Raw genomic sequence first — 55,676 nt, 5'->3', positions numbered from 1 at the left:
CCTGCGCCCGATGTTGTGGCCGCAGGATGTGGACCCGGCCGCGTTGCTGTGGGATGCGTTGGCACTGGCCGACGTGGTCAAGCTCTCGCGCGAGGAACTCGATTACCTGGCCGGCACGCTCGATGGCGATGCCAGCGCGGTCACCCAAAAGCTCTGGCAGGGCCGGGCCAGCTGGTTGCTGGTCACCGATGGCGGTGGACCGGTGCATTGGCAGACACGCACTGATTCCGGCCAGGTGCCGGCCTTCCGCGTGCAGGTGCGCGACAGCACGGCAGCGGGCGATGCATTCGTCGGCGGATTGCTGTTTCAGTTGGCTGCGCGCACGTCCACGCTGGAGCAGCTGTGTGGCGATGCCACTGCGATCACCGAAGTGATTCGTTTTGCCGCGGCGGTCGGCGCGCTGGCGGTGACGCGCAAGGGCGCGTTTGCGGCGATGCCGAGCGTCGATGAGGTCCATTCCCTGATTCAGGAACAACCATGAGCCGTTTGCCCGCGAGCCCCGCACCCGATTTCCGCTCGGCCGATGTGCTGCGTCAGCATATCGCCGACACCATGGCGTTCTACCATCCGCGCGCGATCGACCCGGCGGGTGGTTTTTTCCAGTATTTCCGCGACGATGGTTCTATCTACGATGCCGGGCATCGGCATCTGGTCAGCAGCACGCGCTTCGTCTTCAACTACGCGATGGCGTATCGCGAATTCGGCGATGCGCAGTACCTGCAAGCGGTGCGTCACGGCCTGGACTATCTGCGCAATGTGCACCGCAATGCAGCCACTGGCGGCTATGCGTGGACCCTGCGCGATGGGGTGGTCGAAGACGCCATGAATCACTGCTACGGCGTGGCGTTCGTGCTGCTGGCGTATTCGTGCGGCCTGAAGGCCGGCATCGACGATGCGCGCGCATGGATGGACGAGACCTGGCAGCTGCTGGAAAAACATTTCTGGGAGCCGGAATTTAGCCTGTACCGCGACGAAGCCGATGCGCAGTTCAACTTCACCAGCTACCGCGGCCAGAACGCCAACATGCACATGTGCGAGGCGATGATCGCCGCGTACGAAGCCAGTGGCGAGCAGCGTTATCTCGACCGTGCGCTGTCGCTGGCCGACACCATGACCCGGCGTCAGGCGGCCAAGGCCGACGGCCTGGTGTGGGAACACTACGATCTGCAGTGGAACATCGACTGGGACTACAACCGCGACAATCCCAAGCACCTGTTCCGCCCCTGGGGTTTCCAGCCGGGCCATCAGACCGAATGGGCCAAGCTGCTGATGCTGCTGGATCGCTACGCGCCGACCGATTGGTTGTTGCCGACCGCGCAACATCTGTTCGATGTGGCAGTGGAGCGCTCCTGGGATGCGCCGCGTGGCGGGCTGTATTACGGCTTCGACCCGGACGGCAAGGTCTGCGACGACGACAAGTACTTCTGGGTGCAGGCCGAATCGCTGGCGGCCGCGGCGTTGCTTGCCCAGCGCAGCGGCCAGGAGCGCTACTGGCAGTGGTACGACAAGCTGTGGACGTATTCCTGGGAACACATGGTCGACCACCGCTATGGCGCGTGGTATCGCATCCTGGATGCGGACAACCGCAAGTACAGCGATGAAAAAAGCCCCGCCGGCAAGACCGATTACCACACCATGGGCGCGTGTTATGAGGTCTTGAACGTGTTGCGGCCGGCTGCTTGATACTGGCGTAATCAAGGGCGCCGCCGTGCAATGCGGTGGCGCCGCGTAGGAGCGCACCCGGGCGCGATGAGGCTTTACCGGTAAAACCTCGTCGCGCCCGGGTGCGCTCCTACGATATCTGAGGCTGTTCTTACTCCGGGTCGTAATCCAGATTCGATGCCAGCCAGCGTTCGGCCAATGCCAGGGTGATGCCCTTGCGCCTGGCGTAGTCGGCCACCTGTTCCTTGCCCAGGCGCCCGACCACGAAATACTGGCTCCTGGGATGGCTGAAGTAATAGCCGGAGACCGCGGCGGTGGGCAGCATCGCGAAACTTTCGGTCAGCGTCATTGAGGTGTGGCGCTCGGCATCGAGCAGGTCGAACAGGGTGCGCTTTTCGCTATGCTCGGGGCAGGCGGGATACCCCGGTGCCGGGCGAATACCACGATAGCGCTCGGCGATCAGTGCCTCGTTGTCCAGCGTCTCGTCGTCCACATAGCCCCAGAACTCGGTACGCACGCGTTGATGCAGGCGCTCGGCCAGCGCCTCGGCCAGACGGTCGGCCAGGGCCTTGAGCAGAATCGCGTTGTAGTCGTCGTGCGCGGCTTCGAACCGTGCCACATGCGGGTCGATCCCGATGCCGGCGGTCACCGCAAACGCGCCGATCCAGTCCTGCTTGCCGCTGCTCCTGGGCGCGATGAAATCGGCCAGGCAGAAGTCGGGGCGGTCGATGGGTTTGTCGACTTGTTGGCGCAGGAAGTGCAGGGAATGGGGAATGGAGAATCGGGAATGGTCGGGCGCCGATGCATCGCTTTGCGATTCCCGATTCCCGATTCCCGATTCCGCAGGCTCGGTCAGCACCACAACATCGTCGCCCACCGCATTGGCCGGCCATAGCCCAAACACGGCCTTGGCGGTCAGCCATTTCTCCGCGACGATGGTGCGCAGCATCTTGCGTGCGTCGCGGTACAACTCGCTGGCCTGTGTGCCGACCACCTCGTCGCTGAGGATCGCCGGAAACTTGCCGGCCAGTTCCCAGGCCTGGAAGAACGGGGTCCAGTCGATCAGCTCGATCAACTCCGGCAGCGGGTAGTCGTCGAATACGTGCAGGCCCGGCTGACGCGGGGTGGGCGGTGTATAGGTGTCCCAATCACCGTCGAAACGCTGTGCGCGTGCCTTTTCCAGCGACACCAGGCGTTTGGCGTCGCCGCGATTGCGATGGCGCGCGCGTATCTCCGCGTAGTCGGCATCGTTGGCGGCGACGAAGGCATGGCGCAGGTCGCGCGAGATCAGCGATTGCGCAACGCCCACCGCGCGCGAGGCGTCCTTCACCCACACGGTGGGGGCGGTGTAGTGCGGATCGATCTTCAAGGCGGTATGCGCGCGCGAGGTGGTGGCGCCACCGATCAACAGCGGAATCTCGAAGCCTTGCCGCTGCATCTCGCGTGCGACATGCGACATCTCTTCCAGTGACGGCGTGATCAGGCCGGACAAGCCGATCAGGTCCGCATTTTCCGCACGCGCACGGTCCAGGATCACCTGCGCCGACACCATCACGCCAAGGTCCACCACGTCGAAGTTGTTGCAGGCCAACACCACGCCGACGATGTTCTTGCCGATGTCGTGCACGTCGCCCTTGACGGTGGCCATGATGATCTTGCCGTTGGACTTGCCGACATCGCCGGTGCGCAGCTTTTCCGCTTCGATAAAGGGCAACAGATACGCCACCGCCTTCTTCATCACGCGCGCGGACTTGACCACCTGCGGCAGGAACATCTTGCCGGCCCCGAACAGGTCGCCGACCACGTTCATGCCGTCCATCAGCGGGCCTTCGATCACATCCAGCGGGCGGGTGGACTGCTGGCGCGCTTCCTCGGTATCGGTTTCCACGAATGCGTCGATGCCGTGCACCAGCGCATGCGCCAGCCGCGCACGCACCGGCTTCTCGCGCCAGGCCAGGTCTTCGACTTTCGCCGCGCCCTTGCTGCCCTTGTAGCGTTCGGCGATGTCGAGCAGCCGTTCGGTGCCGTCGCGGCGCCGATTGAGGATCACATCCTCCACGCGTTCGCGCAATTCCGGGTCCAGCTCGTCGTAGATCGGCATGCCGCCAGCGTTGACGATGCCCATGTCCATGCCGGCCTTGATCGCATGGAACAGGAACACCGAGTGGATCGCCTGGCGCACCATCTCGTTGCCGCGGAACGAGAACGACACATTGGAAACGCCGCCGGAAATATGGCAATGCGGCAGCGTGCGTTTGATCTGCCGGGTGGCTTCGATGAAGTCCACCGCGTAGTTGTCGTGCTCCTCGATGCCGGTGGCCACGGCAAAGATGTTCGGGTCGAAGATGATGTCTTCCGGCGGGAATCCCACCTGCTCGGTCAGCACCTTGTAGGCGCGGGTGCAGATCTCGACCTTGCGCGCGCAGGTATCGGCCTGGCCGACTTCATCGAAGGCCATGACCACCGCGGCGGCGCCGTAGCGCAGCACCTTGCGTGCCTGTTCGATGAACTGCGCTTCGCCTTCCTTGAGCGAGATCGAATTGACCACGCTCTTGCCTTGCAGGCACTTCAGCCCGGCCTCGATCACGCTCCACTTGGACGAATCCACCATCACCGGAATGCGCGCGATGTCCGGCTCGGACATGATCAGGTTGAGGAAGCGCGTCATCGCCTTTTCCGAATCGATCAGGCCCTCGTCCATGTTGATGTCGAGGATCTGCGCACCGTTGGCGACCTGCTGGCGCGCCACTTCCACCGCTTCTTCGTAGCGCTCTTCCTTGATCAGCTTGCGGAACTGCGCGCTGCCGGTGACGTTGGTGCGCTCGCCCACGTTGACGAACAACAGGTCCGGGGTGATGACCAGCGGCTCCAGGCCGGACAGGCGGGTGTGGCGGGGAGTACTCATGCGAGGCTCTGCTGGACGTTGACGGCGGCGCGATTGGTCTTGGTGCGTGGGTGTTCCTCGCGGCCTGGCCATGGGGTGCGAGACACTGCGGCCCTCATCCGGCGCTGCGCGCCACCTTCTCCCGCAGGCGGGAGAAGGGTAAGGGTGCCTGGCTGCGCACGGAGCGTCCTTGTGGCAAGCCAAGCCATGCGCTGGCCTTCTCCCGCATGCGGGAGAAGGGTGCCTGGCTGCGCACGGAGCGTTCTTGTGGCAAGCCAATCCATGCGCGGTCCTTCTCCCGCAGGCGGGATAAGGGCGCTGGGCTGCGCACGGAGCGTCTTTGCGGCAAGCCAATCCATGCGCTGTCCCTCTCCCGCAGGGGGGAGAAAGGCGCTGGGCTGCGCACGGAGCGTCTTTGCGGCAAGCCAATCCATGCGCTGTCCTTCTCCCGCAGGCGGGAGAAGGTGCCCGAAGGGCGGATGAGGGGGTGCCTGCCGCATCACGCTGCCAGCTCCTGTGCGCCAGACAACTGCCGCGGCGGCAGGTCGGCCACCGCCTCGGCGATGGCGCGGATGTGATCCGGCGAGGTGCCGCAGCAGCCGCCGACCAGGTTGAGCAGGCCGGCCTGCGCGAACTCGCGCAGGGTCTGCGCCATTTCTTCCGGCGTTTCGTCGTACTCGCCGAAGGCATTCGGCAGGCCGGCATTGGGATGCGCGCTGACATAGGCGTCGGCAATCTGCGCCAGCGTTTCCACATGCGGGCGCAAGTCCTTGGCACCGAGTGCGCAGTTCAGGCCCACCGACAGCGGCTTGCCGTGCGCGACCGAGGCATAGAACGCCTCGGCCGTCTGCCCGGACAAGGTGCGTCCGGACGCATCGGTGATGGTGCCGGAGATCATCACCGGCAGGCGCCCGCCGCGCGCTTCGAACACTTCCTCGATCGCATACAACGCGGCCTTGGCGTTGAGCGTGTCGAAGATGGTTTCCACCATCAGCGTGTCGGCGCCGCCGTCGATCAAGCCGTCGATGGCCTCGCGATAGGTCTCGCGCAATGCGTCGAAGCTGGTGTTGCGGTAGCCGGGGTCGTTGACGTCCGGGCTGATCGAAGCGGTGCGGCTGGTGGGGCCGAGCACGCCGATCACGAAGCGCGGCTTGTGCGGGGTCAGCGCCTCGACCTCGTCGCAGCAGGCGCGCGCGACCTGCGCGCCGGCCTTGTTCAATTCGTAGACCAGATGTTCCAGGTGATAGTCGGCCTGGCTCACCGAAGTGGCGTTGAAGGTATTGGTTTCCAGCAGGTCGGCACCGGCGTCCAGATAGGCGCGATGGATGCCGGCGATGATCTCCGGGCGCGACAGCAACAGCAGGTCGTTGTTGCCTTTCAGGTCGTGGCCCTGCGGCGCGTGTGCGTGATCGCAGCCTGGGCCATGCACGTGTACCTGCGCGCTGTCGTAACCGTCGACAAAGCGGGTGCCGCGATAGTCGGGTTCCTGCAGATCGTGGCGCTGGATCATGGTGCCCATCGCCCCGTCGATGATGAGGATGCGTTCGGCGAGCGCGGCAGTGAGTCTGGCGGCGCGCTCGGGATGCAGCCAGGGCAATGCAAACGAAATTGGGGATTGGGGATTGGATACCTGCGTCATGAGTCACCTCTCCGCGAAGCAGCGCCTTTGCTTTCAACCAATCCCGATTCCCGATTCCCCATTCCCGGCTTCACCGCAATCAACGAAATCACCTCGAAATGCGGCGGGCGTTTTTCGCGTGTCACCGTCTCCAGGCTGGACACGTCCAGCCCGGCTTTCTCGGCGAATTTGCGTAGTTCCTTGGCCGCAAAGCCGAGATTGACGTGGCCATAGGCATGCACCGTGGCGCGATGTTCGTGCTTGGCCAGGCTGCATAGCAGCAGCCGGCCGCCGGGGCGCAGCACGCGCGCGGATTCGGCCACCGCCTGCGCCGGCTTGGCCGCGTAGGTGAGCGCATGCATCAGCACAACCAGGTCGAAGCTGGCATCGGGGAACGGCAGCGCATGCATGTCGCCTTCGCGCACCTCCACATTGCGCAGCTTGCGCAGGCGCTCGCTGGCGGCGGCGACCATGCGCGCGCTGGTGTCGATGCAGATGTAGCGGGTGGCATGCGGTGCCACCAGCTCGGCCAGCACGCCATCGCCGGAGGCGATATCCAGCACGTCGCCGGTTTCCAGCAAGGGCAGGGCGGTGCGCGCCAGCGCTTCCCAGGTGCGACCGGGGGAATAATGCCGCTCCATGTCGCCGGCCACCGAATCGGCCCAGTTCTGGTCGGCGGCGCGGTTGGCCAGCACTGCGGCCACGCGCTCGGCGTCCTGGCGCAGCAGTGGATCGTCGCTGCCGGTGCTCAGTGCCAGCCACAGGGCGCGCTGCGCCGGGTCCAGCGACACCTCGTCGAAGCGGTAATAGGCCGACACGCCGGCGCGGCGGTCGCGCACCAGCCCGGCTTCCTTGAGTTTTGCCAGATGCGTGGACACGCGCGGCTGCGCCAGGCGGGTGATCGCCGACAGCTCGGCCACGGTGAGCTCTTCCTGCTCCAGCAAGGTCAGCAGGCGGACGCGGGTGGCGTCGGCAAATACCTTCAGGCGCGCCGACCAGTCTTCCAGATCCATGAATATCTCTATATCGCGATATGGAGATATTTTCGGCCGGGCAGGGTGTGGGGTCAACTACATACGCATGCGAATGGTTGGGGCTACAATGAGGGCTCAGCCTAGGCCTGGAGGGGTGCGACGTGGATTTCAGCTTTACCGACGAACAATTGATGATCCAGGATGTGGCGCGCCGCATCGCCCAGGAAAAGATCGCCCCCAGCGCGGAGCAGTTCGATCGCAGCGGCGAGTTCCCGCTGGAGAACATCCGCCTGCTCGGTGAGAACGGCCTGATGGGCATCGAGGTGCCGGCCGAGTACGGTGGTGCCGGCATGGACCCGATCAGCTACGCGCTGGCGATGATCGAGATCGCCGCTGCCGACGGCGCGCATTCCACCATCGTCTCGGTCAACAACTCGCTGTTCTGCACCGGTATCTTGAAGAACGGCAGCGAGGCACAGAAACAGCTGTACGTCCGCGCGATTGCCGAAGGTGCGCAGATCGGTGCATTTGCGCTGACCGAGCCGCAGTCCGGATCGGATGCCTCGGCGATGCGTTGCCGCGCGGTCAAGCAGGCCGATGGCAGCTTCGTGATCAATGGCAAGAAGAGCTGGATCACCTCCGGCCCGGTCGCCAAGTACATCGTGTTGTTTGCGGTGACCGAGCCGGACAAGGGCGCGCGCGGCATCACCGCCTTCATGGTCGACGCCGATCGCGCCGGCTTCCACCGCGGCAAGACCGAGCCCAAGCTCGGCATTCGTGCCTCGGCCACCTGCGAGATCGAGTTCGCCGATTACATCGCGCAGCCCGATGAAGTGCTAGGCGTGGAGGGCGAGGGCTTCAAGACCGCGATGAGCGTGCTCGATGCCGGGCGCATCGGCATCGCCTCGCAGGCGGTTGGCATCGCGCGTGCGGCGTACGAGGCCACCCTGGCCTACGTCAAGGAGCGCAAGGCGTTCGGCGCGGCCATCGGTACCTTCCAGATGACCCAGGCCAAGATCGCCGACATGAAGTGCAAGCTGGATGCAGCGCTGCTGCTGACGCTGCGTGCGGCCTGGTTGAAGGGGCAAGGCCAGAAGTTCGGCACAGAGGCGGCCGTGGCCAAGCTCACCGCCTCTGAGGCGGCGATGTGGATCACCCATCAGGCGGTGCAGATCCATGGCGGCATGGGCTATTCCAAGGAAATGCCGCTGGAGCGTTACTTCCGCGACGCCAAGATCACCGAGATCTACGAAGGCACCTCGGAAATCCAGCGCCTGGTGATCGCGCGTGGGGAGACCGGTCTGCGCTGAGCGGCCTGATCCGGCAGCGCGCCGCCGGTCGGCGACTCCACCGGCCGGAGGTGCGTTGCGGTCGATCCGGTGCCTTGATGCAGGCGATTGCTTCCCACTGCCAGGTAGGAGCGCGCTTGCGCGCGATGCGGCGTTATCGATAACGCCGCATCGCGCGCAACCGCGCTCCTACGCAAACGTGAGCGGTCTGATATCACAGATGCGCCGTGTCGGCGGCCTGGCGCCGGCACACAGCAAACACTTCACCGCGCTACATCGCGGGTGGCTGCGTTCGCGCTTGTCGTGCGCGGCGCGCGCGGATCACAATCGCTGCTTCTCCAGCCTCTGGTGCGCGCATGCTCCGGTCTTCGCACGCTGTATTTCCCCGCCTTTCGTTGTCTGCCACTGCGCCGGTGTTGGTATGTTGGGGGCTGTTGCTGGTCTGCGCCGCTGCATGGGCGCAAACGCCGCCGCCCTCGACCGTGCCCACCGACCGCCTGCAGGAAGACTGGTGGGCGCAGCGGCACGCGCAGGTGCTGGAGCAGGTGAAGCAGCACGCCGACACCCGGCTGCTGTTGATCGGCGATTCGATCACCCAGAACTACGAAAAGGCCAAGGCGCCTGACGAGGATTTTCAGCCGACCTGGCAGACCTTCTACGGCAGCCGTGGCGCGCTCAACCTGGGCTTCAGCGGCGACGGCACCGAACACGTGCTGTGGCGGCTGGCCAATGGCGAGGTCGATGGCCTGCAGCCCAAGGTCGCGCTGGTATTGATCGGTACCAACAACACCGGCCATCTCGGCCAGACCGCAGAGCAGGCCCAGCTCGGTATCGATGCGGTGGTCGCGGCGATCGAACAGAAATTGCCGCGCACGCAGATCCTGTTGGTGGGCGTGCTGCCCAGCGACATCTCCAGCGCGAAGTCGCGCCGCGATGCGCAGATCAACCAGGGCCTGGCGGTGCGGTACGGCGACAATCCATGCGTGACCTATCTGGATGTGGGGTCGATCTTCCGGCGCGATGGCCAGCTGCGCACCGAGCTGTTCTACGACACCCGCTTCCGTCCGCCGGCCGGCGCCCTGCATCCGGACACGCAAGGCCAGCGCATTCTGGCCGAGGCGATCGAGCCGACCCTGGCGCGCCTGCTCGGCGAGCCGCCGGTCAAGCCGGTTGCACAGCTGGGCCGCGATTTTGCGACCTCGCTGATTCCGGTCGACCGGCTGGAGCAGGATTCCTACGATTGGTATGCACGTCACCATGCAGCGCTGGCCGCAGCGCGCTCGCTCAAGCCCGAGGTGGTGATGATCGGCGATTCGATCACGCATTTCTGGGCCGGCCCACCGCTGGCCACGCGTGTCAGCGGGCCCGAGTCCTGGCGCTGGTTGTACGGCAGGCGCCCGGTGCTGAATCTGGGCTTTGGCTGGGATCGCACCCAGAATGTGCTGTGGCGGATCCGCCAGGGCGAGCTCGACGGCCTGGATCCGCGCTGGGTGGTGCTGCATATCGGCACCAACAACCTCACCGGCACCGCGCAATCGCGCGCGGCCACGCCGGCCGAGACCTCGCAGGGCGTGGAGGCGGTGGTGAGCGAGGTGCGTCGCCGTTTGCCCCGGAGCCAGCTGATCCTGATGGCGATCATGCCACGCGGTCGCGATGCCGCGGATGCGCAGCGCGCGCCCATTGCCGAGACCAATCGGCTGCTGGCCGCGCGTTATGGCAAGGATCCGTCCGTGCGTCTGGTCGACATCGGCCCTCGGATGCTGCAGCCGGACGGGACCTTGCCCGAGGCGCTGATGCCCGACGGCACCCATCCCAGTGAGACTGGGTATGCGATCTGGGCGACGGCACTGCGCGAGGCGGGCATCACGGCGGCGCCATAACCGGCCTCGCTGCGGATACAGGGCAGTGGCGTCGAAGAGGGCGCTGCTGTCGCGCGGGAGCCTGTCCGCTTACGAAGTTGCCGAATCCATGGCGTGAGCGGAATGGAGCTTCGGCCGATCAACAGCGGTGCCATCGGCCGGCAACGCAAGCGCACGAGCCACCATCAGGGCTTTCCAGACTCCAGAAACCAGAAGACCCCCGATCGCTCGGAGGTCTTTTTAAACTGGTGCCCAGAAGAGGACTCGAACCTCCACGAAGTTGCCCCCGCTAGCACCTGAAGCTAGTGCGTCTACCAATTCCGCCACCTGGGCAGGTGAGCCGCGAATTTTGCAGACTCCCGGCGGGCTTGTCAATGCCTGGCGACCGGCAATCGCGACCGGCCGGGCGAGCCTTGCTGCCCATGGCGCGGCCGCACGGGGTACCATGTAAGCAATGACAAAGAAAAACACTCCAGATTCCGATCGGCCCAGTCGCCGTAAATCCACCAGCCCGGGCGAGTCCACCACCGCCGAAAAACAGAAGTTGCCGGGCTGGATGCCGGACTTCCTGGTCCGCGCCGCTGCCGGCGCGTCGACCAAGTCCGCGAACAAACGCGCTGCCGACAAGGCCGCCAACGCTTCGCCCGAGCTGCCGGTAGCGCCTGCGCTGCCCACGCCGCCGGCGCCACGCGCACCGCATCCGCGCAAGAGTGGCCCGCCCGCGCCGCCGCCGGAACGCCTGCAGCATGCACCGACCGAAGCGTCCGCGCCGGCGACGGAGTTCAAGGATCCGCATGCCGATCGCGAAGCACTGCGCTACGCCGAGCCGATCGCCAGCCGCGAGGCCATCCTGCAGTTGCTCGATGCCTGCGACGGCCCGCAGACCGCCGAGGAAATCGCCGAACAACTCAATCTCGGCGACCGCATCGACGCGTTGGGCAAGCGCCTGGCGGCGATGGTGCGCGAAGCGCAGCTGGTGCAGAACCGCCGCGGCGGCTACGCGCCGGTGCAGCAGACCAGCCTGATTGCGGGTGTGGTGATCGCCAACCCGGAAGGTTTCGGCTTCCTCAAGCCGGACGAAGGTGGCGACGACCTGTTCCTGCCGCCTTACGAGATGCGCAAGGTCATGCACGGCGATCGTGCGCTGGCCAACGTCACCGGCATCGACCGCCGCGGCCGTCGCGAAGGTGCGATCGCGCGCGTGCTCGAACGCCGCATGTCGCGCATGCTCGGGCGCTTCTTCTACGAGCATGGCGTGGCCTATGTCGACCCGGACGACAAGCGCGTGCAACGCAACGTGCAGATCGCACCGGACGGCATCGGCGAGGCACGCGAAGGGCAGTTGGTGGTGTGCGAACTGATCGCGCCGCCGGACGCGCGGCGCCCGGCGATCGGCAAGATCATCGCAGTGCTCGGCGACAAGCTGACGCCGTCGCTGGTGGTGGAAATGGCGATCCATGGCCATGAGCTGCCGCACGAATTCCCGCAGGAAGTGCTGGACGAAGCCGCGGCGGTGCCGTTGGTGGTCGAGCCGCAGATGATCGGCGGGCGTGTGGATCTGCGGCAGATGCCGCTGGTCACCATCGATGGCGAAGACGCCAAGGATTTCGACGACGCGGTGTATTGCGAACCCAACGCCGACGGCTTCCGTCTGGTGGTGGCGATCGCCGATGTGTCCAACTATGTGCGTCCCGGCACGCCGCTGGACGACGAAGCGCAAAAGCGCGCCACCTCGGTGTATTTCCCGGGTTTCGTGGTGCCGATGCTGCCGGAGACACTGTCCAACGGCATCTGCTCGCTGATGCCCAAGGTCGACCGCATGTGCTTCGTCTGCGACATGCAGGTGGGCCGCGACGGTGAGGTCACCGGTTCGCGTTTCTACGAAGCGGTGATGAACTCGCATGCGCGCCTGACCTATAACCAGGTCTGGAAGGCGGTGGGCGAAGACGACGCCGACACCAAGGCCTTCATCGGCCCGTTGCTGCCGCAGGTGCAGCGCCTGCATCAGCTGTACAACGTGCTGTCGAAGGCGCGCACGCAACGCGGCGCGATCGAGTTCGAAACCTCCGAAGTACGCTTTGTGCTCGACAACACCGGCGAGGTCACCCAGGCCGGCATGCTGGTGCGCAACGACGCGCACAAGCTGATCGAAGAATGCATGATCGCCGCCAACGTCGAAGCTGCGCGTTACCTGCTGAGCATGCATGTGCCGGCGCCGTACCGCGTGCACGAGCGGCCGCCGGAGAGCAAGTACGAAGACCTGCTGGAGTTCCTCAAGGAATTCCAGCTGAGCCTGCCGGCATGGAGCAAGGTGCGTCCCGGCGACTACACCAAGTTGCTGAAGAAGGTGCGTGCGCGTCCCGATGCGGCGCTGCTGGAATCGGTGCTGCTGCGCAGCCAGAGCCTGGCGGTGTATTCGCCGGACAACAACGGTCACTTCGGTCTGGCGCTGGAGGCGTATGCGCACTTCACCTCGCCGATCCGCCGGTATCCGGACCTGCTGGTGCACCGCGCGATCAAGCACGCGCTGACCGGCGCCAGTCCGGAAAAATACATCTATACCCCGCGTCAGATGGCGGCCTTGTCGCTGCAGTGTTCCGAGCGTGGCCGGCGTGCCGACGAGGCCGAACGCGAAGTCGACGAGCGGTATCGCGCCGCGTGGATGGAAAAGCATGTCGGCGGCCAGTTCGACGGTGTGATCAGCGGCGTGACCGGGTTCGGCCTGTTCGTGGAGTTGACCCAGTCCAAGGTCAACGGCCTGGTGCATGTCACCCAGCTGCCGCAGGACTATTACCAGTTCGATCCGATCCGCAAAACGCTCAGTGGCGAGCGCCGTGGCCGCGCATTCCGCCTGGGCGACCCGGTGCGGGTGTTGGTGCTCAAGGCCAGCATGGAGGAACGCAAGATCGACTTCCGCCTGGCCGAGGATCGCGGCGATTCGCCCGAACCGCCGCTGCCGCCGCGCGCTCAGCCGGCCAAGCGCAAGAAGAAGCAGTACTAGCAGCGGTGACATCATCGCGAGCCGTCGCCTGGCGGCCGCTCGCGATGCGTAGGAATCGCTGGCCATGCCTGCAGGGCGTTGCGCGCGAAATGCGCGCAATGCTTCGCGGGTCACTCGTCTTCAACGGAGCTGAGGCAACGATGGACACAGCAATTGAGTACAGCGGTGGTTGCCAATGCGGCGCGGTGCGTTTCCACGTGCGCGGCCGGTTGTCGGACGCCTCGATCTGCCACTGCCGCATGTGTCAGAAGGCCTTCGGTGCGTATTACGCGCCGCTGGTGTCGGTGCGCGGCGCCGAATTCGTCTGGACACGCGGCGAGCCCAGGCGCTTCGCGTCTTCGTCGCTGGTGCAGCGTGGATTCTGTGCCGACTGCGGAACGCCGCTCACCTATGAGGCGCCGGACGGCGTGGCGATTGCGGCCGGCGCGTTCGATACGCCTGAGCGGCTGCCGCCAACGATCCAGTACGGAGTGGAGCGCAAGCTGCCGTTCGTCGATGGGTTGAGTGATCTGCCGGCGCGTACCACCGAGGATGATGTCGCTGCCTTGACGTTTTTGGCCAATGTCGTGTCCAGGCAGCATCCCGATCACGATACCGCGCAGTGGCCGGTGTGAGTTCGCGCCTGCGGGCGTGAGCGGAAAGCGCATTGGTTCGCGATGGCGAGCGCGCGCAAGTGTCTTGCACCATCACCACGGGACGGGCGTCGTCTTCGACCACCGCGATCCGTTACGCCGTGATTTCCCCGTCGGCACCGCTCTCCGCATCGCGGCCGTGACGTGACAGGCCGCAGGCCCTACCATTCTCCCTTTATCGCTTCGTATCCCGCGCAATGAGCAAGCAGAATCAGTGGATCGTCGGCGTCAACGCCGTCGCCTCGTCCGTCGAGAACGACGCCGACAACGTGCGCGAGGTATTGATCGAGGCCGGCAGCAAGAATCCGCGCCTGATCGAAATCGAGGAGCAGGCCCGTCGCAAGGGTATCGACGTGCGCCGGGTCAATACCCAGGCACTCGATGGCGTCGGTGGGCAGGTGCGCCACCAGGGCGTGGTCGCGCGTTATGCGGCAGCGCGCCTGTGGGCCGAAAACGAGCTCGAAGCGTTGGTGACCGCAGCCGAAGGACGCGCGCTGCTGCTGATCCTCGACGGCGTGCAGGACCCGCACAATCTCGGCGCCTGCCTGCGCAGCGCTGCGGCGGCTGGCGTCACTGCGGTGGTCATTCCCAAGGACAAGTCGGCCACGGTCAACGCGACCGTGCGCAAGACCTCGGCCGGTGCGGCCGACCGCATTCCAGTGGTGGCGGTGACCAATCTGGCGCGTTGCCTGCGCGATCTGCAAAAGCAGGGCGTGTGGCTGTACGGCCTGGCCGGCGAAGCCGAGGCGTCGTTGTACAGCGTGGATCTGCGCGGCAACGTCGGGCTGGTGCTCGGTGGCGAGGCCGACGGCCTGCGGCGACTGACCCGCGAGCATTGCGATGGCCTTGTCAAGATCCCGATGCCGGGCGATATCGAAAGCCTCAACGTGTCGGTGGCGGCCGGTGTAACCCTGTTCGAAGCGGTACGCCAGCGCCTGGGCGCCTAAGGCGACTATCAAAACGACTGCGCTCAACCGCCGGGCGGGCGCGGCCGGTTCTGGGAATCGGCATGCACCACTCGCGCGCTGCGGTTCCTCCGCGCCGTCTGCACCCATCTCGCGACTGCTCGCCAGGTGTTGCCAGCCACTCTGAATCGCACGTACGCGCCGGTCACGAGCCGCGCAGGTCGATCGGCACGGCGAGATCGCGCGTCTGGCGCGGTCCGAACCGCGCACTCACGCAGACCAGCCGATCTGCGCAAACCACGACGCCGATGCGCTTGCCGCCGCAGTGCCGAGCGCGGACATAGCGCGCTGCACACGACTTTCGCCAAGGCATGCGGCGATCCAGCGGCGCGCGTGCCCGGTTTTGCCCATCCTATCGCCAGCAAACGGCGTGTCGTGTCTGAGGTGTCTGGCACTTTCCTTCTCCTGCGGGAGAAGGTGCCCGAAGGGCGGATCAGGGTACGGCCACACGCAGTGGTGCCGCCAACCGCTGATTTCTCAAGCAGGGAGCCTCGTTGCTTTTACAATCCCCAATCCCGATTCCCGGCTCGATCAGCCCGCGCCAGGCCCCGGCCAGGCATTGGCAATCGTGCAGAACAGCCGCGCGGTCTGCTCGGTGTCATAGACCGCGCTATGCGCATCGGCGGCATTCCACTCCAGGCCTGCGGCCTGTGCCGCGCGCGCCAGCACGGTCTGCCCGTACGCCACGCCTGCCAGGGTCACGGTGTCGAACACGCTGAACGGATGGAACGGATTGCGTTTGTGGCCCACGCGCGCAACCGCAGCGTTGAGGAAGTTCAGATCGAAATGCGCGTTGTGGCCGACCAGGATCGCGCGCTGGCAGCCGTACTTCTTCACTGCCGCACGCACCGGCGCGAACACATGGTCCAGCGCGTCCTTTTCCTGCTTGGCGAAGCGGAACGGGTGGTCGAGCACGATGCCGGTGATCTCCAGCGACTTCGGGTCGATCTCTAGTCCCGGCGCCGGCACCAGGTGGGCGCTGGCGGTGTCGCCGGGGAAGAACCGCCCGTCGGCATCCATTTCGATCGGCACGCAGGCAATTTCCAGCAAGGCGTGCCTGTTCCAGTCGAATCCTCCCGTTTCCACATCCACCACCACGGGCAGATAGCCGCGAAAGCGCCGCGACATGGGCAAGAAGGAGGGGGCAGGCTGCAGGTCGACCGGTTCGTTCATCGGCATAGCCTAGCAGGTCGCACGGCCGGCCCGATCGTGGCAGCTGGCGGCTTGCCCGGGTGTCCGGACCGGCGATCGGGCAAACAAAAGCCCGACCCGTGTTGCCACGGATCGGGCCCAGGAACCCCGTGTTTCATCCGCTGGCGTCAGCGAGCGGCGACCACGCTTGCGATCAGCCCGGTGGCCACCGCAATCAGCACGTAGTTGTTGTCCACGCGGCGCCACTCGTGCCCGCGCTGCGGCGTGTGCAGATGATGTTTGCGGTAGTCGGCAACGCGCGTGCCGCGATGGTCCGGTGCCAGACGCTCGCCACGCCGATAGGGCGGGCCGCGACGATCGTTGCGGTGGTCGTCGTTGTGCGCGCTGCGGCGATCGTCATGCTTGTCATCGTCTCTGTCGTCGCGGCGATCGTCGCGATGATCATTGCGACGGTCCTGACCACCGTCGTCGTGGTGCTGCGCGCCGCGGTCGCGGTCGTCATGCTGCTGCGGCGCAGCGAGCGCTGCACCGGACGTCAGCAGCGACACAACCATGAGGGATCCGATGATGCGTTTCATCTGCCTACTCCTGCGTCACAGGAACAGCCTGTGCGAGTCCACCGTAGGCATTTGTAGCTGAATACGTAATGAAATCAGGCGTTGCGGCCTGTGTCAGTGGATGCTGCCGGCACTCATTGCGATCAGATGACGCCGGTGGTGCTGGTGTCGTCGCGCTTCAGGCGCGGCGGCAGCGGTTGCTCGCCGTGGACCAGAAACCACACGTTCTCGGCGATGTTGGTGGCGTGGTCGCCGATGCGCTCCAGATTCTTGGCCATGAACAGCAGATGCGTGCATGGGGTGATATTGCGCGGGTCTTCCATCATGTAGGTCAGCAACTCGCGAAACAGCGCGGTGTATTGCGCATCCAGGCGTGCATCTTCATCGCGTACGCGGATGGCCGCATCGGCATCCTTGTTGCGATAGGCCTGCACCGCTTCGCGTACGGCATCGGCCGCCATCTGGCCGAGCGCACGCAGGCCTACCGTCTGCGGCAGCGGCGGTGCGGAATTGAGCGCAATCGAGCGCTTGGCGACATTGGCCGCGTAATCGCCGATGCGTTCGATATCGGCCGGAATGCGCAGGCCGGCCAGGATCTCGCGCAGGTCGCGCGCCATCGGCCCACGCAACGCCAGCCGCATCACGTCGTGGCTGATCGCATGCTCCAGCGCATCGATCGCTTCGTCGTTGACCACGATGCGATGCGCAGCGTGGTCGTCGCGACGCTCCACCACATCCAGTGCGGCTTCCAGCTGCGCCACCGCCGTGTCGCCCATGCGCACGATCTCGGCGACAAGACGGTGCTGCTCCTCGTCGTAGCTTTTGACGATATGGTCGTTGAGGTGCTGGTTCATCGTGATCTCGATTCGTGGCGGTGGTGGATGTCCGCCGCTGCCTGGCAACATCGCATGCAGCGTGGATGCCGGTCAGGGCAGGGTATGGCGGGGTTGCTTCACTGCGGCGCTGCGGTCGCCCGCCTTACATCAACCGAAACGACCGGTGATGTAGTCCTCGGTCTGCTGCTTGGACGGCTGGGAGAAAATCGTTTCGGTGCGGTCGTGTTCGATCAGGTCGCCCAGATACATGAAGGCGGTGTAGTCGGACACGCGCGCGGCCTGCTGCATATTGTGGGTCACGATCACGATGGTGTATTGGCGCTTGAGCTCTTCCACCAGCTGCTCGATGCGGCTGGTGGAAATCGGATCCAGCGCCGAAGTCGGTTCGTCCAGCAGCAACACATCCGGCCGTAGCGCCACTGCGCGCGCGATGCACAGCCGCTGCTGCTGGCCGCCGGACAGGCCCAGCGCGCTTTGCCCCAGCTTGTCCTTGACCTCGTCCCAGAGCGCGCCCTGGCGCAGCGCCTGCTCGACACGGTTCTGCATGTCGGCCTTGGACAGTTTTTCGTGGTGACGGATGCCGTAGGCGACGTTTTCGAAGATCGTCATCGGAAACGGCACCGGCTTCTGGAACACCATGCCGACCTTGCTGCGCAGCCGGTTCATCGGGTACTTCGGCGACAGGATGTTTTCGTTGTCCAGCAGCACTTCGCCGCGCGCTTCCATCTTCGGATACAGCGCATAGATGCGGTTGAAGATGCGCAGCAGGGTCGACTTGCCGCAACCCGACGGCCCGATCAGCGCGGTGACGCGCTTCTCCGGAATCTCGATGTTGATGCCCTTGAGCGCGTGGTACTTGTCGTAATAGAAATCCAGATTGCGTGCGGCCACTTTCACCGGCGCCTGCGCGGTCGGTGTCCCCTTGGCGGCCGGAACGGCGATGCGATGCATCGGCATGGCGTTTTGGAGATCGTTCATGTCGGGTGTCCGGAGGGAGAGGTCAGTCATTGGAAATCTTGTTGCGCAATAGCAGGGCGCGCGCACCCAGGCTCACCAGCAGCACGAACACGGTCAGCACCAGCGCGCCGGACCAGGCCAGGGTCTGCCAGGTCTCGTAGGGGCTGCCGGCGAACTGATTCATGATCACCGGCACGCTGGCCATCGGCTGGAACACATTGCTGTTCCAGTACTGATTGCCGAAGGCGGTGAACAGCAACGGTGCGGTCTCGCCGCTGATGCGCGCCAGGGCGAGCAGGATGCCGGTGAGGATGCCGGCCGAGGCGGCGCGGTACAGCACCTGTACGGTCACCTTCCACTGCGGGATGCCGAGCGACAACGCCGCTTCGCGCATCTGCGCCGGCACCAGGCGCAGCATTTCGTCGGTGGTGCGCACCACCACCGGCAGCACGATGAAGGCCAGCGACAGCGCGCCGGCAAACGCGGAGAAGCGCCCGCCGGTCTGCATCACGTACAGCGTGTAGACGAACAGGCCCAGCACGATCGACGGTGCCGACAACAGGATGTCGTTGACGAAACGCACCACCAGCCCGGCCTTGCGTGCATTGCCGTACTCGGCCAGCCAGGTACCGGCGGCAATGCCCAGTGGCGTGCCGATCGCCAGTGCCAGGCCGCACATCACCGCACTGCCGAAGAAGGCGTTGAGCAGGCCGCCTTCCTGCATCGGCGGCGGTGTCATCTTGGTAAACAGGTTGACGTCGATGCCCGGTACGCCCTTGGACAACAGGGTCCACAGGATCCAGGCCAGGAAGAACAGGCCGAACACCGCGGTGACGCACGACAGCAACAGGGCGATCGCGTTGGTCACGCGGCGGCGGTTGTACAGTGATTGCGAGACCGAGGACATCAGTTGCCCTCCCGACGCGACAGCTGCATCAGCATGAAACGCGCGATCGCCAGCACGATGAAGGTCACGATAAACAGCACAAACCCCAGCAGCAGCAATGCCGAACGATAGGTTTCGGTGGCCTCGCCGAAGTCATTGGCGATCAACGCGGCGATGGTGGTGCCGGGCTCCAGCAGCGACGGCGACAGCCGCACCGTGTTGCCGACCACGAACGCCACTGCCATGGTTTCGCCCAGCGCACGGCCCAGGCCCAGGAACACGCCGCCGATCACGGCGGAGCGGGTGTAGGGCAGCACGATGTCCCAGCTGACTTCCCACTTGGTCGACCCCAGCGCGTACGCCGATTCCTTCAGGCGCGTCGGCACGGTCAGGAATACTTCGCGCATCACCGAGGAGATGAACGGGATCACCATGATCGCCAGCACGAAGCCTGCGGTCAGCAGACCGATTCCCAGCGGCGGGCCCTGGAACAACGGACCGATCAACGGCAGCGTGCCCAGGTGATCGTTGAGCCAGGGCGTCACGTGCTCGGTCATCACCGGCACCAGCACGAACAGGCCCCACATGCCGTAGATGATCGACGGGATGCCGGCCAGCAGTTCGATGGCGGTACCGACCGGGCCACGCAACCAGCGCGGCGCCACTTCGGTGAGGAAGAACGCGATGCCGAAACTCACCGGCACCGCAATCGCCATCGCGATCAGGGCGGTGACCAGGGTGCCGTAGATCGGCGCCAGCGCCCCGTATTTGTTTTCCACCGGATTCCAGTCGGCGGAATAGAAAAAACTCAGGCCCTGCATCTGCAAGGCATGGCGTCCGCCCCACAGCATCGACAGCGCGGCGCTGCCGAGCGCCAACAGGACGAAAACGACCGTGGCGGCCAGCGCAAGCTTGAACAGGCGATCGGCACGCGCATCGCGCAGGTCGCGGCCGCGTGGGGCGGTCATCGCTTCGGGAATGGCGGTGGCATTCATTCGATTGGGCTCGTCACCCGCGCAATCGCGGGAGCGTGAGACAGCAGGAACGGCGAGGCGCCGGTAGGCACCTCGCCGCAGCGCAACCCGCCACGACAGCGGGTGCAGGGCATCACTTGAACTCGCTGGCCCAGTAGGCCTGGATCTGCTTGACCAGCTCCGGCGGCAGCGGCACGTAATGCAGTTCGCTGGCCTGGGCCTGGCCGTTGTCCAGCGCCCACTTGAAGAAGTCCAGCGTCGCCTTGCTGCGCGCCGCATCCTTGGGCTGCTTGTGCATCAGCATGAAGTTGGTCGCGGTGATCGGCCAGGCCTTCTCGCCCGGTGCGTTGGTGATCACCAGGTTGAAATCCTTGGCGTTGGCCCAGTCGGCGCTGGCGGCAGCAGCGGCGAAGCTTTCCGCATTCGGCTCCACCCACTGGCCGGCCGCATTCTGCAGCGAGGCGTAGGGCATCTTGTTCTGCAGTGCGTAGGCCAGTTCGACATAGCCGATCGAGCCCTTGATCTGCTGCACGTACGAGGCGACGCCTTCATTGCCCTTGCCGCCGACGCCACCGGGCCACTGCACCGAGGTGCCTTCGCCGACCTTGCTCTTCCACTCCGGGCTGACCTTGGACAGGTAGTTGGAGAAGTTGAAGGTGGTGCCCGACCCATCGGAGCGATGCACCAGGTTGATCTTGGTGGCCGGCAGGGTCACGCCCGGATTGGCCGCCACGATCGCCGCATCGTTCCACAGCGTGACCTTGCCCAGGAAGATGTCGCCCAGCAGCGCGCCGGTCAGGCGCAGCTTGCCCGGTGCGATGCCTTCCAGGTTCACCACCGGCACCACGCCGCCGATCGCCGACGGGAACTGGCCCAGGCCGGCCTGCTGCAGTTCGGCGCTGTCCAGCGGCTTGTCGGTCGAACCGAAGTCCACCGTGCCGGCCTTGATCTGCGCGATGCCGCCGCCGGAACCGATCGACTGATAGTTCACCTTGTTGCCGGTGGCGGCGTTGTAGTCGGCCGACCACTTGGAGACCAGCGGATAGATGAAGGATGCACCGGCACCGGAGATCTCGGCGCTCTTGCTGTCACCGGCGGTGGCGCCCGCGCTGGGCGCGCCCTTGGCGGTATCGCCGGACTGCGCATCCTTGCCGGGCGAGCAGGCGGCCAGGGCGAGGGCGATGGTGAGGGACAGGGCGGTCAGGCTGGCCGACTGCAGTTTCATGGAAGCTCCGAGGCTGGGTTGGCCGGGGGACCCGGCAGACCACGCTATGAAATGATGTTTTTGTTACACGTGCATGACAGTGCCTTTTGGAGAAGGCATCACAAAAAAGACGCGACCCCGTGGGGCCGCGTCTCGGTTCCGACGCCGGGGAGAGAGACGGCGTCGTTCCTGTCGCTGTGGCTGGCGTTACTTGGGCAGGTTCTTGGCCCAGTAGCCTTCGATCTGGGTCACCAGGCTGTCCGGCAGCGGCACGTAGTCCAGCTGCTTGGCCTGCGCATCGCCCTTGCTGTAGACCCAGCGGAAGAACTCCAGCGTGTTCTTGAGGCCGGCCGGGTTTTTGGGCTTCTTCTGCACCAGGATGAAGTTGGTCGCGGTGATCGGCCAGGCGTTGTCGCCGGAGGCATTGGTCATCACCAGGTAGAAGTCCTTGCTGTTGCCCCAGTCGGCGCTGTTGGCGGCGGCGGCGAAGGTCTCATCCGACGGCTGCACGAACTTGCCGGCAGCGTTCTTCATCGCGGTGTAGGCCATCTTGTTCTGCAGCGCATACGACAGCTCGACATAGCCGATGCCGCCCTTGATCTGCTTCACGTACGCGGCCACGCCTTCGTTGCCCTTGCCGCCAATGCCGGTCGGCCACTGCACCGCGGTGCCTTCGCCGACCTTGCTCTTCCAGTCCGGGTTGACCTTGGACAGGTAATTGGTGAAGTTGAAGCTGGTGCCCGAACCGTCGGAGCGATGCACCACGGTGATCTTGCCGTCGGGCAGCTTCACGCCCGGGTTGAGCGCGGCGATCGCCGGATCGTTCCAGGTGCTGACCTTGCCCAGGAAAATGTCGCCCAGGGTCTTGCCGTCCAGTTTCAGGGCGCCTGCGGCCACGCCGGGCACGTTGACCACCGGCACCACGCCGCCGATCACCGACGGGAATTGCGCCAGGCCGGCAGCGGCCAGTTCTTCCGGCTTGAGCGGTGCATCGGACGAGCCGAAGTCCACGCTGGCCGCCTTGATCTGGGCGATGCCGCCGCCCGAACCGATCGATTGATAGTTGACCTGCTTCTTGGTGGCCGCGTTGTAGTCGGCCGACCACTTGGACATCACCGGGTAGATGAACGACGCACCGGCGCCGGTGACATCGGCGGCCTGGGCGCACAACGCCAGCGAGGCGGTGAGCACGCCGACGGCCAGACGGGTCTTCAAAGAGTGGATCACGCAACAGCTCCTGTAGCGAAGGGATGAGGACGTCCCGCAGTCGTGCCATTGCAGGGCAGGGGCATGACTGCGCGGTGTCTGGAAGATGACATGCAGATGACGGCGTCGCGGCGGGGCGCGTAGCCGGGACGGGTCAGGGTGGTCGCCGCCGTGGCACGCTCACAGGAGCGCTCCACAGCGGCCGGGTCCATCGCGCACTTACCAATAGAACTGCGCACGTGCCTCGATGATCGACGGGTTGTCGTCGACCAGGCCACGCGTGGCGCCGTTGTAACGGGTGCTTTCCACCTTCGCGTAGTCCAGTGCGAACTTGAAGTTGGAGCGCCAGTACCAGTTGGCACCGACCGTCCACACGTCCATCTTGCCGCCCAGCACGCCGTCCACGAACGGGGTGGTGCCGTTGGAGACCAGGTGTCCGTCGTTGAGGTCCAGGGTGTCATAGCGCACCGCCAGCTGCCACATCCCCGAAGCCGGTGCGTTCGGCAGCGGGGTGGTCGGCACGCCGGCCTTGTAGCCCCAGGTCTCGCCGGTGATGTTCCAGACGCCGCTGACGTACCAGCCGTCACTCTTGTAATCGTCGGCGTTGTTGCCGAGGCGCTTGGCGTTTTCCTGGAAGAACTCGCTCTGCAGCTTGAACGGGCCGGTGATCCACATTGCCTCGGCTCCGGCCACACCCACGCTGTCCACGTTGGTGATGGCGCCGCTGTCGATCAGGCGCACCGTGGTCAGGTCGGCGTCGGGTCGCGCGCGCAGGCGCAGGGTGTCGTCGTCGGTGTCGTAACCCAGGTAGCTCAGACCGACGTGCAGCACGTTGCCGCTGTCGTTGATTGGCGCCCAGGTGCCGCGCGCGCCGTAGCCGCTGCCGTGTGCCTGGTTGCGGGTCAGTTCGCGGCCGAACGCACTGGCGGTGACGCTCCAGTTGTTGTCGCCCATGCCATAGGCAACGCCCAAGCGGCGCGAGATGCCGTAGGTGTTGGTCACTCCGGCCTTGGAGACGAAGTCGTTGTTCTTGGTGCTGGACAGCTCTTCCAGGCTGTTGGGCTGCTTGAACTGGCCGATCTGCAGATAGTTGTTGGCGTTGCCGGCGAACTTGTACTTGATGTTGTTGTCGAGGAAACGCCCGGTGCTGCGGATGGTGGTGCCGCCGATGGTGACTTCCTTCAGCACGCTGGGGTCGTAACCGGCCACCCATTCGACATTGCCCGGGCCCTTGCCCTTGAGCACCAGCTCGGCACGGCGGATGCTGAATTCGGAATTGTCGCCATTGGCACCGATCGGGCCATTGAGATCCTGCACATCGTTGTGGAACCAATTGCCGTCGGCCTGGACCAGGCCTTCCAGCGACATCTCCGAGCCGCCGATCACGTCGATGGCGATTTCGGCGTGCGCAACGGGTGCGGCCAGCGCCAGCAACAGGGCGGAGCCAAGCAGGGTAGGAGAAAGTTTCATATGCGCCTTGCGACCTGAGAAAGTGAGCGCAGGCTATGGCGTGAAAGTTGCGTTAATGTGACAGCGTCAGATCGCGTCGTAATCTGATTTTTGTCAGCAAAGACAAAGATTTGCGTGTGTTTGCTTTTTGTCAGTGTGTGTCGTGAGTCTGAACGCGCCGCGCCGTATGACAGATGTGACAGTGGCGCAGTTCACCGTTTCAGCGAGCTCGAGCTTATTGCGACCTGAACCAACCAGATGGAACTGCGCCGTATCAGGCCCTTTGTGCGTCGCACCACTTGCGCAGGCGCGTTCTAAATTGTTAGTTTCGAGGCCATGTTTCCCCGATTCCTCCAGTTGCTGTTGGTCTGCCTGCTCGCGCTCACTGCGTGGTCGGCGGCCAATGCGCACAGCCGCATCCACGATGCGCTTGTGGGCGACGGCGTGGCGGTGATGGCGGATGCTGGCGAAGAACGTGACGCAGCCGATGATCTGCAGGGCGACGGGGACGCACAGTGCCAGGTCGATACCCATTCTGCAGACGACATTCCCTTGCTCTCCCAAGCATGGCCGGTGGTCGCACGCTATTTCCCCTCCTGGTACGCGCATTACGCGCCGGCAACTCAAAAACGCGACCTGATCCCGCAGCTGCGTCCTCCTAACGCGCTGCGCGCCTGATCCTTCGTTAGTCGCGTCAACCGGTGCAGCGCACCGGCTTCCTTTGACTTGTTCGTTTTTGCACTTCGCGGTTTGCGCCGCGGATGGCCATTCGTTGCCTAGAGGTATCTCCCATGGAAAGTTTGCTAGAAGGTTTTCGTCATTTCCGTAAGGAAGTGTATCCGCGCCAGAGTGCGCGCTTTCAGGAACTGGCCGGCGGCCAGAGTCCGCATACATTGTTCATTACCTGCGCCGATTCGCGCGTCATGCCGGAGCTGATCTTCTCCGCACAGCCGGGCGAACTGTTCGTCTATCGCAACATCGGCAATGTGGTGCCGCCTTATTCCCAGCACGTCAGCGGCGTGGTTGCGGCAATCGAATACGCCATCGCCGTGTTGGGCGTACGGCACATCGTGATCTGCGGTCATACCGACTGCGGCGCAATGAAGGCCGTGCTCAAGCCGGAATCGCTGGAAGACGTGCCATCCGTGGCGGCGTGGCTCAAGCACACCGACGCGGCGCGTCACGTCACGGCCCATCACGGACACGATCCGCACAGCCAGGAAGCGCTGAGCTGCATGACCGAAGAGAACGTGGTCTCGCAGCTGGACCATCTGCGGACGCAGCCGGTGGTCGCCGCGCGTCTGGCTGCCGGTACGTTGCGCATCCACGGCTGGATCTATGACATCGCCCACGGCGAGATCCGCGCCTTCGATGCCGAGAAGGGTGGCTTCCGTCCGTTGCTGGCTGACAACACCCCCGAAGCCACCCCGCGTCCGCGACTGCAGCAAGTCGTGCGCGCTGAACTCGCCTGACGGAGCACATGATGAACACATCAGGTATCGGCGGATATTTCCGTCAGGGACTGTTCGGGCGTGATTTGTTGTCGTCTGTCGTGGTCTTCCTCGTCGCGCTCCCGTTGTGCATGGGCATTGCGATCGCTTCCGGCATGCCGCCGGCCACAGGCCTGATCACCGGCATCATCGGTGGACTGGTCGTTGGCTTCCTGGCGGGCTCTCCTTTGCAGGTGAGCGGACCGGCCGCCGGCCTGGCTGTGTTGGTGTTCGAACTGGTCCGCGAGCACGGAATCGCCGCACTCGGTCCGGTGATCCTGCTGGCCGGTGCGATTCAATTGATCGCCGGTCTGTGCCGCGCAGGCGTGTGGTTCCGGATGACGTCGCCGGCCGTGGTGGCCGGCATGTTGTCGGGCATCGGCATCCTGATCGTGGCCTCGCAGGCGCATGTGCTGATGGACGCGGCTCCCAAGGCGCGCGGTCTGGAAAACTTCGCTGCATTGCCGGCCGTGGTGTGGCAGGCAGTCACCGAAGGCACTGGCCGTACCGCGTTGTTTGTGGGCCTGGCCACCATCGGCATCATCCTGGCCTGGGACAAGCTGCGTCCACAGCGTTTGCGCTTCCTGCCGGGTGCGTTGATCGCGGTGGTGGTGGTCACGGCGACGGTGCAGTTGCAGGGCCTGAACGTCAACAAGGTCGACGTGCCGACCAATCTGTTCTCGGCGATCAGCATCCCCAGCGTCTCGGACATCTTCGGCGTGTTCAATGCGACCTTGCTGGTGTCGGCGGTGACCTTTGCCTTCATCGCCAGCGCAGAGACCTTGCTGTCGGCGGCGGCGGTGGACCGCATGCATCAGGGCGCGCGTACGCAGTACGACCGTGAGCTGGCGGCGCAGGGCGTGGGCAATATGCTGTGCGGCTTCCTGGGCGCATTGCCGATGACCGGCGTGATCGTGCGTAGCGCGGCCAATGTGCAGGCCGGTGCGGCCACGCGCATGTCCACGGTGCTGCATGGCGGCTGGTTGCTGGTCTTCGCGATGCTGCTGCCGTGGCTGTTGCGGATGACGCCAGTGGCATGTCTGGCCGGCATCCTGGTCTACACCGGCGTGAAGATGATCAAGATCGGGCAGGTCAAGGAGCTGGCGACCTATGGTCGTGGCACCGCGGCGATCTACCTGGCGACCACCTTCGCGATCGTGGCGACCGACCTGCTGACCGGTGTGCTGATCGGTTTCGGCCTGTCGTTGTTCCGTCTGGCCCTGCATTCGTCGCGCCTGAAGGTGGACGTGCGTGAGCACGAGCACAAGAAGGACGAGATGCATCTGACCCTGCAGGGCTCGGCAACGTTCCTGAAGGTGCCGGCGATGGCGCGTACGCTGGAAAGCGTGCCACCGAACACCGCACTGCATCTGGACGTGGCCAAGCTGCATCACGTCGACCATGCCTGCATCGAGTTGTTGCGCGACTGGAGCCGGAATGCGGCCTCGCGCGGCTGCGAGCTGGTGGTGGACTGGAACGAGCTGGATCGACGCGTTGAAGGCCAGCCAGCGGTGGAAAGCGTGCTGGTCGAACAGCGCGTCGAACAGGCCAAGGCGGCGTAAACCTGCTGCAAACGCCCGGTGTTCGCGCCGGGTGATCTCTATCGTGACCGGGTGATGCATGGCGCCGCAAGACGCATCATCCGGTCGCGATTTTTTTTTGGAGCCGGGAATCGGGAATCGGGATTGGGGAATCGCAAAAGCACGGGTTTGCGCTGCCGGCGTGATTGTCTAGCGTCGGCTGCAGGTTGGTTGTCGTGACGCCTGGTTAGCTTTTTGGAGCTGTCGGCCGTTCGGCGGGGGCGGGGGTCTTGTCGCGGTAGCGGCATAGGTCGTGGATCACGCAGCCTGGGCAATCGGGTTTGCGTGCCTTGCAGACGTAGCGGCCATGCAGGATGAGCCAGTGATGTGCGTCGTGCAGAAATTCGGCAGGAATGACCTTGACCAGTGTGTCCTCGACCGCGCGCACATCCTTGCCGGGGGCAAGACCGGTGCGGTTGGCGACGCGGAAGATATGCGTGTCCACCGCCATGGTGGGCTCGCCGAACGCGGTGTTTAGCACGACGTTTGCAGTCTTGCGGCCGACGCCGGGTAATGCTTCCAGCGCAGCGCGATCGTGCGGTACTTCGCCGCCGTATTGCTCCAGCAGAATCCTGCAGGTGGCGATGACGTTCTTTGCCTTCGCATTGAACAGGCCGATGGTGGCGATGTAGCGCTTCAGTCCTTCTTCGCCCAGATCGAGAATGTCGCGCGGGGTATTGGCCACCGGATACAGCTTGCGGGTGGCCTTGTTGACGCCGACATCGGTGGCTTGTGCCGATAGCAGTACCGCGATCAGCAACTCGAAGGGCGTGGTGTATTCCAGCTCGGTGGTCGGGTGCGGATTGAGCTCGCGCAGCCGCGCGAACATCTCCTGTACTTCAGGCTTGCGCATGCTGCTGCCGCGCCGTGCCGGCGGGGTCGGGCGGATCGCGTTCATGGCTGTGCACCGCCAGCGGCCTTGGCCTTGGCGCGTGCCAGGATGGCTGCGGCCAGCGGCGGTAATGCGGCCGCCGCCGGTTGGCTGGGCGCCGGTGCAGGCGTCCGGCGTGCATCGCGTTCGGCGGCACGACGTTGCAGGCGCGCGGCGCGTGCGCGGTAGCGTTCGCGTGCGGCCCAGGCATCGCGCAGCCGTCGTTGTGCGGCCAGCAGCACCGCGCTCAGCTGCGGGCAGGCCGGATCCAGCAGGTCGTCGCGTGAATCGGGCCGGTACTCCATCAGGCCCAGTGCCAGCGCGCGATCGAGATCGTCCGCGTGTACGCAGTCGAACAACTGGAGGGGCAGTGGACGTGGTGCCGGGTTGGGGTCGAACGTCATGGCAGGCCGGTCAGCGATTGAGAAAGTGCGCGGGGCGTTTTTCGAGAAAGGCGCCGGTGCCCTCGCGCATGTCGTCGCTGGCGAACAGCAGCGCAAATTGCGCGGTTTCCAGCTGCAGGCCTTCTTCGATGGCGCATTCGCCACCGAACACCACCGCATCCAGAATGCCGCGCAGCGCGAGCGGTGCGGCAGCGGCCAGGCGCTGTGCCAGGGCGAGGGTTTCGTCCTGCAGCGCCTCCGGCTCGACCACCCGATTGACCAAACCCAACTGAAACGCGCGCGCGGCATCGATCGGCAGGCCGAGCAGGCACAGTTCCAGCGCCGCCGCTCGCCCGGTCAGACGCAATAGCCGCTGCGTGCCGCCGAAACCGGGGATCAGGCCGAGATTGATTTCCGGCTGCCCCAGGCGCGCGCTGGATGCGGCGATGCGCAGATGGCACGCCATCGCCAGCTCCAGTCCGCCGCCGAGTGCAAAGCCATTGACCATGGCGATCACCGGCTTGGGCATGCGCTCGATCCGGCGCATCAGTTGCTGACCGAGCAGCGAGAACTCGCGGCCCTGCATCGCCGACAGAGCGCGCATTTCGGCGATGTCCGCGCCCGCGACAAACGCCTTGGGGCCGGCACCGGTCAGGATCACCACACGGATGTCGTCCGCGCTTGCTGCTTCGGCGAAGGCGTGATCCAGCGCCCGCAGCGTTTCCTGGTTCAAGGCGTTCAGTTTGTCCGGTCGATTGACCGTGATCGTCCGTACACCGGCGTGGTCGGCGATCAGAATGACGTGATTGGACATGGAAATCCTTGCGAACGTAAAAAATTAGTAAATGCGGAACTTCCGAAAGCCTTGCTGGTCATAGCTTTCGTGATAAGTAGCGGTTCGGTATCGCGGCCGCTATCCTAGCGCGTCATCTCAGGCGGCAGACCCGTCCTGTGCCACCACCCTGGAGAATTGTTTGATGAAGTTGCGTTCTATCGCGGTCGCTGTGGCGGCCCTGGCCCTGACGGGCAATGCACTGGCCCAGGACACGACGTCCGAGAAGGGCAAGTTGAGCTACTACTTCGGCTATGACTACGGCAACAATCTTGCCGAGCTCACCGGTCGCGGCGAGCAGCTCGACATCAACTCGGTGGTAAAGGGGCTGCAAGACGCCTATGCCAAGAAGCAGCCGGCGATCACCGCCGACCAGCTGAAGCCGGCTGTCGAAGCGTTCCAGAAGCGTGAGCAGGGCCGCGCCCAGCAGGCCAAGGCCGAGTACGACAAGGCCGCTGCTGCCAACAAGACCAAGAGCGACCAGTTCCTGGCCAAGAACAAGGGCACCGCTGGCGTGCAGACGCTGCCGAGCGGCGTGCAGTACCGCGTGATCGAAGCAGGCAAGGGCGCCAAGCCGACCCAGGCCAGCACCGTGCAGCTGGAAGTGGCCGGTCCGTTCCCGTTCGGCGACCGCGAGAAGGCGCGTCCGGCGCAGCAGATCCCGGCCATCAAGGTCAGCGAAGTCGAAATGCAGGCCATGCGCGACACGCTGCTGCAGATGCCGGCCGGCTCGAAGTGGGAAGTGACCCTGCCGCCGGAGAAGGCCTACGGTGCCGACCCGCGTACTCCGTTCCCGCCGAACGTGGCAGTGCAGTTCGAGATCAAGCTGGTCAGCGTCAAGTAATTGCGTTCGATGTCGCTGTGACAACGCCGGCCACCAGGCCGGCGTTGTCGTTTGGGTCCGGCGGATATGTGCGACGGGATGGACGAACGGCGTGACGATGCGGTGCGGCGGGAGCCAGCGATGAGCGACACGGATTCGAACTGCAGTGGCCTGCCCAGCCCGTGTATCGGTGTATGTTCGCTGGACGCGCAGGCGCACTGTGTCGGCTGCCTGCGCAGCCTTGATGAAATTGCACGCTGGATGAGCATGAGCGACGTCGAACGTCAGGAGTATCTGCACGCGGTTCTGCCGGCGCGCGCATTGGCCGCGCAGCTGCCCGAATGGGCGCAGTTGCGGCGTGCGTTGTATGCGCTGGACACCGCGCCCGACGGGCCGGGCTGGAATCATGCCGAATTGATCGACCTGACCGACGGCGGCGCGTCTGCCGAGGCCGCGGTGCTGTGCGGTCTTGTGCCGCGCGCGCAGGGCGCCATGGTGCTGCTGACCCGGCGCACCGACAGCCTGCGTCACCATGCCGGGCAGGTCAGTTTTCCCGGTGGACGGATCGAGCCGTCGGATGCGGATGCAGCCGCTGCAGCCTTGCGCGAGAGTTGCGAAGAAATCGCGCTCGGCGCCGGCCAGGTGCATGCGCTGGGATATCTGGATCCGTTTCTGACCGTGAGCGGTTTTCGCGTCACCCCGGTGGTGGCGGTGATCGACCCGGCGTTCGTGGCGGTGCCGCAGCCGGACGAAGTGGCCGAGGTGTTCGAGGTGCCGCTGGCCTATCTGATGGATCCGGACAACCTGCGCAGCGTGGAGCTGGAGTTTCGCGGCCGGCCACGCCGCGTACTGGAATACGACTGGCCGGGCCACCGCATCTGGGGTGCCACCGCGGCCATTCTCCTCAATCTTCGTCGTCGTCTGGAGCAGGTTGCATGAGCGCGGAACCCCGCTGGACCACGCTGGTCGACAGCGCCACGCTGGCAGCGGCGTTGCCGCATCCGCCGGTGCGATTGCTGGACGCGCGCGCTGCGCCACCGACTGCGCCGGATCCGGATGCAGCGCGCAAGGCCTATGCGCAGGGGCATCTGCCCGGCGCGTACTACGTCGATCTCGACGACGATCTGGCCGATCTGTCGCAGCCTGCACAGGGGCGGCACCCGCTACCGCACAGCGCGGCATTCGCCAGGCGGCTGGGCGAGTGGGGGATCGACCCGGACAGCCAGGTGGTGATCTACGACGCCGCCGACGGCAGCATGGCCGCGGCGCGGGCATGGTGGATGCTGCGGTTGATGGGGCATCGCCGCGTGGCGGTGCTCGATGGCGGGCTGGCCGCCTGGCGCGCTGCCGGATTGCCGGAAAGCACCGAGCCGCCTGCCTTGCGCAATGGCGCGGCGTATCCGGGCAGCTTCGACAGCGATGCCGTGGTCGAGGCCGGGCAGATCCTGGCGCGGCTGGATCAGGCGCCGGGCTGGTTGCTGGATGCGCGAGCCGGTGAGCGTTTTCGCGGCGAGGTGGAGCAGGTCGATCCGGTGGCCGGGCATGTGCCTGGTGCGGTGAGCCGCCCCTTGGGCGTGAGCCTGCGCGACGGGCGGTTCAAGCCGGCAGAGGAGCTGCGCACCGAGTTGTCGGCGCTGCTGGGCGCGTATCGTCCCGAGCAGGCGGTGGTGATGTGCGGCTCCGGGGTGACCGCATGCCATCTGCTGCTGGCACTGGAAGTGGCCGGATTGTCGGGCGCGCGCGTTTACGCCGGCTCCTGGAGTGGGTGGCTGCAGGATTCCACACGTCCGGTCGCGACCAGCCCCTGATTGCAGGCACAATGGCGGCAGGAACGGTGACCTGTGGGGACGCAGGTTCGCTGCGCGGAGCGCAGTTTCTCGCAGTGCTGGGTGACTCATCTCATGCGGTTGCAGTTGCAGGTCGGCGCGCTGTGCGTCGCGATGCTGTCGATGGCTGCCTGTTCGGCGGGGTCGACCGCCGACGCCAACGGTGCGCGCATCGCCGGGCGTGGACAGAGCGACCGCCATGCGGTGTATCAGGTCGAACTCGAACGTGCACGTGCCGAGCGCGTGCAGCGCTTGCGTGCGCCCGACGGTTGGCTGAGCTACACCGGCTCCGGGCGTGTGCGTGCAGGCCATTACCGGGTGGGCAGCGACCCGCGTAGCGATCTGGTATTGCCGGCAGGTCCTGGGCAACTAGGGCGGCTGACGCTGGAGAGCGACGGCCGCGCGCACTTCGACGCCGCGGCCACCGCACCGGTGCACTTGAACGGGCAGCGCATCGATCGCGTGCGCCTGCAACCGGAGCGCGCAGGGCGGCGCGGCGATCGCCTGGATGTGGAGGGCCGGCAGTTCTATCTGGTGCAGACCGGCAGCTTGTTCGGCTGGCGTTTCCGCGACCCGGCAGCGCCGCTGCTGACCCACTTCGCCGGGCTGGAATATTTTCCCATCGATCCGCACTGGCGCATCCGAGCGCGCTGGCAGGCGTATCCCATGCCGCGTACGACCACGCTGCTGACGTCGATCGGCACACCGCTCACTGTCCAGGTGCCGGGCGAGGCGGTGTTTTCGCGCAATGGCCAGGACTACCGGTTGCAGCCGATCGTCAGCGACGACGGGCAGGGCCTGTTTTTCCTGTTCGTCGATCGCACCAGCGGCAAGGAAAGTTATGGCGGTGCACGTTATCTCTACACCGCAGCGCCACACGATGGCCGGCTCGTGCTCGACTTCAATCTGGCCGAGAATCCGCCCTGCGCGTTGACGCCGCACGTGGTCTGCCCGATTGCATCTCCGGAAAATCGCCTGGACCTGGCGGTGAATGCAGGCGAGAAGACCTACCGCGCGGCCGAGCGCTGAGCGCTGCACAGGCGAAGGCGGCATGCAGGGTTGATGGCGTTGTGGGCGCCGCTGCTAGCGCGGCGTATGCGACCAGCTGACCGCCGCTTCGATCTGCGGCCACGGAAACAGCGGGCCGGGGTCGAGCTTGCGTTGGATCTTGCGCGACGAGTCGTCGCTGGCCGCTTCCTGGGTGGTGTCCAGTGCCTGGTGGCCGGCGATGCGGCGTATCGACGGCAGCTGCTGCTGCAGCCACTGCAGCAGCGTGATCAGCGCGTTGATCTGCGCCTGCGGATACGTCTCGCTCATGCATTGATGGCGCGAGTCCAGCCAGTGCGGGTAACGGCCGCTGTTGACCAGTTCGATGCCCAGCGTATGCGGGTTGTGGCCGCGCACGTGATGGGCGACGCGCTCCAGCGCGACGTATTGCTGGATGCTGCCGTTGCGGTCGATGTAGTAATGCCCGCTGTTGCCGGTGCCGCTGTCGTAGAGCACGCGTTCGCCGTATTCGCGCGCCATCGCCATGTCGGGCAATTCGGTGCAATGGATGACCACCATGTCGATTTGCGTGAGCGCGCGTCGCGCCAGCCGCGATTCGTAGGGCAACGGCGCGTAGGTGATCGGTGGCGACGGCAGGACGGCATCGGACATGGGGCGGATGCTAGCATTGCCCGATGGCTTTGAATCCCGACAGCCCATTGGGCAAACTGATGGCAACCGTGCCGCAGACCGGCCAGGTGGCCTGGATCGGCGTGCGCCCGGCGCGCGACGTGGACATGATCGAGGTGGACGCGGCGCAGGCCACCACCGGCAACGGCCTGGTCGGCGACCGCTACAAGGGCGGCAGCGGCAAGCGCGGCGTGACCTTGATCCAGGCCGAGCATCTGCCGGTGATCGCGGCGCTGGCCGGCCATCCCACGATTGCGCCAGCCACCTTGCGCCGCAACCTGGTGGTGTCCGGCATCCCGCTGATCGCCTTGAAAGGGCGTCGCTTCCGCATCGGCGATGTCGAGCTGGAAGGTACCGACCCCTGCGATCCGTGCTCGCGCATGGAAGACGCGCTGGGCGCGGGCGGCTACAACGCCATGCGCGGCCATGGCGGCTTGTGCGCGCGCATCCTGCGTGGCGGTGTGCTGCGCATCGGCGATACGGTGCAGGCGCTATGAGTCGCGGTCATTGCATCCTGTCGCATGGTTTCGAAAGCGGCCCCGATGCGCTGAAGGTCACCGCCTTGGCCGATGTCGCCGGGCAGTTGGGCTGGACCCACGAGCGCCCGGACTACACAGATCTGGACGCACGCCGCGAGGTGAGTTCGCTCGGCGATGTGCAGGGCCGGCTGCAACGTCTGCTGGAGATCGCGCGTGCGGCGGCCGACAAGGGCCCGCTGGTGCTGGTCGGTTCCAGCCTGGGCTCGTATATCGCCGCGCAGGTATCGTTGCAGGTGCCGACGCGCGGGTTGTTCCTGATGGTGCCGCCGACCAGGATGGGGCCGCTGCCGGCACTGGATGCGGCGCGCGTGCCGATTTCCATCGTGCATGCCTGGCGCGATGAATTGATTCCGGCCAGCGATGTGATCGCCTGGGCGCAGGCGCGCCAAGCGCGCTTGCTGCTGGTCGACGACGAACACCGGCTAGCGTCGCATGTCGATGCGACGGCGCGGGCCTTCGCCGAACTGTTGCAGAGCCTGTGATGCGCAACCGGTTGAGGGTGTTCGGGTTGCGGGGCGTCCGATGAACGTGCTGATTCGCGAAGCGAGCGATGGCGATGCCGCAGCGATCGAACTGCTGACGATGGTCGCGTTCATGCGCGACGAACAGAGCCGCCACGACGAGCAGCACGTGATCGCCGGGTTGCGCAACGACGGCGCGCTGGCGTTGTCGCTGGTGGCCGACCACGACGGGTATGTGGTCGGGCACCTGGCGGTATCGCCGGTGTCGCTGTCGGACGATTCGCCCGGCTGGTACGCGTTGGGTCCGCTGGCGATCGGGCCGGGGCATCAGCGCCAGGGGCTGGGCACGCGTCTGGTGCAGGCAGCGCTGGCCGGCTTGCGCGAGCGTGGTGCGGCCGGTTGCCTGGCATTGGGCGAGCCGGCGTTTTTCAGGCGTCTGGGCTTTGCGGCGGAGCCGGGGCTGGTGTTGCCCGGCGTCCCGGCATCCGAGCTGCAGGCGCTGGCGTTCGGCGACCGCCTGCTGCCGCTGGCCGATGTCGCCTATCACCCGGCGTTCGGCCTGGGTTGAGTTCAGCCGTCGGCGACCGGTTGCCGCGATCCACGCCAGGCTGTGCGGGCCGTGGCAGTTCGCTCGGCCGTATCTTCCATCGCTGCAGAGACGCCGTTGCGCCGGGAGTGATCGCGGCATGGCGAGCGCTGCGATTGGCGCGCTCCCGCCGAGGTGGACGATGCAACGTGACGACGACGACCTGGGCCAGGTCGTGCAGGCGGGCCGGCTGATGTCCCACGGCAGCGATGACCAGGACGATGCCGCCTTCGATGGCGCCTGGCAGTGGGCAACGGGCCAGCCTGCAGGAGCTCGACCACGACCATGTCTGCAAGGGCGGGTGCTTGCCATGCTGCGCTTGAACACGGCCAATCTGCCGCGGTGCCCGGATGCTTGCGCAGCGTTGCACGTGAGGGATTTGGCTTGCGTCGCAGGCTGACCTACACTTTGCCGCGTTGCCCACTGTCTGAGGATTGGTCCAATGCGCCATTGATGCCGCCGTCGTGATGACGGCCTTACCCGCTGCCGGTCCAGCTGGATCGGTGCGTGTGCTGGCATGCAATGGAGACCCGTATGACCTGTTCGTCGCTGACGCTGGAAAGCGTTGCGTATGTGCTGCCCGATGGCAGCACGCTATTTTCCGATCTGCATATCCACATCGACCAACGCGCCACCGGCCTGGTCGGGCGCAATGGCGTGGGCAAGAGCGTGCTTGCGCGCCTGCTGGCCGGCGAGTTGCTGCCCAGTGCCGGGCGTTGCGTGCGCAACGGCAGCGTGCATTACCTGCCGCAGCGCGTGCGCGTTGCGCCGGGGCAGAGCATTGCCGAACTGGCCGGTGTCGCGCCGCTGCTGGAGGCGCTGGACCGCATCGCCGCCGGCAGCGTTGCGCCCGCCGATTTCGAACTCGTCGGCGAGCGCTGGGCCGCCCATGCGCAATTTGCCGCAGAACTCGAACGGCAAGGCCTGGGTGGGCGCGATCCGCGGGCACCGGCCGCGCAGCTCAGCGGCGGCGAAGCGATGCGCGTGGCGCTCGCCGGTGCGTTTCTGACCCGGCCGGACCTGTTGATTCTGGACGAGCCCAGCAATCACCTGGATGGCCCGCAACGCCAGCGGCTGATGGATCAGTTGCTGGCGTGGAGCGGTGGCTTGCTGGTGATCAGCCACGACCGCGGCCTGCTCGATGCGATGCAGCGCATCCTGGAACTGTCCGCGCAGGGGCTGCGCAGCTATGGCAGCAATTACGCGTTCTATGCGCAGCAGCGCGCCATCGAACAGCAGGCGGCCAGCGCGTTGCTGGCCCAGCGCAAACAGGCGCGCGCGCGCGGCGAGCAGGCGCTGCGCGAGCAGCAGCAGCATCAACAGCAACGCCAGGCACGCGGCGCGCGTGCTGCAGGGCAGGCCAATCAGGCTTCGATCCTGCTCGGTGCGCAGAAGCAGCGCAGCGAGATCAGCGCGGGGCGGCTGCAACAGCAGCGGCAGGCCGAACAGGCGCGGCTGAGCAAGTCGGTGGTGCAGGCCGCAGCGCAGCTGCAGGACGACCCCACCATCGCGGTACTGGCGCCGACATCACCCGCCGGCGCATCGCGGCGGTTGGCCACGCTGCAACAGGTGGAACTGGCGCACGGGCGGCTGGGTGGGCGGCGGGTGGATCTGCTGCTGCATGGGCAGCCGCGGATCGGCCTGGTCGGTCCCAATGGCAGCGGCAAGTCGTCGTTGTTGCAGCTGCTGGCCGGGCGCCTGCAGCCTAGCGCGGGGCATTGCCAGGTACATGTGCCGGCGGCGTATCTGGATCAGCACCTGGGGCTGCTGGATCCGGCGCGCTCGGCCGCTGCGCAGCTGCACGATGCAGACCCGGGCGCGCCAGCCCACGCACAGCGGCTGCGCCTGGCGCTGCTGGGGCTGGACCAGCAGCGTGCCGACCTGCCCACCGGCCAGCTCAGCGGCGGCCAACGGCTCAAGGCGGCGCTGGCCTGTGCGCTGTACCGGGTGCAGCCGGCGCAACTGCTGTTGCTGGACGAGCCGACCAACCACCTGGATCTGGCATCGGTTGAGGCGATCGAGGCGTTGCTGCACAGCTACCCGGGTGCGCTGATCGTCGCCTCGCACGATGCCGCGTTCCTGCAGCGGCTGGGCCTGCGGCAGCGCCTGGACACCGCGCAGCCGCAGTGGCAGCTGGCGCCGTGGTGAACCGCGCGGCGGGCGATCCGGCCGGCGGGCTGGTAAAGCCGGCTCCGATGGCCGACCATTTGCGCCCCGCCCGCGGCGGCCACGGCTTTGCCCTCCAGGGTGCCGGCCCAGCGTCCTGCTCCCACGCTCGCCCTCACGGCCAGCGTCTCCATCGATACCTGCCTACGTGAAATTCTTCGCATCCTGTGCCAAGGGCCTGGAATACCTGCTTGCCGACGAGCTGCTGTCGCTCGGTGCCAGCAAGGCCACCGCCACCATCTCCGGCGTCAACGTCGAGGGCGACCTGCGCGATGCGCAGCGCGCCGTGCTGTGGTCGCGTCTGGCCAGCCGCGTGCTGTGGCCGCTGAGCGAGTTCGATTGCCCGGACGAGGACGCGCTGTATGCCGGCGTGGCCGAATTGCCGTGGGACGAACATCTGTCCGTCGGCCACACGCTGTCGGTGGACGCGCATGTCTCCGGCACCGCGATCACGCATGCCCGTTACGCGGCGCAGCGCATCAAGGACGCGGTGGTCGACACCATGCGCCGGCAGGGCCTGGAACGTCCGTCGGTGGATGTGGACAGCCCGGATCTGCGTCTGAACCTGTCGCTGCGCAAGGGGCGCGCCACCATTTCGGTGGATCTGGGCGGCGGCCCGCTGCACCGGCGCGGCTGGCGCATGGCGCAGAACGATGCGCCGCTGAAAGAGAATCTGGCCGCGGCGGTGTTGTTGCGCGCCGGTTGGCTGCGCGCCTACGCCGATGGCGGCGGCCTGCTGGATCCGATGTGCGGCAGCGGTACCCTGTTGATCGAAGGCGCGCTGATGGCCGCCGACGTGGCGCCCGGCCTGCAGCGCTATGGCAGCGATATCCCCAGCCGCTGGCGCGGCTTCGACCGCGAGGGCTGGCAGCAGCTGGTGAGCGAAGCGCGCGAGCGCGACAGTCTCGGCCGCGCCGCGCTCAGGCAGGTGATCCACGGCAGCGACATGGACCCGCATGCGATCCGTGCCGCGAAAGAGAATGCGCAAGTGGCCGGTGTGGCCGAGGCGATCTGGTTCGGCGTACGCGAGGTGGGCGACCTGCAGACCCCGCCGCAGGCCACCGGCGTGGTGGTGTGCAATCCGCCTTACGACGAGCGCCTGGCTGCCGATGCGGCGCTGTATCGCCGCCTGGGCGACACCTTGCAGCGCGCCGTGCCGCAATGGCGGGCCAGCCTGCTGTGCGGCAATGCCGAGCTGGCGTATGCCACCGGCCTGCGCGCCGGCAAGAAATACCAGCTGTTCAATGGCGCGATCGAGTGCGCGTTGATCGTCTGCGACCCGATCGCGGTGCCGCGGCGCACCCCGCTGGCGGCGCCGACCGCGCTCAGCGTAGGCGCGCAGATGGTCGCCAATCGCCTGCGCAAGAATCTGCAGAAGTTCAAGAAGTGGCGCGCACGCGAAGGCATCGAATGCTTCCGCGCCTACGACGCCGATCTGCCGGAATATTCCGCCGCCATCGACGTGTACCAGCAGGCCGATGGCGATCGCCGCGTGTTCCTGCACGTGCAGGAATACGCCGCGCCGGCGACGATTCCGGAAGCCGACGTGCGCCGCCGTCTGGGCGAGCTGCTGGCCGCTGCGCGCGAGGTGTTCGAGGTGCCGGGCGAACGCGTGGCGCTCAAATCGCGCGAGCGCGGCAAGGGCGGCAGCAAGTACGGCCGCTTCGAGCAGCGCAACGAGTTCATCAATGTGCGCGAGCATGGCGCCTTGCTGCGGGTGAATCTGTTCGATTACCTGGATACCGGCCTGTTCCTGGACCATCGCCCGCTGCGCGGCACCATGGCCACGCAATCGAAGGGGCGGCGCTTCCTCAACCTGTTCTGCTACACCGGTGTGGCCAGCGTGGAAGCGGCGGTGGCCGGCGCGAGCTCGACCACCAGCGTGGATCTGTCCGGCACCTATCTGCAGTGGTGCGCCGACAACCTGGCCCTGAACGGCCAGGCCGGCAGCAAGCACACGCTGGTGCAGGCCGACGCGCTGGCCTGGCTGGAAGCCGAGCGCGCGCATTTCGACGTGATCTTCTGCGACCCGCCGACCTTCTCCAACTCCGCACGCGCCGAAGACTTCGACATCCAGCGCGAACACGTGCGGCTGTTGCGTGCGGCAGTGGCGCGGCTGGCGCCGGGTGGGGTGCTGTATTTCTCCAACAACTTCCGCCGCTTCAAGCTCGACGAGGAACTGGTGGCCGAGTTTGCGCAGTGCGAGGAAATCAGCCCGCGCACCATCGACCCGGATTTCGAGCGGCATGCGCGCATCCATCGTGCCTGGCGATTGACCGCCTGATGCCGTGGCCCGGTCGCGTCTGAGCGGGCAGTGCGCGCATTGCGCGCCCGGTATCGCAGGCGCCTGGCTGGCTGCCGTGCGCCGTGCCAGCGGCGGCGTCTGATCGCGCAGGTGCAGGCGCGGCCGTGCAAGCGAGGGTGGGGCGGGCAGCCAACAAGCCGACCACAGCGCTGCGGTATGCTGATTCGCATGCTCTGGAGTCGACGATGACCGCACCACCCCGGATTGCCTTTCTTGCCAGTCACGCCGAGCCGGCGGTGACCGCACGCGCGCGTCTTGTGCAGCGCTATGGCGATCATCCGCTGGACACCGCCGACATCGTCTGCGCCCTGGGCGGGGACGGCTTCATGCTGCAGACCCTGCACCGGCATGGCGCTGCCAGCAAGCCGGTGTTCGGCATGAAGCTGGGCTCGGTCGGGTTCTTGATGAACCAGTACCGCGACGACGAGGACGACCTGCTCGCGCGTCTGCAACGCGCAGAACCGGCGCATCTGCGCCCGCTGGAAATGCAGGTGCAGACCGAGTCCGGCGCCAGCACGGTGTCGCTGGCCTACAACGAGGTCTCGCTGCTGCGCCAGACCCGCCAGGCCGCGCACCTGAGCGTGGATCTCAATGGCCAGACCCGCATCGCCGAGTTGATTGGCGACGGGGTCATGGTCGCCACGCCGGCCGGCAGCACCGCCTACAACTATTCCGCGCACGGGCCGATCCTGCCGCTGGGCTCGCACACGCTGGCGCTGACACCGATCGCCCCGTATCGCCCGCGCCGCTGGCGCGGCGCCATCCTCAAGGCCGATACCGAAGTGCGTTTCCGCGTGCTGGACCCGTACAAGCGCCCGGTCAGCGTCACCGCCGACTCGCACGAGATCCGCGACGTGGTGGAAGTGACCATCCGTGAATCCACCCAGCGCCAGGTGACGCTGCTGTTCGATCCCGAACACAATCTGGAAGAACGCATCTTCAGCGAACAGTTTGCGGTCTGAGGGGCCGGGAGTGGGCATTGGGGATTCGGGATTGGCAACGGCAGCAGCGCGACGTGCAGCCGAGCCTGCACGTGCCCAAGGTACGATGCAGTGCAAGTAACGATCTCAAATCCCAGAAACTTCGTTTTTGCTCCAACCCATTCCCCAATCCCGATTCCCCATTCCCGGCACCCCAATGGCTGATAATTCCCCAAGGCTCCTGACCGTCGCGGTGACCTCGCGCGCGCTGTTCGATCTCGAAGAAGGCCATGCGCTGTTCGAGGCCGATGGCGTGGAGGCGTATTCGGCGTTCCAGCGCGAGCATGAGGACGACATCCTGGAGCCGGGCGTCGCCTTTCCGGTGGTGCGCAAGCTGCTGGCGCTCAACCACGATGTGCCCGAAGAAACCCCGCGTGTCGAAGTGATCCTGCTGTCGCGCAATTCCGCCGATACCGGCTTGCGCATCTTCAATTCGATCCAGCACTACAACCTGGGCATCGTGCGGGCGACCTTCACCTCGGGTCAGCCGACCTGGCCGTACGTGAAGCCGTTCGGCACCGATCTGTTTCTGTCGGCCAATCCGGAATCGGTACGCCGCGCACTCAGCCATGGCATCGCGGCGGCGACCATCATGCCGCGCGCGCCGGGCGAGCGCGCCGAGGCCGCGGCGGCGATCGTGGACAACGACGAAAGCCGCCTGTCGACCCAGCTGCGCATCGCCTTCGACGGCGATGCGGTGATCTTCGGCGACGAGAGCGAACGCATCTCGCGCGAGCAGGGCGTGGAGGCGTTTGGCCGCCACGAGCGCGAGCGTGCGCGCGAGCCGCTGTCGGTCGGGCCGTTCCGCAATTTCCTGTCGGCGCTGCATGCGCTGCAGGCGGCATTCCCGCCGGGCGAGGCCTCGCCGATCCGCACCGCGCTGGTCACCGCGCGCTCGGCGCCGGCGCACGAGCGGGTGATCCGCACCCTGCGCGAGTGGGGCGTGCGTCTGGACGAGGCGCTGTTCCTCGGCGGGCGCCACAAGGGGCCGTTCCTGGAGGCGTTCGGCGCGGATATCTTCTTCGACGATTCGCAGCACAACATCGACAGTGCGCGCCAACACCAGCATGTGGCGGCCGGTCACGTGCCGCATGGCGTGGCCAACGATCCGCAGGGCAGGTGAGCGAGGCATCGAAGCTGTCTGGGCGCGCCGCGCTGCGCTCCAGCTGGCGCCAACTGGAGCTGTATTTCGCCGAGGACACCGTCCAGACCCGCATGTCGCGCTGGGCGCCGTTGCGGCTGATGCTGCCGTATACGCGCAGCATGCTGGCCGCGCTGTGGCTGCAGCCGCGTCCCGGGCGCATCGGCCTGATCGGCTTCGGCGGCGGCGCGCAGGCCAAGTTCTGTCACCGCTATCTGCGCAGCACGCGCATCGAAGCGGTGGATGCCGATGCGCAGGTGCTGGCGTTGCGCGATGCGTTTGGCGTGCCACGCGACGATGCGCGGCTTGAGGTCACGCACGGCGATGGTGCGCAGTGGATCGGCATGCGTGCCGGGCGCTACGACCTGTTGCTGCTGGATGCCTACGATGCCGATGGCATTCCACCGGCGTTGTGCACGCCCGAGTTCTATGCCGATTGCCGCGCTGCGTTGACGCCCGGCGGTGTGCTGGCCCTGAACCTGTTCCAGGTGACGCTGGCCGGGCATCTGGCCGCGCTGCGCGAGGTGTTCGAGGGGCGGGTGCTGCTGTTGCCCGAGCCGGATCCGCGCAACCAGGTGCTGTACGCCTGGAACGGCAAATGCACGCCGGGCACTGCGGAGCAGGCGCTGGCGGCGTTGCCGTGGTCGGCGCGCCGGCAGTTGCGGCCTGCGATACTGCGGCTGCAGGCAGCGTGGATGGAGCGGGCCTGGTGGTCTTCGTGAGCCGCTGTCCGGTGCCCGTCGTCAGCCTGCGAACGCGAAAATCTCAACATCGTTCGCAGGCGCGCGATTATGGGGTCGGCGGATTTTCCGCATCTGCCAGCGGCAAGCGGATATCGGTCAATCGCCAGCGCAGGCCTTGCCGGGTCAGCACGAACACCACCGGCGCTCCGGTCGCGGTGCGGGTGGTCGCGGTGAAGCGGCGGGTGGATTCGAAGCGCTGCTGGGCGCCTTGCAGCGGACGCGCCGGCGCCGGTGCCGCATAGGTGTCCGGGCTGACGGTGGTGCCGGTAACGCGATTCCACACGCTATGGCCCTGCAGCAACGCACCGATGCCCAGCGGCGTCACCAGCGTGTCCACGCCGGCACCGCTGATGCCGCTGGCAAGCTGCAGGGCAAAGCCGCCGAGCAGGCTCGATTGCATGCGGCTGCCGGCCTGGCGAATCAGGTAGTCGTCCAACTGCGCCTTGAGGTTGACCCGCAGGCTGGGGAAGTCCACGTGGCGTTCCAGCTGCGCGGTGTCGCGATTGGCGACTGCCTGGCTGATGCCGCGAATGGCCAGGTACGGGCCTGCAACCACATAGCTGGCAAGCAGCAGCACGGCCAGTATGGGCAACAGCAACCAGCGTTTGTTCATGGTGTGCAGTCCGTGGCTGTGGTTGGCGCAAGACGCACCGGTGCACGGCGCCACGCAGCGATGGACCGCTTCGGTGTGCCGATCGCCGGCGCCGCGTCGATTGCTGCCGGCGCCGTGCGATGCATCAAAATTCCAGATCCAGCGCGGCGCACAGATAATCGACGAACGGCGCCAGCACCACCAGGTCCGCTTCGATGGTCTGACGCAGGCGCGGGCCGGTCATGATGGCATCGTCGAGATGACGCAGATACGCCCAGTTGCGATGCTTGAGGTCGTCGATGAAGGCGAAATCGTTGGGAAAGCCGCGCGGCGCACGCACGAGTTTCTCGCTGTCGTCCAACGCGAATTTGCGGCGTAGTTTTGGCTCGTAGGCGGCCGCTTTCCAGTTGGCGGGATTGTCGAAGATGAACTGGCGCAGCTTGCGCTGGGTGTCCGGCTCCGGGTGCCACAGCCCTGCACCCACGAAACTCTCGCCCGGCTGCAGATGGATGTAGAACGACGGCGCCGGCACCTGGCGGCGGCGCTCATGGAACAGGCGCGCGCCTTGCCAGTTCTTGTATGGCGATTTGTCGTTGGAAAAACGCGCATCGCGGTAGATACGAAACAGCGAGCCGCCCTGGGTCTTGGGATCGGCGCGATAATGCTCGCTGACCTGCGCCACCGCGGGCTGCAGGTCGGTAATCAGCTGCAGGAACGGCTGGCGCACGTGCGCCTCGTACTGATGCCGGTGATCGTTGAACCAGGTCTTGTCGTTGTGGCGGGCCAGGGCGCGCAGGAACTTGAAGCTGGCATCGGAAAAATAGGTGGTCATAGCGTGCGTTGGAGGTCCAAACCCCAGGCGGCGAGCTGGTCGAGCAAGGACTGCTTGGTAGCATCGTCCGGGTGAGCAAGCCGTAAATCCGCGATCTGCGCATGGAACTGGTCGAGCGTGACCTCGCCCAGGCCACGGTCTTCGAGCAGGCGTTGGCGGCGGTAGACGTTCCAGCGTTCCTGCTCGTCGAACGACAAGGTCTGCGGCCAGTTGCGCGCGCGGTAGCGAAACAGCAACTCGACCAGGCGCGGATCGCGAAAGCGCGCTTCCAGCGCGCCCAGCTCGGCCGGTGCACTGGCGCGCACCTGCGCCAGCAGGCGCTTGTCGCCTTCGGCCAGGAAGCCGTCATACAGCGAGGCATCGGCATCGTTGACCGCCGGTGCCGCAGCGCGCTCGTTGCCGTAGACCTGACGCACCTTTTCGGCCAGTTCGGGGCCGAGCGCGCGCAGGCGTGCAGCCTTGGCCAGCACCGCGTCCGGGTCGATGCCCAGGCGCTGGAAATCCGCCGCGCGCAGATGCTGCCAGGCCACCAGCGCCGGCGACTTGTTCACGTGCACTTCCTTGAGCGGAATGCGCTGCTCGCCTTCGGGCAGGTCGGCGGCGCGGATATACAGCCGGTCGGCGATCTCGTCGGGGCTCAAGCGCAACAGCACTTCAGGGTCGCCTTCCAGATCGAACACGATCACGCGGCTGTCGATACGCGGATGGCGCGTCAACGGCAGCACTGCGGCAGCGCACATGCGCGAGGCGGGATAGCGCTGCGAGACATGCAGCACCGGCTGCATGCCGATGACGTCCAGCAGCGTCGCCGCAAAGCGCTTGTCGCGCAGACGCAGCGCATAATCCCATAGCTTGGGTTGATGCTGCTGGAACTTGCGCGCCATGCCGATGGTGGCGTACACGTCTGACAGCGCCTCGTGCGCATCGCCTTCGCGCACTGCGTTGGCATCGGCCAGGTGTTCGAGCTTGAACGAGGTGGCGCCGTCTTCGCGCTGCGGCCAGACGATGCCGTCCGGGCGCAGCGCATGCACCAGCCGCAACACGTCGAGCAGGTCCCAGCGCGAATTGCCGCCGCGCCACTCGCGCTCGTACGGGTCGTAGAAATTGCGGAATAGTCCGCAGCGCACGAACTCGTCGTCGAAGCGGATCGAGTTGTAGCCCAGCGTGCAGGTCTGCGGCCGGCTCATCTGCTCGCAGATGCGCGCGAACGCTTCGGCCTCGCTTACGCCTTCGCGCAGCGCGTGCTGCGGGGTGATGCCGGTGACCATGGTCGCGTACGGGGAGGGCAGCAGGTCGTCGGCCGGCTGCACGTAGAAACTGATCGGTTCTTCGATCACGCGCAGCTGCGCATCGGTGCGCACCGCGGCGAACTGCGCGATGCGCGTGCGGCGCGGATCCTGGCCGAAGGTTTCCAGGTCGTAGAAGAGAAAGCTGTCAGGCATGCCGTATGAAATCCAGGTCCGCGGCGCGCTGCGGAGGGCGCCGCCAGTGCTGCCTAGTATCTCTTATTCGCGCGCCGGCCCGCTGACGCCGGCCTGTGCAGGTGGATCAGTGCGCGCCTTCCAGCGGCTGCAGGCGCGCATGCACGACCGCTTCCAGCGCCGCCCAGTCGATGCGCGACAGGTCGCTGTGCCCGCGCGTGGCCTCGACCAGGATCTGGCGCTGGATCTCGCTGCGCGCCAGGGCGATCGAGTAGCGCGTGCGCAGGAAGGTCACCATCGTGTAATGCGGCACGAAACGGGTGGGCCAGCGTGCCTGCAGCTGCTGTTCGAGCGCGCGCTGCAGCAGGAAGTCGGGATCGTCGACGCGGTCACGCATTTCCAGGTAATTCTCCAGCGCCATCTGCTGGATCGCTGCGGCGTCGTCGCGGCGTGCGGCCTGGAACGCGGCGAACGCGGCTTCCAGATCGTCGTGCGCGTCCAGCTGCTCAGCCAGCGCCACGCAATCTTCGAACGCGCAATTCATGCCCTGGCCGTGGAAGGGCACCATCGCGTGCGCGGCGTCGCCGATCAGCAATGCGCGGCCGCCCAGATGCCAGCGGTCCAGCGTGAGGGTACCGAGCAGGCCGGGCGGATGCTCTTCCCAATGCTCCTTGAGTTGCGGAATCAGCGGCAAGGCATCGGGAAAATCACGCGCGAACAAGGCGAGCGCTTCGTCGCCGGTACGCGTGGTGGCAAAACTGGGCTCGCCGGCATTGGGCAGAAACAGCGTGACGGTGAAGGTGCCGCCGTCGTTGGGCAGCGCAATGCACATGTAGCGCCCGCGCGGCCAGATGTGCAGCGCGTTGCCTTCGATGCGGAACCCGCCGCCGGGCAGCGGCGGAATTTCCAGCTCCTTGTAGGAGTGATCGAGGAATGCGGTGCGCTCGCCCAGCGGCGATTTGCGCTGCATCGCTGCGCGCAATGCCGAGCCGGCGCCATCGCTGCCGATCAGGCTCTGGAAATGGATTTCGTGCGGCTGGTCGTCGCGGTCGTCGATGAAGCGCGCGTAGCCGGCGTCGAAGTCCACCGTGTGCAGGCGGCGATAGAAATGCACGCGGGCACCGGCCTGTTCGGCCAGATCCAGCAGCGCGACGTTCAATGCGGCGCGGTGGATCGACCAGATCACTTCGCTGTCGTCGCGCCCGTAACGCTGCAGCTGCGGCTGCGCGTGCAGCGGATGCACCATGCGCCCGCGCATCATCACCGCCTTGGCCATCACCGCGTTGTCGGCACCGGCCTGGCGCAGTGCATGGCGGCCGCGTTCGGCCAGCGCCAGATTGATCGAGCGGCCGGACTCGTAGCCCTTGATGCGCGGGTCGCCACGGCGCTCGTAGACGGTGACCTGCCAGCCGCGACGCGACAACAGGATGGCCAGCAGGCAACCGGCCAGGCCAGCGCCGATCAGGGTCAGGGAACGGGGAGAGACTGCGCTCAATGCGGTATCCGGCAGCGGCCGGACGCGAGTGCCGGCCAAGAGGGAGGAAGGAGAGTGGCTGGCAGCGGCACCTGCCGTGGCCGGCCAGGTGCGGGTTCGGAGTGTACGTGCGCGGGTGCCGGTTCCGGCTCACGCGCGGCGCTGTTCGCTGGCACAGTCTGTGCCGTACGCGCTCAGGCGGCGGCCCAGGTTTCCACGTGCTCGACCAACTGGTGCAGGTCGCAGAAGCGGTTGTACAGCGGCACCGGTGCGATGCGGATCACGTCCGGTTCGCGCCAATCGCCGAGCACACCCGCCGACTGCAGGTACTCGAACAGCGAGCGCCCCTGCGCGCGGCCGCCGGCCACCCGCAACGACAGCTGGCAGCCACGCTGCGCCGGCTCGGCCGGGGTGACAATCTGCAGCACCTGCGGCACACGGGCGTGGATCAGCTGTTCCAGATGCCCGGTCAGCTGTTCGGACTTGGCACGCAGCGCCGCCATGCCGGCCTGATCGAACAGCTCCAGCGACGCACGCAGCGGCGCCAGCGCCAGCACCGGCGGATTGCTCAGCTGCCAGCCTTCGGCGCCGGGCGAGGGCACGAACTGCGGATCCATGCGGAAGCGGCTCTGCTGCTCATGTCCCCACCAACCGGCCATGCGGGGCAGGTTGCTGTTGGCATGGCGTTCGTGCACGAAACAGCCCCCCACCGCGCCGGGGCCGGCGTTGAGGTATTTGTAGTGGCACCACACCGCGAAATCCACGCCGTCGTCGTGCAGCGTCAGCGCGATATTGCCGACCGCATGCGCCAGATCGAAACCCACCGCCGCGCCCTGTGCGCGTGCCAGCCGCACGATTTCGCCCAGGTCGAAGGCCTGACCGGTGCGGTACTGGATGCCGGGCCACAGCACCAGCGCCAGCCGCGGACCATGCCGGGCGATGGCATCGGCAATCGCCGCCATCGACAGCGTGCCATTGGGTTGGTCGGCTTGCACTTCGATCAGCTGCGTGGCCGGATCCAGCCCATGCAGGCGCAGTTGCGATTCCACCGCATGGCGGTCGGACGGAAACGCGCCGGCTTCGATCAGGATCGCGCCACGCTCGGGCGTGGGGCGGTAGAAGCTGGCCATCATCAGGTGCAGGTTGACGCTCAGCGTGTTCATCGCCACCACTTCGCCCGGCAGCGCGCCGACTACCCGGGCCAGGCCATCGCGCACCAGCTGGTGATAGGTCAGCCACTGGGTGGGACCGGTGAAGTGGCCCTCCACCGCGAGCGCACCCCACTGGTCGAGCACCTCGGCCACCATCGCGCGTGCGGCGCGTGGCTGCAGGCCCAGCGAATTGCCGACGAAATAGGTCTGATCCTGGCCGGCATGCTGCGGGAACACGAAGTCATCGCGCAGGTGGCGCAGCAGGTCGGCGGCGTCCAGTGCAACGGCATGGGCGCGGGACAGCAGGTCGGTCATGATCACGGCTCGCAACGCAGGTCAGTGGCGCAGTTTACCCGCCGGCACCGTGTGCGCCGTCATGCACGGCCGGGGCATCGGCCGAGGCATCGGTAGAGACTTTGGTCGAAGCGGGCCGGGCCGGACGCAACAGATGCGTCAGCGTGCCGATACTGTCGGTGATGCGGTCGATGGTGTCGGCCAGTGCGGCGGTGGCGGGCGAGCCGTCGGGCAGGGCCGCCAACGCATCGGACAGCTGGCGCTCGGCGCTGCGCAAGGTGGCCGCGGCGGGAATGCCGCCGTCGAGCAGGCAGGCGATCAGCTCGGACAGCGCCTGGTCGGCCTGTTGCGCGAATGCGGGCAGCGCCTCCAGGGCAGGCAATGGATGGCCATCGCGCAGTACCGCTTCCAGCGACAAGGTGGCGCGGATCAGCCGGTTGCCGTTGGCCAGCAACGATTCGGCGAGTTTGAGCTCGTGCAGATTGCGCCGGCTGCGTGGCTCGCCGCGCAGGCGTTCGATCGAGGCCTGCGCGTTGGTGCGCGCCACGCGTGCGGCAGCGCGGGTATCGCCCAGATCCTCCATCCTGCCGAGCAAAAGATTGCGCAGATGATCGCGGTAGGCGGTCAGCAGCTGCGCCAGCGAAGCGCGGATATGCCGACGCTCGCGCGTGGGCCACAGCGCGTAGGCGATCAACGCCCAGGCGCTGCCGGCCACCGTCGCCTGCAGACGCGCACCGATGGCCTCGCCCGGTGCCACGCCTTCGAAGGACAGCAGCAGCACCAGCATGCCGGTCAGAAACGCAACGCCGATGCCGTAATTCACCTGCGTCAGCAGGCGGAAGCCCAGGCAGAACAGCGCCAGCAACGCCAGGCGGACGCTCGCGCCATCCATCGCCAGATGCGCCAGCAAGGTCGCCACCAGCAGGCCGACGAAGGTGCCGGCCACGCGCAGGGCGCCGAAGCTGAAAGTGCCGCCGAAATCCGGCTTGAGCACGATGGCGGTGGTCATCGGAATCCAGAAGCCGTGCGGAATCTGCTGCCAGCGCTGGAAGGCGATGGCCAGCGCCAGGCACACGCCGCAGCGCAAGGCATGCCGGAAGGCCACCGAGGACAGATCCAGATTTGCACGCAGCGTGGCCCAGGTCGCCGCGGGCCTGAGTGCCGCCGGCAAACGTGCTTCGGCCAGCTGCGCCTGGATTTCGCCACGGCTGCTGGCCCAATGCGCATTGCGGATCAGGGCGCGCAACTGGCCGCCCAGGCCTTGCGCACGCGCCACCGCCACACGCGCCAGCCGGCGTTCGCGGGTATCGGCGTTGTCGTGCTGGAACTGCGCCAGTGCGGCGACCAGATCATCGAAGCCGGTCATCGAGGCATTGGCGGCGAGCGGGTCTTGGCCCACCGTCATCGCATGCGCGAGCTGTTCCAGCACGATGGCGCCGCGTTCGAGCACGCGCTCGATCGCCGGGCGCGCCTGCGACTCGGTCAGGCGGGTATCGACATCGGCCAATGACAGCAGCTCCAGCCGCACGCGCTCGCACAGCTCGGCGATGATGCGGAAGCTCTGCACGGCGATCGCGCGCGAGCGATGCTCGCCGTGCAGCATCACCATCGCATCGAGCACTTCCTGGGTGGCCGGCGGCGGGGCGCTGGCTTCCGGACGCTGGCGTGCGATGCCGGCCAGTTGACGCATCAGGTCGGCCAGCGCGAAGCGCTCCGGGCGATAGCGCTGCAACGGCCACGCGGCCAATGCCAGGGCCACCTGGAGCAGGCCGCCGGCAAAGATCAACGCCGCCACGCCCGCTGCCTGCTGCACCGGCAAGCGCATGTCGGCGCTGACCACCAGCAGGATCATGCTGGTCAACCCCACCCGCGCCGCCACCGGGCCGAGCGCCACCAGCAAGCCGCCGCCAAGGCCGAGCAGCAGCCCGGCGATCACCAGTGCCGGCGTGTTGTGGCCGACCCAGATGCCGAGCAACGCGGCCAGGCCGGCTGCCAGCGCCGCCATCAGCATGCGTTGCAGACGCGCGCGATACGGGCCGGGCTGGTCGGTGAACATGGTATTGAGCGCGCCGGTACACACGGCCAGGCCGGCGGCGACGTGCCCGGTGGCCACACCGACCGCCAGCGGCAGCACCACCGCTGCGGTATTGCGCAGCGCGACGCGCAGCGGCACGTCGCGCGGTTTGAGGTCGATCAGCGTGCGCAGCATGGCATGGGGTTCAACGCGGACGCACAGCGTGGCTGCGGCGCGCGCATACAGTCGAAACGGAGTGCGATGCGGACAGCTGCATCGTCATTGCGTTGCGCGGCATTGCGATGTCGCCGTGACGCGCACACGACCGGCCGCCGAGCGAACGCGGTCGAAGACCTGCGCAACGCGTGCCCGGCAGTGCCACGCGCCATGGCCCGCTCATGCCTGGACAGCGGCATAGCGCTCCGGCGCAGGGTGCAGATGCCCGCACTGGGTGCAGGTGCGCAGCGCGAGCGAGCGGTAGAAATGATCGAACACCGGCGGAAAATCGGTTTCGATGTCCTGCAGCGGAAACATCGCCTCGTACAGCTTGTGATTGCACTGCGGGCAGTACCACTGCAGGCCGTCCTGCTCGTTGGGCAGGCGCTCGCGTTCGATCACCAGGCCGATCGAGCCGGCCGCGCGCTGCGGCGAATGCGGCACCTTGGGCGGCAGCAGGAAGATCTCGCCGGCGCGGATCGGGATGTCGCGTGCGACGCCTGCGTCCTGCACCTTCAGCACCATCTGTCCTTCGAGCTGGAAGAACCACTCCGGGCCTTCGTCGTAGTGATAGTCGGTGCGCGCATTCGGCCCGCCGACGATCATGATGATGAAGCCGTCCTGCTGGATGCATTTATTGCCCACCGGCGGCTTGAGCAGGTGGCGGTATTGCTCGATCCAGGCATGCAGGTTGATCGGCGGGACCAGCATCGACGTTCCTCGGCAAAGAAGACGTCCAGCATAGCCAACCGACGGCGCCGATGGGCGCCGCGGCGGGACGGTGTGCGGGTGCGGCTCAGCGTTCGGCGTGATCGGCCTGGATCTGCGTCAGCGCGGCGTCGTAGCGTTCCTGCAGCAGCTCGGGGCGGTCGATCGACATGCCCAGGTCGTGCGCACGTCCGTCGCGCAGGCTGTAGACCCAGCCATGCACGCACAGTTCCTGGCCGCGGTCCCAGGCATCTCGCACGATGGTGGTGCGGCAGACATTGACCACCTGCTCGAGCACGTTGAGCTCGCACAGGCGCGCATGCTGCACCGGCAGGTCGCCCGCGTCGTGCAGGCACGCCTCGTGCTTGTCGGCCACATCGGTGACGTGGCGGATCCAGTTGTCGACCAGGCCCATGCGCTTCTGGGTCAGGCTGGCAAACACGCCGCCGCAGCCGTAATGGCCGACCACCAGGATGTGCTTGACCTTGAGCACGTCGACGGCGAACTGGATCACCGACAGGCAGTTCAGATCGGTGTGCACCACCACGTTGGCGATATTGCGATGGACGAACACCTCGCCCGGCGCCATGTCGATGATCTGGTTGGCCGGCACGCGCGAGTCCGAGCAGCCGATCCACAGATACTCCGGCGTCTGCTGGGTGGACAGCTTGGAGAAGAATTCCGGGTCCTCGTGACGGATGCGCTCGGACCAGGCGCGGTTGTTTTCAAGCAAATGGTTGAGCTCGTTCATGCGCGCAGTATTCCAGAGGACGAAGGGCAGTGTGTGATCGACAGATGAGCGATAGGCAGTGATGCTGAAATCGACGCTGTATGGGGCCGCTCAGGCCGCGCCATCGCGTGCCTGCAAGGCATCGCGCATCAGCGACGCCAGCTCGCGGGAGTCGGTGGACGCCTGTTGCTGCAGTGCATCGCTCACGGCAGCAACATTACCGGCCGGGTGGTTCTGGCTGAGCTTGAAGGTCAGCTCGATGCGGCTGGGAACGAAGCGGAAGCCGACCAGGCCGCGCAGCTGGCGGCGGTGGCTGTCGCGCTCCATCTCGAACAGCCAGTCGCTGCCCACGCGCTTCTCGAAGTGCGTGCTCGTGCGGCCGATCAGATCGCCCAGCTCCGCCTCATCGCTGACCTGCTCGCACCGTCCATGCAGATGCGCCACGGCGTAATTCCAGGTCGGCACGCGTGCGGCCGCTTCCTTGTCCAGATACCAGCTCGGCGACACATAGGCGTGCGGACCCTGCACCACGATCACCGCATCGCCTGGGCTGCGTGCCTGCGGATTGGGGCGCGCCCAGTGGCCTTCGATGATCACTGCCTGCGCCTGACGTCGGTACAGCACCGGCAGATGCGAGATCGCCGGCTGCCCGTCGTCGCCCTGGCTGATCACGGTGACGAACGGGTCGCGCGCGATCAGCCAGTCCAGCAAGGCCAGATCGGTCTGTGCGAACGTGCGTGGGGCGTACATGTCAGGCGCGACCGCCCAGGGTCAGCACCATGCGTTCGCGCAGGTCCGGATCGTCGCCGCCGCGTGGCGGCGACACCTCGTCGAGCGAGAAACCACGCATCAGCGCGTCTTCTTCGTCCAGCCCGTCTAGCGCGACGAATTCGGCATCGAACAAGGCCGCGCGGGCGCTGTCTTCGCTGTCGTAGGGCAGGATCTTGCCATCGCTGTCCAGGACCTCGGCGGTACCGGCCTGCTTGACGCGCAAGCGCGCCCAGATCAGCGTGCGGCCGATCGTGGCCAGCCACCACGAATCGTGGTCGTCCTGTGCGGTGTCTTGCTGTGTATTCATGGCATTACCTTGGAAAGCAGGCCGAGCAGGGCCGCCATGCCCAGGCCGAAGAAGATGGTCAGCAGCGACAGCCAGGCGGGTGTGGCCAGGCCGGACAGCGCACTGTCGCGATGGCTGCGGTAGCGCCGCGTCAGCAACCAACGCAGCCCCGCAGGACTGATGAAGGCCGGCTCGCCGAAACTGGCCAGCGTCTCGGGATGACGGTCGCGCAGGTGCACCAGCGTCAGTGGCCAGAAGATCAGCAAGGCGGTGAGCCCGGCGACGGCGACACCGACAAAACACAGTGCGAAGAACAGGGTCATGTGCCCGCCGGCCTCAGTGCGCGTTGGGGAAGTGCTGCGCCGACCACCAGCGCAGCGATGGTCCACCATAACGGACGCACGGCATGGATGATCGCCCTGCGTGCCGTGTCGCCCTGCCACCAGGCACCTGGACTCGAATGCGCCGCTGCCAGCTGCGCCAGCCGGACGCCGCGCACGCCGGCGCTGCCGGCGCCCGGCAACGCCACTGTGAAGGCCGGCAACTGCAGCGTGCTGGCGGCCAGCAGGCTCACATCAGAACTCGGCACTGCCCGGCGCGCGCGGGTAGGGGATGGCGTCGCGGATATTGCTCAGCCCGCACACGTAGACCACCAGGCGCTCGAACCCTAAGCCGAAGCCGGCATGCGGCACCGAGCCGTAGCGACGGAAATCGCGGTACCAGCTGTAGTGCTCCTGATCCAGGCCGAACTGCGCCATGCGTGCATCCAGCACATCCAGGCGCTCTTCGCGCTGGCTGCCGCCGATGATCTCGCCGATGCCCGGCGCCAGCACGTCCATCGCCGCGACGGTCTTGCCGTCGTCGTTCAGGCGCATGTAGAAGGCCTTGATGTGCTCAGGGTAGTTGGTCACCACCACCGGGCGGCCGATGTGTTCTTCGGTCAGCCAGCGCTCGTGCTCGGTCTGCAGGTCCAGGCCCCATTCGACCGGGAAGTCGAACTTCCTGCCCGAGTTCTGCAGCAGTTTCACCGCCTCGGTGTAGTCGATCTGCTCGAACGGGGCATTGATGAAGGCTTCCAGTTTGGCGATCGCGTTCTTGTCCACGCGCTCGGCCAGGAACGCCAGATCGTCGCCACGCTCGTCGAGTACCGCGCGGAACAGGTACTTGAGGAACTGCTCGGCCAGGCGCGCGTCTTCGGCCAGATCGGCGAAGGCGATTTCCGGCTCGATCATCCAGAATTCGGCCAGATGGCGCGTGGTGTGGCTGTTTTCGGCGCGGAAGGTCGGGCCGAAGGTGTAGACCTTGCTCAGCGCCAGGCAGTAGGCCTCCACGTTGAGCTGGCCGGACACGGTCAGGAAGGTTTCCTTGCCGAAGAAGTCGCGGCTGAAATCCACCGCGCCGCTGGCATCGCGCGGCAGGTTGACCATATCCAGCGTGGAGACGCGGAACATCTGCCCGGCGCCTTCGGCGTCGGAGGTGGTGATGATCGGGGTGCTGATCCAGTTGAAGCCGTTCTGGTGGAAGAAGCGGTGCACCGCCTGCGCCAGACAGTTGCGGATGCGGGTGACCGCGCCGAACAGGTTGGTGCGCGGGCGCAGGTGCGCCACTTCGCGCAGGAACTCCGGCGACATCGGCTTGGGCTGGATCGGGTAGGTCAGCGGGTCCTCGACCCAGCCGACGATCTCCACGCCACTGGCCTGGATCTCGAACGACTGGCCCTTGCCCTGCGACTTCACCAGCACGCCCTTGGCGATCAGCGAGCAGCCGCTGGTCAGGCGCTTGATCTCGTCGAAGTTGGGCAGGGTGTCGTTGGCCACCACCTGGATCGGAGCGAAGCACGAACCATCGGTCACGTTGATGAAGGCCAGTCCGGCAGATCCGCGCAGCGTGCGCACCCACCCCCGTACCGTGACTTCGCCGCCTTCCGGGAGTTTTCCCGCAAGCGCATGTTCAACGCTGACCACCGTCATGACTTGTCCTCGCCGTAGCGACTTTGAATGGTCTGCGAGTTTACTGGCTGCGGGCGCGCTGGCGCGAGCATCTGAACCGCTTGCCGGTGCTCGCGCTTGTCGACGACTGGACATGGCCCCATCTGGGGAACACGTCGTATCAGCGGGTGCAGCCCCGGTTGGCGCAGCCTCGCTATACTCGCCACCATCGTTTCCGGAGCACACCCATGGCCATCAGCCTCACCCCCGCCGCGCTGGAGCGCGTGCAGCGTTTCGTGCAGCAGACCCCGGGGACGCTGGGTCTGCGCTTCGGCGTGACCAAGACCGGTTGTTCGGGCTGGGGCCATGTCACCGACCTGGCGCGCGAGAAGCGCGACAACGATGCGGTATTCGAGCAGGAGGGCGTGCGTATCTTCGTCGACCCGGTCAGCCTGCCGCTGGTCGACGGCACCTGCATCGATTTCGGCAAGCACGGTCTCAGCGAGACCTTCACCTTCCGCAATCCCAACGCGACTGCCGAGTGCGGGTGCGGGGAAAGCTTTACGACCGAAGCCGAGCATCGCTGAGCCGGCCGGCGCGCGCTATCCCTTCTCCCACCGGGAGAAGGTGCCCGAAGGGCGGATGAGGGGACGGAGCGAAGCCATGAGTCGTCGAATTCTGCGCAGGCTTCGCCCCCCGGACCCTCACCCCAACCCCTCTCCCGAGGGGAGCGGGGCTCTTAAGCCTCCCC

At 66.3% G+C, this 55,676-nt stretch carries 53 protein-coding genes, 1 tRNA gene and 1 other RNA gene (1 of these 55 cut by a window edge); 25 read left to right on the top strand and 30 right to left on the bottom strand.

The window, feature by feature from the left end:
* Nucleotides 1-481 carry the final stretch of a carbohydrate kinase family protein gene (locus XaplCFBP3123_RS01065; protein ID WP_172453033.1) on the top strand. Its footprint begins 506 nt before the window's first position, so only the last 481 of its 987 coding nucleotides appear in the window; its start codon lies off the left edge, out of view; its stop codon occupies nt 479-481.
* Complete coding sequence (locus XaplCFBP3123_RS01060; protein ID WP_104532432.1) at nt 478-1,683, top strand: AGE family epimerase/isomerase; 1,206 nt, start codon at nt 478-480, stop codon at nt 1,681-1,683. Before XaplCFBP3123_RS01065 ends, XaplCFBP3123_RS01060 begins: the two co-directional genes overlap by 4 nt.
* 130 nt (nt 1,684-1,813) lie before the next feature.
* Here XaplCFBP3123_RS01060 and metH read toward each other — a convergent pair whose 3' ends face one another.
* The 3 genes from metH to XaplCFBP3123_RS01045 all read right to left on the bottom strand — a co-directional run bounded on the left by metH (nt 1,814) and on the right by XaplCFBP3123_RS01045 (nt 7,177).
* Nucleotides 1,814-4,567: a methionine synthase gene (gene metH, locus XaplCFBP3123_RS01055; RefSeq protein WP_172453032.1), complete on the bottom strand. Its 2,754-nt coding sequence runs from the start codon at nt 4,565-4,567 to the stop codon at nt 1,814-1,816.
* 478 nt (nt 4,568-5,045) lie between these two features.
* The gene (locus XaplCFBP3123_RS01050; protein ID WP_104532430.1) at nt 5,046-6,185 is read right to left on the bottom strand and encodes a homocysteine S-methyltransferase family protein; all 1,140 of its coding nucleotides are present in this window, start codon (nt 6,183-6,185) and stop codon (nt 5,046-5,048) included.
* Complete coding sequence (locus XaplCFBP3123_RS01045) at nt 6,182-7,177, bottom strand: ArsR/SmtB family transcription factor (RefSeq protein ID WP_172453031.1); 996 nt, start codon at nt 7,175-7,177, stop codon at nt 6,182-6,184. Before XaplCFBP3123_RS01045 ends, XaplCFBP3123_RS01050 begins: the two co-directional genes overlap by 4 nt.
* A gap of 152 nt (nt 7,178-7,329) precedes the next feature.
* Between XaplCFBP3123_RS01045 and XaplCFBP3123_RS01040 the strand changes: the two genes are divergently transcribed.
* Entirely contained in the window at nt 7,330-8,448 is a 1,119-nt protein-coding gene (locus XaplCFBP3123_RS01040; protein WP_245230249.1) for an acyl-CoA dehydrogenase family protein, read from the top strand.
* A gap of 335 nt (nt 8,449-8,783) precedes the next feature.
* Nucleotides 8,784-10,307: a platelet-activating factor acetylhydrolase IB subunit gene (locus XaplCFBP3123_RS01035; protein WP_104532427.1), complete on the top strand. Its 1,524-nt coding sequence runs from the start codon at nt 8,784-8,786 to the stop codon at nt 10,305-10,307.
* A gap of 225 nt (nt 10,308-10,532) precedes the next feature.
* Here XaplCFBP3123_RS01035 and XaplCFBP3123_RS01030 read toward each other — a convergent pair.
* Nucleotides 10,533-10,619: transfer RNA gene (locus XaplCFBP3123_RS01030), tRNA-Leu, on the bottom strand.
* A 121-nt stretch (nt 10,620-10,740) separates the two neighbouring features.
* Between XaplCFBP3123_RS01030 and rnr the strand changes: the two genes are divergently transcribed.
* The 4 genes from rnr to XaplCFBP3123_RS01010 all read left to right on the top strand — a co-directional run bounded on the left by rnr (nt 10,741) and on the right by XaplCFBP3123_RS01010 (nt 15,004).
* Nucleotides 10,741-13,287, top strand: coding sequence for a ribonuclease R (gene rnr / locus XaplCFBP3123_RS01025; protein WP_104532426.1), 2,547 nt, complete (start codon nt 10,741-10,743; stop codon nt 13,285-13,287).
* Between the two features lie 140 nt (nt 13,288-13,427).
* Complete coding sequence (locus tag XaplCFBP3123_RS01020; protein ID WP_104532425.1) at nt 13,428-13,901, top strand: GFA family protein; 474 nt, start codon at nt 13,428-13,430, stop codon at nt 13,899-13,901.
* A 215-nt stretch (nt 13,902-14,116) separates the two neighbouring features.
* Nucleotides 14,117-14,866, top strand: a complete 750-nt coding sequence (gene rlmB / locus XaplCFBP3123_RS01015) for a 23S rRNA (guanosine(2251)-2'-O)-methyltransferase RlmB (protein WP_104532424.1) — start codon at nt 14,117-14,119, stop codon at nt 14,864-14,866.
* 62 nt (nt 14,867-14,928) lie between these two features.
* A non-coding RNA gene (locus XaplCFBP3123_RS01010) (sX9 sRNA) lies at nt 14,929-15,004 on the top strand.
* A 411-nt stretch (nt 15,005-15,415) separates the two neighbouring features.
* Here XaplCFBP3123_RS01010 and rnt read toward each other — a convergent pair.
* From rnt to XaplCFBP3123_RS00965, 9 genes are all read right to left on the bottom strand, one after another.
* Nucleotides 15,416-16,063 carry a ribonuclease T gene (rnt, locus tag XaplCFBP3123_RS01005; protein ID WP_102596859.1) on the bottom strand — a complete coding sequence of 216 codons (648 nt, stop codon included), beginning with the start codon at nt 16,061-16,063 and terminating at the stop codon, nt 15,416-15,418.
* A gap of 140 nt (nt 16,064-16,203) precedes the next feature.
* Nucleotides 16,204-16,614, bottom strand: coding sequence for an RcnB family protein (locus tag XaplCFBP3123_RS01000; RefSeq protein ID WP_104532423.1), 411 nt, complete (start codon nt 16,612-16,614; stop codon nt 16,204-16,206).
* A gap of 122 nt (nt 16,615-16,736) precedes the next feature.
* On the bottom strand, nt 16,737-17,447 hold the full coding sequence (phoU, locus tag XaplCFBP3123_RS00995; protein ID WP_102596861.1) for a phosphate signaling complex protein PhoU: 711 nt from the start codon (nt 17,445-17,447) through the stop codon (nt 16,737-16,739).
* A 129-nt stretch (nt 17,448-17,576) separates the two neighbouring features.
* A complete protein-coding gene (gene pstB / locus XaplCFBP3123_RS00990; RefSeq protein WP_104532422.1) occupies nt 17,577-18,407 on the bottom strand; it encodes a phosphate ABC transporter ATP-binding protein PstB in 831 nt (276 codons plus the stop codon).
* Between the two features lie 22 nt (nt 18,408-18,429).
* Nucleotides 18,430-19,293, bottom strand: a complete 864-nt coding sequence (gene pstA, locus XaplCFBP3123_RS00985; protein ID WP_039511726.1) for a phosphate ABC transporter permease PstA — start codon at nt 19,291-19,293, stop codon at nt 18,430-18,432.
* Nucleotides 19,293-20,267, bottom strand: coding sequence for a phosphate ABC transporter permease subunit PstC (gene pstC, locus XaplCFBP3123_RS00980; protein WP_104532421.1), 975 nt, complete (start codon nt 20,265-20,267; stop codon nt 19,293-19,295). Before pstC ends, pstA begins: the two co-directional genes overlap by 1 nt.
* A 112-nt stretch (nt 20,268-20,379) precedes the next feature.
* Entirely contained in the window at nt 20,380-21,471 is a 1,092-nt protein-coding gene (gene pstS, locus XaplCFBP3123_RS00975) for a phosphate ABC transporter substrate-binding protein PstS (RefSeq protein WP_104532420.1), read from the bottom strand.
* Between the two features lie 186 nt (nt 21,472-21,657).
* Nucleotides 21,658-22,677, bottom strand: a complete 1,020-nt coding sequence (gene pstS, locus XaplCFBP3123_RS00970; RefSeq protein WP_104532419.1) for a phosphate ABC transporter substrate-binding protein PstS — start codon at nt 22,675-22,677, stop codon at nt 21,658-21,660.
* A gap of 198 nt (nt 22,678-22,875) precedes the next feature.
* The gene (locus XaplCFBP3123_RS00965; RefSeq protein WP_104532418.1) at nt 22,876-24,126 is read right to left on the bottom strand and encodes an OprO/OprP family phosphate-selective porin; all 1,251 of its coding nucleotides are present in this window, start codon (nt 24,124-24,126) and stop codon (nt 22,876-22,878) included.
* A 336-nt stretch (nt 24,127-24,462) separates the two neighbouring features.
* On the opposite strand from XaplCFBP3123_RS00965, the gene XaplCFBP3123_RS00960 reads away from it, so the two are divergent.
* The 3 genes from XaplCFBP3123_RS00960 (at nt 24,463) to XaplCFBP3123_RS00950 (ending at nt 27,157) form a co-directional block, all read left to right on the top strand.
* On the top strand, nt 24,463-24,783 hold the full coding sequence (locus XaplCFBP3123_RS00960; protein ID WP_172453098.1) for a hypothetical protein: 321 nt from the start codon (nt 24,463-24,465) through the stop codon (nt 24,781-24,783).
* 113 nt (nt 24,784-24,896) lie between these two features.
* The gene (locus XaplCFBP3123_RS00955; RefSeq protein WP_016902474.1) at nt 24,897-25,577 is read left to right on the top strand and encodes a carbonic anhydrase; all 681 of its coding nucleotides are present in this window, start codon (nt 24,897-24,899) and stop codon (nt 25,575-25,577) included.
* Nucleotides 25,578-25,588: 11 nt separating this feature from the next.
* Nucleotides 25,589-27,157, top strand: coding sequence for a SulP family inorganic anion transporter (locus XaplCFBP3123_RS00950; RefSeq protein ID WP_104532416.1), 1,569 nt, complete (start codon nt 25,589-25,591; stop codon nt 27,155-27,157).
* Between the two features lie 205 nt (nt 27,158-27,362).
* Here the strand turns inward: XaplCFBP3123_RS00950 and nth are convergent, their stop codons facing one another.
* The 3 genes from nth to XaplCFBP3123_RS00935 are packed head-to-tail and all read right to left on the bottom strand — an operon-like array spanning nt 27,363 to nt 29,243.
* Nucleotides 27,363-28,073 carry an endonuclease III gene (nth, locus tag XaplCFBP3123_RS00945; protein WP_104532415.1) on the bottom strand — a complete coding sequence of 237 codons (711 nt, stop codon included), beginning with the start codon at nt 28,071-28,073 and terminating at the stop codon, nt 27,363-27,365.
* Entirely contained in the window at nt 28,070-28,450 is a 381-nt protein-coding gene (locus tag XaplCFBP3123_RS00940; protein ID WP_104532414.1) for a hypothetical protein, read from the bottom strand. The genes nth and XaplCFBP3123_RS00940 overlap by 4 nt, the downstream gene beginning before the upstream one ends.
* A gap of 10 nt (nt 28,451-28,460) precedes the next feature.
* Nucleotides 28,461-29,243 carry an enoyl-CoA hydratase-related protein gene (locus XaplCFBP3123_RS00935; RefSeq protein WP_104532413.1) on the bottom strand — a complete coding sequence of 261 codons (783 nt, stop codon included), beginning with the start codon at nt 29,241-29,243 and terminating at the stop codon, nt 28,461-28,463.
* A 163-nt stretch (nt 29,244-29,406) separates the two neighbouring features.
* Here XaplCFBP3123_RS00935 and XaplCFBP3123_RS00930 point away from each other — a divergent pair, with 163 nt between their 5' ends.
* The 4 genes from XaplCFBP3123_RS00930 to XaplCFBP3123_RS00915 all read left to right on the top strand — a co-directional run bounded on the left by XaplCFBP3123_RS00930 (nt 29,407) and on the right by XaplCFBP3123_RS00915 (nt 32,939).
* On the top strand, nt 29,407-30,105 hold the full coding sequence (locus tag XaplCFBP3123_RS00930) for an FKBP-type peptidyl-prolyl cis-trans isomerase N-terminal domain-containing protein (RefSeq protein ID WP_016902469.1): 699 nt from the start codon (nt 29,407-29,409) through the stop codon (nt 30,103-30,105).
* 120 nt (nt 30,106-30,225) lie between these two features.
* Complete coding sequence (locus tag XaplCFBP3123_RS00925; protein ID WP_104532412.1) at nt 30,226-31,023, top strand: CoA pyrophosphatase; 798 nt, start codon at nt 30,226-30,228, stop codon at nt 31,021-31,023.
* Entirely contained in the window at nt 31,020-31,892 is an 873-nt protein-coding gene (locus XaplCFBP3123_RS00920) for a sulfurtransferase (RefSeq protein ID WP_104532411.1), read from the top strand. Before XaplCFBP3123_RS00925 ends, XaplCFBP3123_RS00920 begins: the two co-directional genes overlap by 4 nt.
* A 93-nt stretch (nt 31,893-31,985) precedes the next feature.
* On the top strand, nt 31,986-32,939 hold the full coding sequence (locus tag XaplCFBP3123_RS00915) for a DUF1684 domain-containing protein (RefSeq protein ID WP_104532410.1): 954 nt from the start codon (nt 31,986-31,988) through the stop codon (nt 32,937-32,939).
* Nucleotides 32,940-32,993: 54 nt separating this feature from the next.
* Here the strand turns inward: XaplCFBP3123_RS00915 and XaplCFBP3123_RS00910 are convergent, their stop codons facing one another.
* Nucleotides 32,994-33,569: an N-acetylmuramoyl-L-alanine amidase gene (locus XaplCFBP3123_RS00910; RefSeq protein WP_104532409.1), complete on the bottom strand. Its 576-nt coding sequence runs from the start codon at nt 33,567-33,569 to the stop codon at nt 32,994-32,996.
* Between the two features lie 23 nt (nt 33,570-33,592).
* Here XaplCFBP3123_RS00910 and XaplCFBP3123_RS00905 point away from each other — a divergent pair, with 23 nt between their 5' ends.
* From XaplCFBP3123_RS00905 to XaplCFBP3123_RS00860, 9 genes are all read left to right on the top strand, one after another.
* Nucleotides 33,593-34,084 carry an MOSC domain-containing protein gene (locus XaplCFBP3123_RS00905; RefSeq protein WP_104532408.1) on the top strand — a complete coding sequence of 164 codons (492 nt, stop codon included), beginning with the start codon at nt 33,593-33,595 and terminating at the stop codon, nt 34,082-34,084.
* Nucleotides 34,081-34,608 (top strand): YqiA/YcfP family alpha/beta fold hydrolase, encoded by a 528-nt coding sequence (locus XaplCFBP3123_RS00900; RefSeq protein ID WP_104532407.1) that lies wholly within the window; start codon nt 34,081-34,083, stop codon nt 34,606-34,608. Before XaplCFBP3123_RS00905 ends, XaplCFBP3123_RS00900 begins: the two co-directional genes overlap by 4 nt.
* A 40-nt stretch (nt 34,609-34,648) precedes the next feature.
* Nucleotides 34,649-35,155, top strand: a complete 507-nt coding sequence (locus tag XaplCFBP3123_RS00895) for a GNAT family N-acetyltransferase (protein WP_104532406.1) — start codon at nt 34,649-34,651, stop codon at nt 35,153-35,155.
* Between the two features lie 552 nt (nt 35,156-35,707).
* Complete coding sequence (locus XaplCFBP3123_RS00885; protein ID WP_104532404.1) at nt 35,708-37,321, top strand: ABC-F family ATP-binding cassette domain-containing protein; 1,614 nt, start codon at nt 35,708-35,710, stop codon at nt 37,319-37,321.
* Nucleotides 37,300-37,491, top strand: coding sequence for a hypothetical protein (locus XaplCFBP3123_RS00880; RefSeq protein ID WP_104532403.1), 192 nt, complete (start codon nt 37,300-37,302; stop codon nt 37,489-37,491). Before XaplCFBP3123_RS00885 ends, XaplCFBP3123_RS00880 begins: the two co-directional genes overlap by 22 nt.
* Entirely contained in the window at nt 37,488-39,623 is a 2,136-nt protein-coding gene (rlmKL, locus tag XaplCFBP3123_RS00875) for a bifunctional 23S rRNA (guanine(2069)-N(7))-methyltransferase RlmK/23S rRNA (guanine(2445)-N(2))-methyltransferase RlmL (RefSeq protein WP_104532402.1), read from the top strand. Before XaplCFBP3123_RS00880 ends, rlmKL begins: the two co-directional genes overlap by 4 nt.
* Before the next feature lie 206 nt (nt 39,624-39,829).
* Complete coding sequence (locus XaplCFBP3123_RS00870; RefSeq protein WP_104532401.1) at nt 39,830-40,606, top strand: NAD kinase; 777 nt, start codon at nt 39,830-39,832, stop codon at nt 40,604-40,606.
* 175 nt (nt 40,607-40,781) lie between these two features.
* Entirely contained in the window at nt 40,782-41,747 is a 966-nt protein-coding gene (locus XaplCFBP3123_RS00865; protein ID WP_104532400.1) for a 5'-nucleotidase, read from the top strand.
* Nucleotides 41,744-42,487, top strand: coding sequence for a transferase (locus XaplCFBP3123_RS00860; RefSeq protein ID WP_172453030.1), 744 nt, complete (start codon nt 41,744-41,746; stop codon nt 42,485-42,487). The genes XaplCFBP3123_RS00865 and XaplCFBP3123_RS00860 overlap by 4 nt, the downstream gene beginning before the upstream one ends.
* A 67-nt stretch (nt 42,488-42,554) precedes the next feature.
* Here XaplCFBP3123_RS00860 and XaplCFBP3123_RS00855 read toward each other — a convergent pair whose 3' ends face one another.
* The 13 genes from XaplCFBP3123_RS00855 to asnS all read right to left on the bottom strand — a co-directional run bounded on the left by XaplCFBP3123_RS00855 (nt 42,555) and on the right by asnS (nt 54,967).
* Nucleotides 42,555-43,121, bottom strand: a complete 567-nt coding sequence (locus tag XaplCFBP3123_RS00855; protein ID WP_104532399.1) for a DUF2939 domain-containing protein — start codon at nt 43,119-43,121, stop codon at nt 42,555-42,557.
* 124 nt (nt 43,122-43,245) lie between these two features.
* Entirely contained in the window at nt 43,246-43,932 is a 687-nt protein-coding gene (locus tag XaplCFBP3123_RS00850) for a DUF2461 domain-containing protein (RefSeq protein ID WP_104532398.1), read from the bottom strand.
* Nucleotides 43,929-45,374 carry an exodeoxyribonuclease I gene (gene sbcB / locus XaplCFBP3123_RS00845; RefSeq protein ID WP_104532397.1) on the bottom strand — a complete coding sequence of 482 codons (1,446 nt, stop codon included), beginning with the start codon at nt 45,372-45,374 and terminating at the stop codon, nt 43,929-43,931. The genes XaplCFBP3123_RS00850 and sbcB overlap by 4 nt, the downstream gene beginning before the upstream one ends.
* Nucleotides 45,375-45,480: 106 nt before the next feature.
* Nucleotides 45,481-46,848 carry an FAD-dependent oxidoreductase gene (locus XaplCFBP3123_RS00840; RefSeq protein WP_104533221.1) on the bottom strand — a complete coding sequence of 456 codons (1,368 nt, stop codon included), beginning with the start codon at nt 46,846-46,848 and terminating at the stop codon, nt 45,481-45,483.
* Between the two features lie 173 nt (nt 46,849-47,021).
* Entirely contained in the window at nt 47,022-48,293 is a 1,272-nt protein-coding gene (gene kynU / locus XaplCFBP3123_RS00835) for a kynureninase (RefSeq protein WP_104533220.1), read from the bottom strand.
* 34 nt (nt 48,294-48,327) lie between these two features.
* Nucleotides 48,328-50,532, bottom strand: coding sequence for an FUSC family protein (locus XaplCFBP3123_RS00830; RefSeq protein WP_429001611.1), 2,205 nt, complete (start codon nt 50,530-50,532; stop codon nt 48,328-48,330).
* Between the two features lie 150 nt (nt 50,533-50,682).
* A complete protein-coding gene (locus tag XaplCFBP3123_RS00825) occupies nt 50,683-51,213 on the bottom strand; it encodes a 3-hydroxyanthranilate 3,4-dioxygenase (protein WP_104532395.1) in 531 nt (176 codons plus the stop codon).
* Between the two features lie 85 nt (nt 51,214-51,298).
* Entirely contained in the window at nt 51,299-51,961 is a 663-nt protein-coding gene (gene can, locus XaplCFBP3123_RS00820; RefSeq protein ID WP_104532394.1) for a carbonate dehydratase, read from the bottom strand.
* Nucleotides 51,962-52,051: 90 nt separating this feature from the next.
* A complete protein-coding gene (locus tag XaplCFBP3123_RS00815) occupies nt 52,052-52,690 on the bottom strand; it encodes an FMN-binding negative transcriptional regulator (RefSeq protein WP_104532393.1) in 639 nt (212 codons plus the stop codon).
* Nucleotide 52,691: 1 nt separating this feature from the next.
* The gene (locus XaplCFBP3123_RS00810; protein ID WP_104532392.1) at nt 52,692-53,018 is read right to left on the bottom strand and encodes a hypothetical protein; all 327 of its coding nucleotides are present in this window, start codon (nt 53,016-53,018) and stop codon (nt 52,692-52,694) included.
* Complete coding sequence (locus XaplCFBP3123_RS00805) at nt 53,015-53,320, bottom strand: hypothetical protein (RefSeq protein ID WP_104532391.1); 306 nt, start codon at nt 53,318-53,320, stop codon at nt 53,015-53,017. Before XaplCFBP3123_RS00805 ends, XaplCFBP3123_RS00810 begins: the two co-directional genes overlap by 4 nt.
* Nucleotides 53,317-53,571 carry a hypothetical protein gene (locus tag XaplCFBP3123_RS00800; RefSeq protein ID WP_104532390.1) on the bottom strand — a complete coding sequence of 85 codons (255 nt, stop codon included), beginning with the start codon at nt 53,569-53,571 and terminating at the stop codon, nt 53,317-53,319. The genes XaplCFBP3123_RS00805 and XaplCFBP3123_RS00800 overlap by 4 nt, the downstream gene beginning before the upstream one ends.
* A 1-nt stretch (nt 53,572) precedes the next feature.
* On the bottom strand, nt 53,573-54,967 hold the full coding sequence (gene asnS, locus XaplCFBP3123_RS00795) for an asparagine--tRNA ligase (RefSeq protein ID WP_104532389.1): 1,395 nt from the start codon (nt 54,965-54,967) through the stop codon (nt 53,573-53,575).
* A 206-nt stretch (nt 54,968-55,173) separates the two neighbouring features.
* On the opposite strand from asnS, the gene XaplCFBP3123_RS00785 reads away from it, so the two are divergent.
* Complete coding sequence (locus XaplCFBP3123_RS00785; protein WP_104532387.1) at nt 55,174-55,512, top strand: HesB/IscA family protein; 339 nt, start codon at nt 55,174-55,176, stop codon at nt 55,510-55,512.
* The last annotated feature ends 164 nt before the right edge of the window (nt 55,513-55,676 follow it).

Origin of the sequence: Xanthomonas arboricola pv. populi (assembly GCF_002939945.1) — a bacterium.
In the GTDB taxonomy this organism is placed as follows: Bacteria; Pseudomonadota; Gammaproteobacteria; order Xanthomonadales; family Xanthomonadaceae; genus Xanthomonas; species Xanthomonas arboricola_A.
Note: the sequence above shows the minus strand (reverse complement) of the source record. Positions and strands in the feature narration are given on the sequence as shown.

Bases quoted from the DNA above. Each gene is read 5' to 3' on its own strand.
- XaplCFBP3123_RS01035 (WP_104532427.1), top strand. From the start codon at position 8,784: ATGCTCCGGTCTTCGCACGCTGTATTTCCCCGCCTTTCGTTGTCTGCC.
- pstC (WP_104532421.1), bottom strand. From the start codon at position 20,267: ATGAATGCCACCGCCATTCCCGAAGCGATGACCGCCCCACGCGGCCGC.
- pstA (WP_039511726.1), bottom strand. From the start codon at position 19,293: ATGTCCTCGGTCTCGCAATCACTGTACAACCGCCGCCGCGTGACCAAC.
- XaplCFBP3123_RS00785 (WP_104532387.1), top strand. From the start codon at position 55,174: ATGGCCATCAGCCTCACCCCCGCCGCGCTGGAGCGCGTGCAGCGTTTC.
- XaplCFBP3123_RS00935 (WP_104532413.1), bottom strand. From the start codon at position 29,243: ATGTCCAATCACGTCATTCTGATCGCCGACCACGCCGGTGTACGGACG.
- XaplCFBP3123_RS00810 (WP_104532392.1), bottom strand. From the start codon at position 53,018: ATGAATACACAGCAAGACACCGCACAGGACGACCACGATTCGTGGTGG.
- rnr (WP_104532426.1), top strand. From the start codon at position 10,741: ATGACAAAGAAAAACACTCCAGATTCCGATCGGCCCAGTCGCCGTAAA.
- rnt (WP_102596859.1), bottom strand. From the start codon at position 16,063: ATGCCGATGAACGAACCGGTCGACCTGCAGCCTGCCCCCTCCTTCTTG.
- XaplCFBP3123_RS00930 (WP_016902469.1), top strand. From the start codon at position 29,407: ATGAAGTTGCGTTCTATCGCGGTCGCTGTGGCGGCCCTGGCCCTGACG.
- XaplCFBP3123_RS00925 (WP_104532412.1), top strand. From the start codon at position 30,226: ATGAGCGACACGGATTCGAACTGCAGTGGCCTGCCCAGCCCGTGTATC.
- can (WP_104532394.1), bottom strand. From the start codon at position 51,961: ATGAACGAGCTCAACCATTTGCTTGAAAACAACCGCGCCTGGTCCGAG.
- XaplCFBP3123_RS00815 (WP_104532393.1), bottom strand. From the start codon at position 52,690: ATGTACGCCCCACGCACGTTCGCACAGACCGATCTGGCCTTGCTGGAC.
- XaplCFBP3123_RS00950 (WP_104532416.1), top strand. From the start codon at position 25,589: ATGAACACATCAGGTATCGGCGGATATTTCCGTCAGGGACTGTTCGGG.
- XaplCFBP3123_RS00865 (WP_104532400.1), top strand. From the start codon at position 40,782: ATGGCTGATAATTCCCCAAGGCTCCTGACCGTCGCGGTGACCTCGCGC.
- sbcB (WP_104532397.1), bottom strand. From the start codon at position 45,374: ATGCCTGACAGCTTTCTCTTCTACGACCTGGAAACCTTCGGCCAGGAT.
- nth (WP_104532415.1), bottom strand. From the start codon at position 28,073: ATGAACGCGATCCGCCCGACCCCGCCGGCACGGCGCGGCAGCAGCATG.
- XaplCFBP3123_RS00905 (WP_104532408.1), top strand. From the start codon at position 33,593: ATGGCTTTGAATCCCGACAGCCCATTGGGCAAACTGATGGCAACCGTG.
- rlmB (WP_104532424.1), top strand. From the start codon at position 14,117: ATGAGCAAGCAGAATCAGTGGATCGTCGGCGTCAACGCCGTCGCCTCG.
- XaplCFBP3123_RS00965 (WP_104532418.1), bottom strand. From the start codon at position 24,126: ATGAAACTTTCTCCTACCCTGCTTGGCTCCGCCCTGTTGCTGGCGCTG.
- pstB (WP_104532422.1), bottom strand. From the start codon at position 18,407: ATGAACGATCTCCAAAACGCCATGCCGATGCATCGCATCGCCGTTCCG.
- phoU (WP_102596861.1), bottom strand. From the start codon at position 17,447: ATGAACCAGCACCTCAACGACCATATCGTCAAAAGCTACGACGAGGAG.
- XaplCFBP3123_RS00855 (WP_104532399.1), bottom strand. From the start codon at position 43,121: ATGAACAAACGCTGGTTGCTGTTGCCCATACTGGCCGTGCTGCTGCTT.
- XaplCFBP3123_RS00900 (WP_104532407.1), top strand. From the start codon at position 34,081: ATGAGTCGCGGTCATTGCATCCTGTCGCATGGTTTCGAAAGCGGCCCC.
- XaplCFBP3123_RS00805 (WP_104532391.1), bottom strand. From the start codon at position 53,320: ATGACCCTGTTCTTCGCACTGTGTTTTGTCGGTGTCGCCGTCGCCGGG.
- XaplCFBP3123_RS00850 (WP_104532398.1), bottom strand. From the start codon at position 43,932: ATGACCACCTATTTTTCCGATGCCAGCTTCAAGTTCCTGCGCGCCCTG.
- XaplCFBP3123_RS00870 (WP_104532401.1), top strand. From the start codon at position 39,830: ATGACCGCACCACCCCGGATTGCCTTTCTTGCCAGTCACGCCGAGCCG.
- XaplCFBP3123_RS00885 (WP_104532404.1), top strand. From the start codon at position 35,708: ATGACCTGTTCGTCGCTGACGCTGGAAAGCGTTGCGTATGTGCTGCCC.
- XaplCFBP3123_RS01000 (WP_104532423.1), bottom strand. From the start codon at position 16,614: ATGAAACGCATCATCGGATCCCTCATGGTTGTGTCGCTGCTGACGTCC.
- metH (WP_172453032.1), bottom strand. From the start codon at position 4,567: ATGAGTACTCCCCGCCACACCCGCCTGTCCGGCCTGGAGCCGCTGGTC.
- kynU (WP_104533220.1), bottom strand. From the start codon at position 48,293: ATGACCGACCTGCTGTCCCGCGCCCATGCCGTTGCACTGGACGCCGCC.
- XaplCFBP3123_RS01060 (WP_104532432.1), top strand. From the start codon at position 478: ATGAGCCGTTTGCCCGCGAGCCCCGCACCCGATTTCCGCTCGGCCGAT.
- XaplCFBP3123_RS00910 (WP_104532409.1), bottom strand. From the start codon at position 33,569: ATGTCCGATGCCGTCCTGCCGTCGCCACCGATCACCTACGCGCCGTTG.
- XaplCFBP3123_RS00940 (WP_104532414.1), bottom strand. From the start codon at position 28,450: ATGACGTTCGACCCCAACCCGGCACCACGTCCACTGCCCCTCCAGTTG.
- XaplCFBP3123_RS01050 (WP_104532430.1), bottom strand. From the start codon at position 6,185: ATGACGCAGGTATCCAATCCCCAATCCCCAATTTCGTTTGCATTGCCC.
- asnS (WP_104532389.1), bottom strand. From the start codon at position 54,967: ATGACGGTGGTCAGCGTTGAACATGCGCTTGCGGGAAAACTCCCGGAA.
- XaplCFBP3123_RS01040 (WP_245230249.1), top strand. From the start codon at position 7,330: ATGATCCAGGATGTGGCGCGCCGCATCGCCCAGGAAAAGATCGCCCCC.
- XaplCFBP3123_RS00955 (WP_016902474.1), top strand. From the start codon at position 24,897: ATGGAAAGTTTGCTAGAAGGTTTTCGTCATTTCCGTAAGGAAGTGTAT.
- pstS (WP_104532420.1), bottom strand. From the start codon at position 21,471: ATGAAACTGCAGTCGGCCAGCCTGACCGCCCTGTCCCTCACCATCGCC.
- XaplCFBP3123_RS00915 (WP_104532410.1), top strand. From the start codon at position 31,986: ATGCGGTTGCAGTTGCAGGTCGGCGCGCTGTGCGTCGCGATGCTGTCG.
- XaplCFBP3123_RS00895 (WP_104532406.1), top strand. From the start codon at position 34,649: ATGAACGTGCTGATTCGCGAAGCGAGCGATGGCGATGCCGCAGCGATC.
- XaplCFBP3123_RS01045 (WP_172453031.1), bottom strand. From the start codon at position 7,177: ATGGATCTGGAAGACTGGTCGGCGCGCCTGAAGGTATTTGCCGACGCC.
- XaplCFBP3123_RS01020 (WP_104532425.1), top strand. From the start codon at position 13,428: ATGGACACAGCAATTGAGTACAGCGGTGGTTGCCAATGCGGCGCGGTG.
- XaplCFBP3123_RS00920 (WP_104532411.1), top strand. From the start codon at position 31,020: ATGAGCGCGGAACCCCGCTGGACCACGCTGGTCGACAGCGCCACGCTG.
- XaplCFBP3123_RS00825 (WP_104532395.1), bottom strand. From the start codon at position 51,213: ATGCTGGTCCCGCCGATCAACCTGCATGCCTGGATCGAGCAATACCGC.